The 55645-nt window shown below is 70.7% G+C and carries 54 protein-coding genes (1 of these 54 running past the window's edge); 35 read left to right on the top strand and 19 right to left on the bottom strand.

Annotation, left to right across the window (positions count from 1 at the left end):
* A protein-coding gene (locus tag ABD932_RS05665; protein ID WP_345009216.1) for a DUF5707 domain-containing protein crosses the window boundary here: on the top strand, positions 1-824 show its 3' portion. It extends 40 nt beyond the left edge of the window; only the last 824 of its 864 coding nucleotides appear in the window; the start codon falls outside the window, past its left edge; the stop codon is at positions 822-824.
* A 221-nt stretch (positions 825-1045) separates the two neighbouring features.
* Positions 1046-1969 (top strand): hypothetical protein, encoded by a 924-nt coding sequence (locus tag ABD932_RS05660; protein ID WP_345009214.1) that lies wholly within the window; start codon positions 1046-1048, stop codon positions 1967-1969.
* A 10-nt stretch (positions 1970-1979) separates the two neighbouring features.
* On the opposite strand, the gene ABD932_RS05655 is transcribed toward ABD932_RS05660, so the two are convergent.
* Positions 1980-4376 carry an HAD-IC family P-type ATPase gene (locus ABD932_RS05655; protein WP_345009212.1) on the bottom strand — a complete coding sequence of 799 codons (2397 nt, stop codon included), beginning with the start codon at positions 4374-4376 and terminating at the stop codon, positions 1980-1982.
* 103 nt (positions 4377-4479) lie between these two features.
* On the bottom strand, positions 4480-4770 hold the full coding sequence (locus ABD932_RS05650; RefSeq protein ID WP_345009210.1) for a DUF2530 domain-containing protein: 291 nt from the start codon (positions 4768-4770) through the stop codon (positions 4480-4482).
* A gap of 128 nt (positions 4771-4898) precedes the next feature.
* Here ABD932_RS05650 and ABD932_RS05645 point away from each other — a divergent pair, with 128 nt between their 5' ends.
* The gene (locus ABD932_RS05645; protein ID WP_345009208.1) at positions 4899-6350 is read left to right on the top strand and encodes an NCS2 family permease; all 1452 of its coding nucleotides are present in this window, start codon (positions 4899-4901) and stop codon (positions 6348-6350) included.
* Positions 6351-6356: 6 nt separating this feature from the next.
* On the opposite strand, the gene ABD932_RS05640 is transcribed toward ABD932_RS05645, so the two are convergent.
* Positions 6357-6539, bottom strand: a complete 183-nt coding sequence (locus ABD932_RS05640; protein ID WP_126393051.1) for a ribbon-helix-helix protein, CopG family — start codon at positions 6537-6539, stop codon at positions 6357-6359.
* Positions 6540-6658: 119 nt separating this feature from the next.
* Here ABD932_RS05640 and ABD932_RS05635 point away from each other — a divergent pair, with 119 nt between their 5' ends.
* Together ABD932_RS05635 and ABD932_RS05630 are read left to right on the top strand one after the other, a co-directional pair.
* The gene (locus tag ABD932_RS05635) at positions 6659-7096 is read left to right on the top strand and encodes a MarR family winged helix-turn-helix transcriptional regulator (protein WP_250088454.1); all 438 of its coding nucleotides are present in this window, start codon (positions 6659-6661) and stop codon (positions 7094-7096) included.
* A gap of 36 nt (positions 7097-7132) precedes the next feature.
* Positions 7133-8518: an MFS transporter gene (locus ABD932_RS05630; protein WP_345009200.1), complete on the top strand. Its 1386-nt coding sequence runs from the start codon at positions 7133-7135 to the stop codon at positions 8516-8518.
* A 19-nt stretch (positions 8519-8537) separates the two neighbouring features.
* On the opposite strand, the gene ABD932_RS05625 is transcribed toward ABD932_RS05630, so the two are convergent.
* On the bottom strand, positions 8538-9056 hold the full coding sequence (locus tag ABD932_RS05625) for a GNAT family N-acetyltransferase (protein WP_345009198.1): 519 nt from the start codon (positions 9054-9056) through the stop codon (positions 8538-8540).
* Positions 9057-9082: 26 nt separating this feature from the next.
* Here ABD932_RS05625 and thpR point away from each other — a divergent pair, with 26 nt between their 5' ends.
* Positions 9083-9655 (top strand): RNA 2',3'-cyclic phosphodiesterase, encoded by a 573-nt coding sequence (gene thpR / locus ABD932_RS05620; RefSeq protein WP_345009196.1) that lies wholly within the window; start codon positions 9083-9085, stop codon positions 9653-9655.
* 152 nt (positions 9656-9807) lie between these two features.
* On the opposite strand, the gene ABD932_RS05615 is transcribed toward thpR, so the two are convergent.
* The 4 genes from ABD932_RS05615 to ABD932_RS05600 form a co-directional block, all read right to left on the bottom strand.
* Positions 9808-10488, bottom strand: coding sequence for a response regulator transcription factor (locus ABD932_RS05615; protein ID WP_345009194.1), 681 nt, complete (start codon positions 10486-10488; stop codon positions 9808-9810).
* Positions 10485-11696 (bottom strand): sensor histidine kinase, encoded by a 1212-nt coding sequence (locus tag ABD932_RS05610; RefSeq protein WP_345009192.1) that lies wholly within the window; start codon positions 11694-11696, stop codon positions 10485-10487. Before ABD932_RS05610 ends, ABD932_RS05615 begins: the two co-directional genes overlap by 4 nt.
* A gap of 112 nt (positions 11697-11808) precedes the next feature.
* Positions 11809-12966 carry an ABC transporter substrate-binding protein gene (locus ABD932_RS05605; RefSeq protein WP_345009190.1) on the bottom strand — a complete coding sequence of 386 codons (1158 nt, stop codon included), beginning with the start codon at positions 12964-12966 and terminating at the stop codon, positions 11809-11811.
* A gap of 156 nt (positions 12967-13122) precedes the next feature.
* A complete protein-coding gene (locus tag ABD932_RS05600; RefSeq protein ID WP_345009188.1) occupies positions 13123-14115 on the bottom strand; it encodes an aldo/keto reductase in 993 nt (330 codons plus the stop codon).
* Between the two features lie 142 nt (positions 14116-14257).
* On the opposite strand from ABD932_RS05600, the gene ABD932_RS05595 reads away from it, so the two are divergent.
* Positions 14258-15199, top strand: a complete 942-nt coding sequence (locus tag ABD932_RS05595) for a nuclear transport factor 2 family protein (protein ID WP_345009186.1) — start codon at positions 14258-14260, stop codon at positions 15197-15199.
* 7 nt (positions 15200-15206) lie between these two features.
* Here ABD932_RS05595 and ABD932_RS05590 read toward each other — a convergent pair whose 3' ends face one another.
* Both ABD932_RS05590 and ABD932_RS05585 read right to left on the bottom strand, forming a co-directional pair.
* Positions 15207-15392 carry a DUF397 domain-containing protein gene (locus ABD932_RS05590; protein WP_345009184.1) on the bottom strand — a complete coding sequence of 62 codons (186 nt, stop codon included), beginning with the start codon at positions 15390-15392 and terminating at the stop codon, positions 15207-15209.
* Complete coding sequence (locus ABD932_RS05585) at positions 15389-16201, bottom strand: helix-turn-helix domain-containing protein (protein ID WP_345009182.1); 813 nt, start codon at positions 16199-16201, stop codon at positions 15389-15391. The genes ABD932_RS05590 and ABD932_RS05585 overlap by 4 nt, the downstream gene beginning before the upstream one ends.
* A gap of 83 nt (positions 16202-16284) precedes the next feature.
* Here ABD932_RS05585 and ABD932_RS05580 point away from each other — a divergent pair, with 83 nt between their 5' ends.
* The gene (locus tag ABD932_RS05580) at positions 16285-16722 is read left to right on the top strand and encodes a hypothetical protein (RefSeq protein ID WP_345009180.1); all 438 of its coding nucleotides are present in this window, start codon (positions 16285-16287) and stop codon (positions 16720-16722) included.
* On the opposite strand, the gene ABD932_RS05575 is transcribed toward ABD932_RS05580, so the two are convergent.
* On the bottom strand, positions 16705-17295 hold the full coding sequence (locus ABD932_RS05575; RefSeq protein WP_345009178.1) for a TetR/AcrR family transcriptional regulator: 591 nt from the start codon (positions 17293-17295) through the stop codon (positions 16705-16707). The two genes, ABD932_RS05580 and ABD932_RS05575, sit on opposite strands and share 18 nt — an antisense overlap.
* Before the next feature lie 129 nt (positions 17296-17424).
* On the opposite strand from ABD932_RS05575, the gene ABD932_RS05570 reads away from it, so the two are divergent.
* On the top strand, positions 17425-18375 hold the full coding sequence (locus tag ABD932_RS05570) for an alpha/beta hydrolase family protein (RefSeq protein ID WP_345009176.1): 951 nt from the start codon (positions 17425-17427) through the stop codon (positions 18373-18375).
* A 16-nt stretch (positions 18376-18391) separates the two neighbouring features.
* On the opposite strand, the gene ABD932_RS05565 is transcribed toward ABD932_RS05570, so the two are convergent.
* Positions 18392-18979: a Uma2 family endonuclease gene (locus ABD932_RS05565; RefSeq protein ID WP_345009174.1), complete on the bottom strand. Its 588-nt coding sequence runs from the start codon at positions 18977-18979 to the stop codon at positions 18392-18394.
* 90 nt (positions 18980-19069) lie between these two features.
* On the opposite strand from ABD932_RS05565, the gene ABD932_RS05560 reads away from it, so the two are divergent.
* Positions 19070-19891: an aminoglycoside adenylyltransferase family protein gene (locus tag ABD932_RS05560; RefSeq protein WP_345009172.1), complete on the top strand. Its 822-nt coding sequence runs from the start codon at positions 19070-19072 to the stop codon at positions 19889-19891.
* On the opposite strand, the gene ABD932_RS05555 is transcribed toward ABD932_RS05560, so the two are convergent.
* The gene (locus ABD932_RS05555; protein ID WP_345009170.1) at positions 19852-20529 is read right to left on the bottom strand and encodes an SGNH/GDSL hydrolase family protein; all 678 of its coding nucleotides are present in this window, start codon (positions 20527-20529) and stop codon (positions 19852-19854) included. The two genes, ABD932_RS05560 and ABD932_RS05555, sit on opposite strands and share 40 nt — an antisense overlap.
* A 210-nt stretch (positions 20530-20739) precedes the next feature.
* Between ABD932_RS05555 and ABD932_RS05550 the strand changes: the two genes are divergently transcribed.
* The 3 genes from ABD932_RS05550 to ABD932_RS05540 all read left to right on the top strand — a co-directional run bounded on the left by ABD932_RS05550 (position 20740) and on the right by ABD932_RS05540 (position 22976).
* A complete protein-coding gene (locus ABD932_RS05550) occupies positions 20740-21732 on the top strand; it encodes a YncE family protein (RefSeq protein ID WP_345009168.1) in 993 nt (330 codons plus the stop codon).
* Between the two features lie 69 nt (positions 21733-21801).
* Positions 21802-22428, top strand: coding sequence for a hypothetical protein (locus tag ABD932_RS05545; RefSeq protein WP_345009167.1), 627 nt, complete (start codon positions 21802-21804; stop codon positions 22426-22428).
* Positions 22425-22976 (top strand): hypothetical protein, encoded by a 552-nt coding sequence (locus ABD932_RS05540; protein WP_345009165.1) that lies wholly within the window; start codon positions 22425-22427, stop codon positions 22974-22976. The genes ABD932_RS05545 and ABD932_RS05540 overlap by 4 nt, the downstream gene beginning before the upstream one ends.
* 49 nt (positions 22977-23025) lie before the next feature.
* Here ABD932_RS05540 and ABD932_RS05535 read toward each other — a convergent pair whose 3' ends face one another.
* On the bottom strand, positions 23026-23832 hold the full coding sequence (locus tag ABD932_RS05535) for a TetR/AcrR family transcriptional regulator (protein ID WP_345009163.1): 807 nt from the start codon (positions 23830-23832) through the stop codon (positions 23026-23028).
* Between the two features lie 92 nt (positions 23833-23924).
* Here ABD932_RS05535 and ABD932_RS05530 point away from each other — a divergent pair, with 92 nt between their 5' ends.
* The 3 genes from ABD932_RS05530 (at position 23925) to ABD932_RS05520 (ending at position 27448) form a co-directional block, all read left to right on the top strand.
* A complete protein-coding gene (locus ABD932_RS05530) occupies positions 23925-24971 on the top strand; it encodes an ATP-binding cassette domain-containing protein (RefSeq protein WP_345009161.1) in 1047 nt (348 codons plus the stop codon).
* On the top strand, positions 24968-25795 hold the full coding sequence (locus ABD932_RS05525; RefSeq protein WP_345009159.1) for an ABC transporter permease: 828 nt from the start codon (positions 24968-24970) through the stop codon (positions 25793-25795). Before ABD932_RS05530 ends, ABD932_RS05525 begins: the two co-directional genes overlap by 4 nt.
* A gap of 129 nt (positions 25796-25924) precedes the next feature.
* A complete protein-coding gene (locus tag ABD932_RS05520) occupies positions 25925-27448 on the top strand; it encodes a cellulase family glycosylhydrolase (RefSeq protein WP_345009157.1) in 1524 nt (507 codons plus the stop codon).
* A 50-nt stretch (positions 27449-27498) separates the two neighbouring features.
* Here the strand turns inward: ABD932_RS05520 and ABD932_RS05515 are convergent, their stop codons facing one another.
* Positions 27499-27924, bottom strand: coding sequence for a winged helix-turn-helix transcriptional regulator (locus ABD932_RS05515; protein WP_345009155.1), 426 nt, complete (start codon positions 27922-27924; stop codon positions 27499-27501).
* Between the two features lie 119 nt (positions 27925-28043).
* On the opposite strand from ABD932_RS05515, the gene ABD932_RS05510 reads away from it, so the two are divergent.
* On the top strand, positions 28044-28982 hold the full coding sequence (locus ABD932_RS05510; protein WP_345009154.1) for an NADP-dependent oxidoreductase: 939 nt from the start codon (positions 28044-28046) through the stop codon (positions 28980-28982).
* Between the two features lie 100 nt (positions 28983-29082).
* On the opposite strand, the gene serC is transcribed toward ABD932_RS05510, so the two are convergent.
* On the bottom strand, positions 29083-30201 hold the full coding sequence (gene serC / locus ABD932_RS05505; RefSeq protein WP_345009152.1) for a phosphoserine transaminase: 1119 nt from the start codon (positions 30199-30201) through the stop codon (positions 29083-29085).
* Positions 30202-30393: 192 nt separating this feature from the next.
* Here serC and ABD932_RS05500 point away from each other — a divergent pair, with 192 nt between their 5' ends.
* The 13 genes from ABD932_RS05500 to ABD932_RS05440 all read left to right on the top strand — a co-directional run bounded on the left by ABD932_RS05500 (position 30394) and on the right by ABD932_RS05440 (position 46853).
* Entirely contained in the window at positions 30394-33375 is a 2982-nt protein-coding gene (locus ABD932_RS05500; RefSeq protein ID WP_345009150.1) for an FAD-binding and (Fe-S)-binding domain-containing protein, read from the top strand.
* A gap of 85 nt (positions 33376-33460) precedes the next feature.
* On the top strand, positions 33461-34216 hold the full coding sequence (locus tag ABD932_RS05495) for a metallophosphoesterase family protein (protein ID WP_345009625.1): 756 nt from the start codon (positions 33461-33463) through the stop codon (positions 34214-34216).
* 196 nt (positions 34217-34412) lie between these two features.
* The gene (locus ABD932_RS05490) at positions 34413-35366 is read left to right on the top strand and encodes an EamA family transporter (RefSeq protein WP_425587406.1); all 954 of its coding nucleotides are present in this window, start codon (positions 34413-34415) and stop codon (positions 35364-35366) included.
* Positions 35367-35455: 89 nt separating this feature from the next.
* Positions 35456-35818 carry a DUF6247 family protein gene (locus tag ABD932_RS05485; RefSeq protein WP_345009146.1) on the top strand — a complete coding sequence of 121 codons (363 nt, stop codon included), beginning with the start codon at positions 35456-35458 and terminating at the stop codon, positions 35816-35818.
* Positions 35819-36098: 280 nt separating this feature from the next.
* Positions 36099-36893, top strand: a complete 795-nt coding sequence (locus ABD932_RS05480) for a TIGR03084 family metal-binding protein (RefSeq protein ID WP_345009144.1) — start codon at positions 36099-36101, stop codon at positions 36891-36893.
* Positions 36890-38599, top strand: coding sequence for an acyclic terpene utilization AtuA family protein (locus ABD932_RS05475; RefSeq protein WP_345009142.1), 1710 nt, complete (start codon positions 36890-36892; stop codon positions 38597-38599). Before ABD932_RS05480 ends, ABD932_RS05475 begins: the two co-directional genes overlap by 4 nt.
* The gene (locus tag ABD932_RS05470; protein WP_345009140.1) at positions 38596-40194 is read left to right on the top strand and encodes an acyl-CoA carboxylase subunit beta; all 1599 of its coding nucleotides are present in this window, start codon (positions 38596-38598) and stop codon (positions 40192-40194) included. Before ABD932_RS05475 ends, ABD932_RS05470 begins: the two co-directional genes overlap by 4 nt.
* 11 nt (positions 40195-40205) lie before the next feature.
* The gene (locus tag ABD932_RS05465; RefSeq protein WP_345009138.1) at positions 40206-42047 is read left to right on the top strand and encodes an acetyl/propionyl/methylcrotonyl-CoA carboxylase subunit alpha; all 1842 of its coding nucleotides are present in this window, start codon (positions 40206-40208) and stop codon (positions 42045-42047) included.
* Positions 42048-42129: 82 nt separating this feature from the next.
* Positions 42130-43269, top strand: coding sequence for an acyl-CoA dehydrogenase family protein (locus ABD932_RS05460; RefSeq protein WP_345009136.1), 1140 nt, complete (start codon positions 42130-42132; stop codon positions 43267-43269).
* A 48-nt stretch (positions 43270-43317) separates the two neighbouring features.
* Entirely contained in the window at positions 43318-44895 is a 1578-nt protein-coding gene (locus ABD932_RS05455) for a 4-coumarate--CoA ligase family protein (protein ID WP_345009134.1), read from the top strand.
* Positions 44892-45626, top strand: coding sequence for an enoyl-CoA hydratase family protein (locus tag ABD932_RS05450; protein WP_345009132.1), 735 nt, complete (start codon positions 44892-44894; stop codon positions 45624-45626). The genes ABD932_RS05455 and ABD932_RS05450 overlap by 4 nt, the downstream gene beginning before the upstream one ends.
* The gene (locus tag ABD932_RS05445) at positions 45614-46237 is read left to right on the top strand and encodes a TetR/AcrR family transcriptional regulator (protein WP_345009130.1); all 624 of its coding nucleotides are present in this window, start codon (positions 45614-45616) and stop codon (positions 46235-46237) included. The genes ABD932_RS05450 and ABD932_RS05445 overlap by 13 nt, the downstream gene beginning before the upstream one ends.
* Before the next feature lie 34 nt (positions 46238-46271).
* Positions 46272-46853 carry a hypothetical protein gene (locus ABD932_RS05440; protein ID WP_345009128.1) on the top strand — a complete coding sequence of 194 codons (582 nt, stop codon included), beginning with the start codon at positions 46272-46274 and terminating at the stop codon, positions 46851-46853.
* A 27-nt stretch (positions 46854-46880) separates the two neighbouring features.
* Here the strand turns inward: ABD932_RS05440 and ABD932_RS05435 are convergent, their stop codons facing one another.
* Both ABD932_RS05435 and ABD932_RS05430 read right to left on the bottom strand, forming a co-directional pair.
* Positions 46881-48260: a serine/threonine-protein kinase gene (locus ABD932_RS05435; protein ID WP_486389364.1), complete on the bottom strand. Its 1380-nt coding sequence runs from the start codon at positions 48258-48260 to the stop codon at positions 46881-46883.
* A gap of 338 nt (positions 48261-48598) precedes the next feature.
* On the bottom strand, positions 48599-49699 hold the full coding sequence (locus ABD932_RS05430; RefSeq protein WP_250090887.1) for a citrate synthase 2: 1101 nt from the start codon (positions 49697-49699) through the stop codon (positions 48599-48601).
* Between the two features lie 340 nt (positions 49700-50039).
* Here ABD932_RS05430 and pdxH point away from each other — a divergent pair, with 340 nt between their 5' ends.
* The 4 genes from pdxH (at position 50040) to ABD932_RS05410 (ending at position 53477) form a co-directional block, all read left to right on the top strand.
* Positions 50040-50708, top strand: a complete 669-nt coding sequence (gene pdxH, locus ABD932_RS05425) for a pyridoxamine 5'-phosphate oxidase (protein ID WP_345009125.1) — start codon at positions 50040-50042, stop codon at positions 50706-50708.
* Between the two features lie 330 nt (positions 50709-51038).
* Positions 51039-51449, top strand: coding sequence for a RidA family protein (locus ABD932_RS05420; protein WP_250090884.1), 411 nt, complete (start codon positions 51039-51041; stop codon positions 51447-51449).
* Positions 51442-51882, top strand: coding sequence for a GNAT family N-acetyltransferase (locus tag ABD932_RS05415; protein ID WP_345009122.1), 441 nt, complete (start codon positions 51442-51444; stop codon positions 51880-51882). The genes ABD932_RS05420 and ABD932_RS05415 overlap by 8 nt, the downstream gene beginning before the upstream one ends.
* Before the next feature lie 155 nt (positions 51883-52037).
* A complete protein-coding gene (locus ABD932_RS05410; protein ID WP_345009120.1) occupies positions 52038-53477 on the top strand; it encodes a PAS domain-containing protein in 1440 nt (479 codons plus the stop codon).
* A gap of 69 nt (positions 53478-53546) precedes the next feature.
* On the opposite strand, the gene ABD932_RS05405 is transcribed toward ABD932_RS05410, so the two are convergent.
* Positions 53547-54302, bottom strand: a complete 756-nt coding sequence (locus tag ABD932_RS05405) for an SIS domain-containing protein (protein ID WP_345009118.1) — start codon at positions 54300-54302, stop codon at positions 53547-53549.
* Positions 54303-54682: 380 nt separating this feature from the next.
* On the opposite strand from ABD932_RS05405, the gene ABD932_RS05400 reads away from it, so the two are divergent.
* Positions 54683-55375 carry an iron-dependent transcriptional repressor DtxR gene (locus tag ABD932_RS05400; protein ID WP_004000347.1) on the top strand — a complete coding sequence of 231 codons (693 nt, stop codon included), beginning with the start codon at positions 54683-54685 and terminating at the stop codon, positions 55373-55375.
* Positions 55376-55645 lie beyond the last annotated feature (270 nt).

The raw sequence follows: 55645 nt of genomic DNA, 5'->3' as shown, positions 1-55645 counted from the left end.
TGGCCCTCTCCTCCCTCGCCATACCGGCCGCGCAGGCCGACCATGGCGGCGACGTGAACGAGAAGCCGAGCGCCGCCGAGCGCTTCGGCACCTCCCCGAACCGGTCGGCGCTCAGCACGGCCGCCGCTGCCGCGGCCGAGCCCGTCGTGTCCAACGTGACGGTCAACTCCGGCAAGGCCGTAGCCGTCGGCACCACGTATGCCAAGACCTTCACGGTGTCACTGACCGCCAGCCATGCCTCGGGCATCGAGGACGCGTACGTCGATCTGTGGCACGGCACCGACGTCGAGGACGACATCGACGGTCTGCTGGTGCAGAACGAGGAAGTCGCTTCCTGCACCGCCTCCAGCGCCACCACGTCGACCTGCAAGGTCACCATCACGGCCACGCCGGGCTCCGACCTGTACAAGAACGCGCTGGCCGGCACCTGGCACGTGACCGCCGGTGCCCTCGCGGGCGACGGCAGCATCTACTGGAACGACTTCCACACGACCCACAAGGTCCAGCGCTACTCGAAGCTGACGGTCAACGCCTCGCCGGAGCCGGTGACGAAGGGCAAGACCATCACGGTCACGGGCAAGCTGTCCCGCGCCAACTGGGAGACCTTCAAGTACGCCGGCTACTCCACCCAGCCGGTCAAGCTGCAGTTCCGCAGCAAGAGCAGCTCCACCTACACCACGCTGAAGACCATCAAGACGAACACGTACGGCGACCTGAAGACCACGGTCACCGCCTCCACGGACGGCTACTTCCGCTACTCCTTCGCGGGCACCACGACCACCCCGGCGGTCAACGCCACGGGTGACTTCGTCGACGTGCAGTAGTCGCATGCGGTAGTTGAGGGGCATTCGTCGCGAACTTCCCGTTGCCTACGGGGAGTTCGTGACGAAGCTCACTAAGTTTCCTCGGCGACCACACAACCGGGAACCCCTCCCGACAATCTGATCACATGGGCCAACAGGCCCCTCGATCACCCGGGCCCCGGCGTGACCCGCAGTGCAGGGAACGACGACCAGCGGGGCCCCTTTCCGTACCAGGGGAACGCATGCGCATCAGAGCCACCGTGGCCGCCGTCTCCGCTCTCTCCGGCGCCCTGGCCCTCTCCGCCTTCGCCGCGCCGGCCGCCCAGGCCGAGGAGTCCGCGGCCTCCGTCGCCTCCTACCGCGCCGCTGTCGCGAAGATCCGCCAGGCCGCGCAGGCCGAGTCCGGCAGTCAGCGGGCAGGTGCCCGGTACGACCTGGACGTCTCCTTCTCCAACTTCAAGATCGCCAAGGCGATCAAGGTCGGCGCGACCAACCACGTCGCCACGACCGTGTCGTACACGCTGACGCACGGCGCGGACGTCGACATCACCGCCGACGACTTCATCACCGACCCGATCATCTACCGCGGCTCCTACACCAGCCCGGACAACAGGCTCTTCGGCAACAAGCCGGCCAAGTGCACCGCGGCCTCCGCGACCACCGCCACCTGCAAGGGCACCATCGACGTCTACCCGGGCGCCCACGAGCTCATCAACACGGACGCCGGCACCTGGCGGGCCGCCGCGGAGGCCACCGCCTTCAACGGCCAGGACCCGGCGGGCGAGGAGTTCGACCAGAGCAAGGTCGGTTACGCCGGCAAGGGCGGCCTCGGCACCACGCTCGTGCAGCGCCACTCGAAGCTGACGGTCGACGCCTCCCCGGAGCCCGTGCAGAAGAACAAGACCATCACGATCACCGGCAAGCTCTCCCGCGCCAACTGGGACCGCGGCACGTACAACGGCTACGTGGAGCAGCCCGTGCAGCTGCAGTTCCGCAAGAAGAACAGCGACACCTACAGCACCGTGAAGACCATCAAGACGAACGCGACGGGCAACCTCAAGACGACCGTCAAGGCCACCCAGGACGGCTACTTCCGTTACGTCTTCGCGGGCACGACCACGACCCCGGCGGTCAACGCCACGGGTGACTTCGTGGATGTCCAGTAGTCACTGACTGCTACACCGGGAAGCGGCGGTCGACCCACCTCCACATGAGTTCCAGGGCGACCGCCGCCCCCGCCGAGATCCCCACCGCGATCCACGGCATCGTCACCCCGACCAGCCGCAGCGCGAAGAACTCCTGCAGCCATGGCACCACCAGCACCAGCAGGAACCCGAGGCCCATCGCCGCCACCAGCCCGAGGCGCCACCAGGTGTACGGGCGGGCGATGATCGCCAGCACCCACATGGAGATCAGGAAGAGCGTGAGCGTGGCGACGCTCGTCTCCGCGTCCAGCGAGCCCTCGCCCGTGTAGTAGTGGCGGGCGATCAGATACGTCGCGAAGGTCGCCACCGCGGCCACCGCGCCGCCCGGGATCGCGTACCGCATGACCCGCCGTACGAAATGGGGTTTCGCGCGCTCCTTGTTGGGCGCGAGGGCCAGGAAGAAGGCCGGGACGCCGATGGTGAGGGTGGAGAGCAGGGTCAGGTGGCGCGGCAGGAACGGGTACTCCACCTGCCAGCACACCACCATCAGCGCCAGTAGCACCGAGTAGACCGTCTTGACCAGGAACAGGGTCGCGACGCGCGTGATGTTGCCGATCACCCGCCGCCCCTCCGCCACCACCGACGGCAGCGTCGCGAAGCTGTTGTTCAGCAGCACGATCTGCGCCACAGCCCGCGTGGCCTCCGACCCGGACCCCATCGCCACGCCGATGTCGGCGTCCTTCAGGGCCAGGACGTCGTTCACGCCGTCGCCGGTCATGGCGACGGTGTGCCCGTGGGACTGCAGCGCGCCCACCATGTCCCGCTTCTGCTGCGGGGTGACCCGCCCGAACACCGTGGCCTCGTCGAGGGCCGTCGCCATCCCGTCCTTGTCGGGAGGGAGCCGGCGCGCGTCGACCGTCGAACCCGACAGGCCGAGCTTGCTCGCCACCGCGCCCACCGACACCGCGTTGTCCCCGGAGATCACCTTGGCCCGGACGTTCTGCTCGGCGAAGTAGCGCAGGGTGTCGGCGGCGTCGGGCCGCAGCCGTTGTTCGAGTACGACGAGGGCGGCCGGCTTGGCGCCCTCCGCGACGTCGGCGGCGTCGAGGTCGCGGCCGGTGCGGGCGAGCAGCAGGACCCGTAGGCCCTGTTCGTTCAACCGATCGGTTTCGGCCAGTGCGGGGTCGTCGGAGGACAGGAGCACATCGGGGGCGCCCAGCAGCCATGTGCTCGCCTCGCCGTTGCCCTCGCTGAACGTGGCGCCGCTGTACTTGCGGGCCGAGGAGAACGGCAGGGACTCGGTGCAGCGCCAGTCCTCGGCGTCCGGGTAGGCCTCGATGATGGCCTGGAGGGAGGCGTTCGGGCGGGGGTCGGACTCGCCGAGGGCGCCCAGCACCCTGCGTATGTACTCGTCGTCGCTGCCGTTGAGGGGGCGCAGTTCGGTGACGTCCATGCCGCCCTCGGTCAGGGTGCCCGTCTTGTCGAGGCAGACCGTGTCCACGCGGGCCAGGCCCTCGATCGCGGGCAGCTCCTGTACCAGGCACTGCTTGCGGCCGAGGCGGATGACGCCGATCGCGAAGGCGACCGAGGTGAGGAGGACCAGCCCCTCCGGGACCATGGGGACGATGCCGCCGACGGTCCGGGCGATCGAGTCGTCGAGCTCGTTGTCCTTGACGACGAGCTGGGTGATGATCAGGCCGGTCGCGGCCGGGATCATCATCCAGGTCACGTACTTGAGGATGGTGGAGATGCCGGAGCGCAGCTCGGAGTGGACCAGGGTGAAGCGGGAGGCCTCCTCGGCGAGCTGGGCGGCGTAGGCCTCGCGGCCGACCTTGGTGGCCTGGAAGGCGCCGCCGCCGGCGACGACGAAGCTGCCGGACAGGACCTGGTCACCCGGGCGCTTGACCACCGGATCGGCCTCGCCGGTGAGCAGCGACTCGTCGATCTCCAGCCCGTCGGCCTCGACGCACACCCCGTCCACGACGGCCTTGTCCCCCGGCCCGATCTCTATCAGGTCGTCCAGCACGATCTCCGATGTGCTGACCTCGGCGGCGATCCCGTCCCGCCGTACCGTCGGCCGGGCCTCGCCGATCACGGCGAGTGAGTCGAGGGTCTTCTTCGCCCGCCACTCCTGGATGATCCCGATGCCGGTGTTGGCGAGGATCACGAAGCCGAACAGGCTGTCCTGGATGGGCGCGACGAACAGCATGATCAGCCAGAGCACGCCGATGATCGCGTTGAACCGGGTGAACACGTTGGCGCGGACGATGTCGGTCATCGACCGGCTGCTGCGCACCGGTATGTCGTTGACCTCGCCGCGCGCGACCCGCTCGGCCACCTCGGCGGCGGTGAGCCCGCCCGTCGCCACCGGGGCGCGGGCGGAGTGCACAGGAGTGTCCAGTCCGGCGCCCGCGTCGGTATGCGTCATGCATTCGACGGTACGTGCGGATTTACGGCTTCACCCGCCGAGTGCACGGAAGTTCCGACTTGGGGAGGACGGGGCGTCGTGCCCAGGTTGTAGGGGGCCGACCTCAGGACGACTGGGGTTCGCCGGTCGTCTCCCGGGGCTCCATGGGGGCGGCGGCCGCCCGCTTGATCGCCGCGTCGCGCCTGCGGACGTACCAGATGCCGATGAGTCCCAGCCCGCCGCCGGCCAGGCAGGTCCACACCCACCAGGTCTGGTCGCGGTCGTCGAACCAGCCGTAGAAGGGCAGCTGTACGACGAAGAGGACGAACCAGAGGATCGTGCCGCCGGTGATGGTGGCGACCACGGGCCCTTCAAGGGGCTCGGGTGCCTCGTGCCTGGGGGTCCACTTCGCCATGGAGGACAGCTTACGAGGCGATCGGATCCACACCGATCTACGCGCGGAGATGGCCGATCCCGGCTTTATATGTTCATACTGAAACGGTTTGTGTCTGACCACTTCTCTTCGTAGGAACAACCAAAAGCATGCCCACCTCGGCTCCTGCCAAGGCCCCCACCCCTGAACAGCCGGGAGCCGGGCCCACATACGGCGCACTCGACCGCTTCTTCAAGATCTCCGAACGCGGCAGCACCCTGCCCCGCGAGATCCGCGGCGGTTTCGCCACCTTCTTCGCGATGGCCTACATCATCGTGCTGAACCCGATCATCCTCGGCAGCGCGAAGGACATGTACGGCCACCAGCTGGACAACGGCCAGCTGGTCACCGCGACGGCCGTGACGGCCGCGTTCACCACGCTGCTGATGGGCGTCATCGGCAACGTGCCGATCGCGCTCGCCGCCGGTCTCGGCGTCAACTCGGTCGTCGCGCTCCAGCTCGCGCCCCGGATGTCCTGGCCGGACGCCATGGGCATGGTGGTGCTCGCCGGTTTCATCGTGATGCTGCTGGTCGCGACCGGTCTGCGTGAGCGTGTCATGAACGCCGTGCCCTACAGCCTGCGCAAGGCCATCTCCATCGGCATCGGCCTGTTCATCATGCTGATCGGCCTCGTCGACTCCGGCTTCGTCTCCCGCATCCCGGACGTCGCCCAGACGACCGTGCCCCTCCAGTTGGGCGGCGACGGTCACCTCAACGGCTGGCCGGTGCTCGTCTTCATCCTCGGCGCGCTGCTCACGCTCGCGCTCATCGTCCGCAAGGTCTCCGGCGCGATCCTCATCTCGATCGTCGCGATGACCGTGCTCTCCGTGATCATCGAGGCCGTCGCGAACGTGCCGTCCTGGGGGCTGACGACCCCGAAGTGGCCCGGCAACCCCGTCGCCGGCCCCGACTTCGGCCTGATCGGCCAGGTCAGCCTGTTCGGCGGCTTCGACAAGGTCGGCGCGCTGACCGGCACCCTCTTCGTCTTCACGGTCCTCCTCTCCTGCTTCTTCGACGCCATGGGCACGATCATGGGCGTCAGCGACGAGGCGAAGCTGACCGACGCCCAGGGGCAGATGCCGGGCATCAACAAGGTGCTGTTCGTCGACGGCCTCGCCGTCGCCGCGGGTGGTGCCAGCTCCTCCTCGGCCACCACCGCCTTCGTGGAGTCCACGGCCGGCGTCGGCGAGGGCGCGCGCACCGGCTTCGCGAACGTCGTCACCGGCGCCCTCTTCGGCGTGGCGCTGTTCCTGACGCCCATCGCCACCATGGTCCCCTCGCAGGCGGCCACCCCGGCCCTGCTCGCGGTCGGCTTCCTGATCCTGGCCAACTCGGTCAAGGAGATCGACTGGGCCGACTACACGGTCGCGATCCCGGCCTTCGTGACGATGGTGATGATGCCGTTCACCTACTCGATCACCAACGGCATCGGCATGGGCTTCATCACCTTCGCGGTGCTGCGCCTGGCCGCCGGGCGGGGCCGGGAGGTGCCGGTCGCGATGTACGTCGTGGCGGCGGTCTTCGCCTTCTACTACCTGATGCCGGCGCTGGGGCTCACGTAAGCCGTCTCATGTGAGCCCGTAGAACTTCTCGGTCTCGTCGACGGCGGACTGGAACCGCTCGTCGAAGTCATCGCGGATGAGCGTTCGGACGACGTAGTCCTGGACGCTCATTCCTCTTTTCGCCGCATGCTCTCGGAGTCGTTCGAGCAGCTCGTGGTCTATCCGCAGGCTGAGCACGCTGGTCCCCATGAACACGAGGGTTGCCCCATCCGCCGGTTCGGCGTGTCACGTTCCGCCACCGGATCACCCGGATGAGTGATACTGCGCCGGATGGTCTTTAGTAAGGGTAATGAGTTATGCTAAAGAACATGTCGGACCTTACCCATGGCGACGACGCTGCCGCCGTGAACTCTCTTCGCTCCGCCGTGATGCGACTGTCGCGTCGGCTCAAGCACCAGCGGGTCGACGAGTCGCTGAGCCCCACCGAGATGTCGGTGCTGGGCACCCTCTCCCTCTGCGGCAAGGCCACCCCCGGTGAGCTCGCCCGCAAGGAGCACGTCCAGCCGCCGTCGATGACCCGCATCGTCGCCCTGCTGGAGGCCAAGGGGCTGGTCCGTCTGGAGCCGCATCCGGAGGACCGGCGCCAGAAGGTCGTCACGAAGACCGAGCAGGCCGAGGCGATGCTCGAGGAGAGCCGCCGCAAGCGCAACGCCTTCCTGGCCGCCCTGGTCGAGGGCCTCGACGAGGACGAGTGGGCGAAACTCCGCGCCGCCGCCCCCGTGCTGGAGAAGCTCGCACATCTGTAAGCCGTAGTCGCAGCCGTCGCAAGGAGGCGAACCCTTTTGAGTTCGGGACCCGGAGCAGCTTCCGCCCCCGCACCAGACCCCGACGACTCCCCGCCCGCCCTCGAACCCCCCAAGTCCCCCCGGCCCCGCAAGTCCTCGATGTTCAGCTCGCTGAAGGTCAGGAACTACCGCCTGTTCTTCCTCGGCCAGGTCGTCTCCAACACCGGCACCTGGATGCAGCGCATCGCCCAGGACTGGCTGGTCCTCAGCCTCACCGGCTCCGCCACCGCCGTCGGCATCACGACGGCCCTGCAGTTCCTGCCGATGCTGCTCTTCGGCCTCTACGGCGGCGTCCTCGTCGACCGTCTGCCCAAGCGCCGTACGCTGCTCGTCACGCAGACCTCGATGGCCGCCACCGGCATCGCGCTCGCCGTTCTCACCCTCACCGGACACGTCCAGGTCTGGCATGTGTACCTGGCCGCCTTCGTCGTCGGTCTGGCGACCGTCGTCGACAACCCGGCCCGCCAGTCCTTCGTCTCCGAGATGGTCGGCCCCGACCAGCTCCAGAACGCCGTCAGCCTCAACTCCGCGAACTTCCAGTCCGCCCGCCTGGTCGGCCCCGCCGTCGCCGGCCTGATGATCACCGGCGTGGGCACCGGCTGGGCGTTCCTCGCCAACGGGCTGTCGTTCGTCGCGCCCATCGCCGGTCTGCTGATGATGCGGGCGCGTGAGCTGTACGCGGTCGAGCGCGCCCCGCGCGGGAAGGGGCAGATGCGGGAGGGCCTGCGGTACGTCGCGGGGCGCCCGGAGCTGATCTGGACCATCGTGCTCGCCGGGTTCGTCAGCACCTTCGGCTTCAACTTCCCGGTGTACCTGTCCGCCTTCGCCGACGACGTCTTCCGTGCGGGTGCCGGCTCCTACAGCCTCTTCAACACGCTGATGGCGGTCGGCTCCCTGGCCGGTGCCCTGCTCGCGGCCCGGCGCGGGACGGCCCGGATGCGGGTGCTGATCGCGGGGGCGGTGGCCTTCGGCACGATGGAGATAGTGGCCGCGTTCGCCCCCTCCCTGTGGATGTTCGCCCTGCTCATGGCCCCCATAGGCATCTTCGGCATGACGGTGAACGTCACCGCCAACAGCAGCATCCAGATGGCGACCGACCCGGCCATGCGGGGCCGGGTGATGGCCCTGTACATGATGGTGTTCATGGGCGGCGCACCGCTGGGCGCGCCGATCGCCGGCTGGATCACCGACGCGTACGGCGTCCGGGCGGCCCTGGCGGTGGGCGGCGCCATCACCGCCACCGCGGCCGTCACGATCGCCCTGGTCCTGGCCCGCGTCGGCAACCTGCGCCTGTCGGTCGGCTGGAACCGCGGCCATCCGCAGGTGCGGTTCGAGCCGCGGCAGCGGCAGGAGGAGCTGGCGCCCGTGGCCCGAGCCGCCTGATCCCCGTCCGGCCCGGAGGCTAGACCCTCCGGGCCAGCACCTGCCCCGGCCAGTCGTCCGTCCCCGTGTACGTCTCCGTGCGCACGAAGCCGTTGCTCTCGTAGTAGCGGACGAGCTTGCCGTCGGCGCCCGCGTAGCAGTCCACGCGCAGCAGGGAGACCCCTGCCTGCCGGGTCACCTCGGCGGCGTGCGTGAGCAGGGCGCTGCCCACGCCGTGGCCCTTGAAGCGGCGGTCGGAGGCGAGCCAGTGGATGTAGCGCTCGGGCTCGCCGATCGGCGGGAGGTGGGCCAGGTAGGGGCCGGGCGAGTCGGTGAGGGTGAGGGTGGCGGCGGGCACGCCGTCGACCTCGGCCATGAAGACATCGCCCTCGTCCATGTACCGGGCCACGGACTCCACCGTCTTCGGGCTCTGCGACAGCGGCTTCGTCCCCCACTGCCCGGTCCGCCCCTGCGCGACCAGCCACTCCACACCGCTGTCGAGCATGCCGAGTATCGCGGGGATGTCGTCGGGCCCGCCGTCCCTGATGATGATCTCCATCCCCTCATCGTGCCAGGCTGGGTGCCATGAGACTCTTCGCCGCCGTACTGCCGCCCGAGGACGTGACCCGTGAACTCGCCGCCGAGGTCGCGGAGTTGCGCGGGCTGCCCGGCGCGGACCGGCTGCGCTGGACCGGCCGCCCCGGCTGGCACTTCACCCTCGCCTTCTACGGCGAGGTCGACGACGACCTCGTACCCGACCTGTCGGCCCGCCTGGAGCGCGCCGCGCACCGTACGCCGTCCTTCCCGTTGGCCCTCAGCGGCGGCGGCCAGTTCGGGCACGGGCGGGCTCTGTGGGCGGGTGCGGAGGGGGACCTGGCCACCCTGCGACTGCTGGCCGACCGCAGCGAGGCGGCGGCGCGCAAGGCGGGGGTGCCGATGGGGGAGCACCGGCGGTACAAGGCCCACCTGACGGTGGCCAGGAGCCGCTCGGCGGTGGACGTACGGCCGTACGTGGCGACCCTCGCGGAGTTCACGAGCCGGACCTGGACGGTGGCCGAGCTGGCGCTGGTGCGCAGCAATCTGCCGACGTCGGGCGTCGCGGGCGAGCAGCCCCGGTACGAGGCGGTCGCCCGCTGGCCGCTCGGAGGCGCCGGTTAGGCTCGGTCACGTGGACCCGAAAACCCGGAACCGGATCATGGCCGGTGCGCTTGTGTTGATGTTCGTGGTGGTGGCGCTGGCGGCGGCCCTCGGAAGGTAGGAGACGTGGCCGGCCGCCTGGCCGTCGGCGCCCGGTCTCGCCGCCTCGCCGGTCAGACGAGTTCGATCAGCCCCAGCCGGACGGCCTCGCTGACGGTCGCGGCCCGGTTCTCGGTGCCGAGCTTGCGGTAGATCCGTACGAGGTGGGTCTTGACCGTCGCCTCGGCCAGGAACAGCGTGCTCGCGATGGCCCGGTTGCTGTGCCCCCGGGCGAGCAGCCGTACGACCTCGATCTCCCGCTCGCTGAGCACCGGCCCCGGCTCGACCGCGTGCCCGACGACACTCGCGGCGGCCTCCGGCGCCAGCGCCATGCCCCCCGCCGCCGCGGCCCGCACGGCACGGAACAGCTCCTCGGGCGGGCCCGCCTTGAGGACGTAGCCGCGGGCGCCCGCCTCGACGGCCCGCAGGACGTCGGCCGTACGGCCGTGGCTGGTGAGCATGACGACCCGGACCCCGGTGCTGGTCGCGAGGATCCGGCGGGTGGCCTCGACGCCGTCGACGCCGTCGGCTCCGGCAGGGGACCTGCCCGAGTCGGTGAGCCGGAGGTCCATGAGGACGACGTCGGGGCGCAGCCGCCCCACCAGGCGTACGGCCTCGGTGCCGTCGCCGGTCTCGCCGACGACCTCGAAGCCGGGCTCGCCTTCGAGCAGGGCGCGCAGACCGGCCCGTACGACGGTGTGGTCGTCGACGATCAGCAGCCGTAGCGGCTCGGCCTCGGCCGCGTCGTCGCTCATCGGGCGCCGACCGGGACGCGGTCCTCGGCGGCCCGTGCGACCGGCAGCGTCGCCCGGACGCGGGTGCCGTGGCCGGGCGCGGTGTCGACGGTGAGCGTGCCGCCGAGGGCGCCGAGCCGCTCGCGTGCCCCGGCGAGCCCGAATCCGCGCCCGTCCCCGGAGGCGGCCGACCGTACGGGTTCCTGCTCGAACCCCACACCGTCGTCGCGGACCTCGACGGCCGCGACGGTCCCGCCCTGGATCAGGGTGACGTGTACGTGCGTGGCGCGGGCGTGTTCGCAGGCGTTGGCGAGGAGGCTCTGGGTCACGCGGAGCAGGGCGACGGCCTGCTCCACGGGAAGGGCGGCGGGCGGGTTCTCGGCGCTGAAGGAGATCCCGGGCGCCCCGGCGGCGGAACCCGTACGGGCGGTCAGCTCACGCAGTGCCGCCTCCAGGCCGTCCCGGGCGAGGGCGGGCGGGGTGAGGTCGTCGATGATGCCGCGGGTCTGGGCGAGGTGGTCGCCGAGCGCGTCGGTGACCAGCCGCACCTGGCGCCGGGCCGCCTCCGGGCGGCGGTCCCAGTCGCGTTCGGCGGCCTGGAGGAGCATGCGGCTGCCCGCGAGTTCCTGGGCGAGCGTGTCGTGCAGGTCGCGGGCGATGCGGGCACGCTCGGCCAGCCGCCCGGCCTCCCGCTGCCGACGCGCCAACTCGCCCCGGGTGTCGGCCAGTTCTCGGGTCAGCCGCTGCTGGCCGCGGTAGAGCAGGACGGTCGCCCACATGGCGGTGACCGGCGGTGCCAGCAGATCCGGGTCGAGGCCGCCGCCGGCCCGGACCAGCGCCGCCATCAGCAGCGCCGTGAGGACGCCGAGCGCCGCCGCCCGCTCCGCGCGGGTGGGCATGCGCAGCGCCAGGACGGCCAGCGGCACGGCCAGCCACGCGTATCCGAAGGTGAGCGGCGCGGGCAGGACCCAGGCCACCCACGACCACAGCAGCAGAAGCAGCCCGAACCAGACCGGCCGCCCGGCCCGGCCCAGCCGCGCCCACGGGGCCGGCCCGGCGGCGTACAGCAGGGCCAGTACGGCCATGGGCGGCGCGACGGACCAGCACAGCTCGTTGTTCAGCTCGACGAGCCGTACGAGGGTGCCGGCGACGGCGACCAGGAAGACCAGGTGCGGGAGGTGCCGGGCCGACAGGCGGGACGGGCGAACGGCGAGAGTGGTGGCGGGCACGGCGGTGACTCCCTGGACGGGCCGATGGGAAGCGACTATGCCGTCAGGAGTTTAAGCCGTTACTCGTGTGACCGTAGTAAATGACAGTGAGCCGACAGTGAACCGACAGGGCTCAGCGTCCCGGGTGCAGCCCGAGCCAGCCCGGCGAGGGGTCGCCCTTCACCTCGCCGAAGTACAGCGCGAAGGTCTGCTTCAGCCGCTCGATCGCGGCGCGGTCCTCCATGAACTTCGGGAAACCGTCCACGTGGGCGTCCGGGTTCTCCCACACCGGCTTCAGACCGGGGGACGGCGTGACGTCCGTCCGCACCGACCAGCCGTTGAAGCTGGCCTTCTGCCGCTCCTCGGACAGCGCCCAGTTCAGGTACAGCTTGGCGGCGGTCGGGTTGGCGGCCTGCTTCAGGACCGCGGCCCGCTGCCCCCACGCCATGAACGGGTGCCCCTCGGGCACGACCCACTTCGTCACGGTCGACGTCGACACCGCGCTGCCGGACCCGCCGACGCCGATGGCCTTCTGCTTGCCGTTGACCGCGAGGCCCGGCGTGTGCGAGCCACGGGCGAACTGCGGCTGCTGCGCGGCGAACTTCGCCACCCAGTCCCACCCATAGGTCCGCTGGTAGAGGGAGAAGAGGTAGAGCACCGCGTCGTCGTCGTGCGGGTAGGAGGAGGCGATCTGCCCCTTCCAGCGCGGGTCGACGAGGTCGAGGGGCGTCTTGGGCGCGTTGGCGCCGGCCGCCTCGATGCCGTACATGAAGCTGAAGCCGATGACCATCAGCGCGGTCCAGGCGCCGTCCGGGTCCTTGAACCCCTCGTGGACCTTGGAGAACCCGGCGGGCTTGTAGGGCAGCAGCTTGCCCTCCCGCTTCCAGCGGGTGAAGTCCTGGAGGGTCTGGAGCTGTACGACGTCGGGGACCAGGGTGCCGGTCGCGAGCTGGTTGTCGACGCGGACGTCGTGGTACTTGCTGTAGTCCACGACGACCGTCAGGTCGATGTCGGGGAAGCGGCTCGCGAATCCGGCCCGCACACCGGCCGCCTGGCTGTCGACGTCCCCGCCCTGGTAGAGGACGAGCTTGCCGCCCTCGGCGACGGCGGCCGCGTACAACTCGTCGAGGGAGCGGGTCTCCTCGCGGACGCGGGGGCCCGACGAGAGGGCGTCCGCGGCGGTCGGCACGGTGGATGCCATCGCGGTGGACGCGGAGACCGCGGCGGCACCGCCGAGCGCGACACCGGCCCCCGTGGCGAGCAGTCGGCGCCTGCTGAAGTCCATGGACATGTGGGGGGTCCTCCTGACCTGTCGCGCCGCCACGTCCGTTACGCGGCGGCGCGGCAAGTCTGGCGACGGGAAGGGGTGCTTCGCGTCGTCCGCCCGCTGCCTCCTTGTTCAACCGTTCGATGGAACGGAGCCCAAGAAGTCGGGGGGGGGGAGGGGCTACCAGGCGAATGCTTCCGGAGAGGGCCCCGGACCCGGGAAGATCTCGTCCAGCCCGGCCAGCAACTCTTCGCTCAGCTCCGACTCGGCGGCGCGCACCGCCGACTCCAACTGCTCGGCCGTGCGCGGGCCGACGATCGGGCCGGTCACGCCCGGGCGGGTGAGCAGCCAGGCCAGCGCGGCCTCGCCGGGCTCCAGGCCGTGCTTGTCGAGCAGGTCCTCGTACGCCTGGATCTTCGCCCGTACGGCAGGGTCGGCGAGGGAGTCGGCGGCCCGCCCGGAGCCGCGCCGTCCGCCCTCGACCTCCTTCTTGATGACGCCGCCGAGCAGCCCGCCGTGCAGCGGGGACCACGGGATGACGCCGAGCCCGTACTCCTGCGCGGCCGGGATGACCTCCATCTCGGCGCGGCGCTCGAAGAGGTTGTACAGGCACTGCTCGCTGACGAGGCCGATGGTGCCGCCGCGCCGGGCGGCGATCTCGTTGGCCTGGGCGATCTTGTAGCCAGGGAAGTTGGAGGAGCCGACGTACAGGATCTTCCCCTGCTGGACCAGCACGTCGATGGCCTGCCAGATCTCCTCGAAGGGAGTGGCGCGGTCGATGTGGTGGAACTGGTAGACGTCGATGTAGTCGGTCTGGAGCCGCTTGAGCGAGGCATCGACGGCCCGCCGGATGTTCACGGCCGACAGCTTGTCGTGGTTGGGCCACGCCGCGCCCTCCGCGCCCATGTTGCCGTACACCTTGGTGGCGAGGACGACCTTGTCGCGTCGCTCGCCGCCCTTCGCGAACCAGTTGCCGATGATGCTTTCGGTACGGCCCTTGTTCTCGCCCCAGCCGTACACGTTGGCGGTGTCGAAGAAGTTGATGCCCGCGTCCAGCGCCGCGTCCATGATCGCGTGACTGTCCGCTTCGTCCGTCTGCGGGCCGAAGTTCATGGTGCCGAGCACGAGTCGGCTGACCTTGAGTCCCGTGCGTCCGAGCTGCGTGTACTTCATGGCTTGAACGCTAGCTGTGTGGAGTGCGCTCTAGGCAAGGGATCTCGCCGGGTCGACGGATCTTGACGCTAACTGGGAGTTAGTGCTTTCCTGTGCACAGCGTGAGATTGAACTTTCAATATCCATCTCCGGAGAGAGCCCCATGCCCCCCACCACGCCTGTCCGTCCTGTCCGTAGGGCACTTGCCGCCTTCGTCGCCTCCGCCGCGCTGCTGGGCGCTGCCGCCGTGCCGGCCCTCGCGTCCGTGCCGGTCACCCACGCACCCGTGTTCTCCGGCTACGACGACTCCGCCCGCCTCGGCTACCAGAAGGCTGTCGCCGTCCGCGTCCTCAAGGGCGTGTTCGAGCGGGGCGACACCGAGGTCGTCGACCGTTACGTCCGCCCGGACTACATCCAGCACAACCCGCTCGCGCCGGACGGTGCGGAGACGTTGAAGAACCTGGGCGTCGCGATCCATCAGCAGTTCCCGGACGCCGAGTACGACGTCAAGCGGGTCATCTCCGAGGGCGACCTCGTGCTGGTGCACTCCAACGTGGTCATGACGCCCGGCACCCGGGGCAGCGCGGTCTTCGACATCTTCCGCTTCCAGGGCGGGAAGATCGCCGAGCACTGGGACGTGGGGCAGAACGTGCCGGAGGGCTCGGCCAACGGCAACGACATGTTCTCGACGGAGAGTTGGCCGCGGACGGAGCGGCCGGGGCCGGCGTGGCTGACGGCGTACAACAAGCAGCTCGTCACCAAGGCCTTCGACCAACTCCTCGTCCAGAAGGACCTGTCCGCGATCGACCGGTATTGGGGCACCGAGTACCACCAGCACAACCCGAACATCGCGGACGGTGTGGAGGGCGTGAAGTCAGGGCTGGGCGGGTACTTCGAGGCGTTTCCGCAGTTGAAGGTCACGCCGAAGCGGGTGATCGCCGAGGGTGACCTGGTGGCGGTGCACAGCCACTACGTGAACGCGCCGGGGGAGCGGGGGCAGGCGATCGTGGATCTGTTCCGGGTGCGGAACGGGAAGATCGTCGAGCACTGGGATGTGATCCAGGATGTGCCGGCGACGTCCGCGAACGACAACGGCATGTTCTAGGTCTGGGCTAGGGCAGGGAGTTGAGGAAGGTCGTCCAGGTGGTGGGGGTTATCTGGACGGCCCTCTGTCCGTGGTCTGTGGGGGTCTTGGAGTCGCGGATGTGGATGGTGGTGGGGGTGAGGGCTACTTCTACGCACTCGCCGCCCTGGCCGCCGCTGTAGCTGCTCTTGAACCAGTGCAGGTCGGTACTCATAGGTCCCGTGCCACCTTGTCGATCAGTTCTGCTGACTCATCCGGGTTGAGAGCCTGGGCTCGCAGGATGCCATATTGCGTGAACAGGTCGCCCAGGTGCGGCTGTTCGCTGACGAAGTATCCGCCGCCTGGCCCCTCGACGTAGGCGAGCTGCCTGCGTTCATCGGTTTCCAGCAGGATCATGGGGCCGTTCAGAGAGGCGTGTTCCTGCCGGTCGGTCGGCATGACCTGGATCTCGATGTTGCGGCGCTTCCCGACGATCAGAAGGTGCTCCAACTGCTGCCGCAGGGCGGGCTGGCCGCCAAGGGGGCGCCTGAGCGTGTGTTCGTCAAGCACGAAGCCAACGGTGGGTGCGGGCTTGCGCTCCATCACCTGTTGGCGGTCCAGGCGTGCCGCCAGCCTGGCCTCGATCTCCTCCTCTTCAAGGGTGGGGCGCTGCGCGACGAAGATCGCCCGCGCGTAGGCCTCGGTCTGCAGCAAGCCCGGAATCACGTGGTTGGCGTACATGTAGATCGAGGTCGCCCTCGCCTCCAGCTCCGCGTAGTCCTCGAACCAAGACGGAAACCGGCTCGCCTTCAGCTTCCTGCCCGCCGCCAGAAGTGCACCTTGTGCACCCAGGACCTCGTCCGCGATCTCGACCAGCTTGCCCTTGGGCGGCCGCTCTCCCCGCTCCACCATGGCCACTTGGGACTTGGAGTACCCGACGTACTTGCCCAGCGCCTCCTGAGTCATCCCGGCCCGCTCGCGATAGAACCGCAGCAACGAGCCGAACATCTCCAGGTTCCCCGAACCTCGTTCACCGGCGTGCACAACGACCTCCCCAACTACACAGCCCCGCACCACCACCACGAACCCCTGGTCACAGTATGTAAGCGCCCGGTTGCATTTGCGGCATGTACGAGAAAATCGCCAACCCCTGGCTCCCCACCTGGATCCCCGACACCGGCCACGCGCTCCGCCACGCAGGCATCCACTTCGACGCCGTACGTATGAAAGGCGCCCAGGCAGAAGGCGCCGCCGCCGAACTCCTGCTCCGCACGCACTTCGACGCGGGCCCGATCATCCGCGAGCTGACCGGCGAGCGATACCTGTACTTCCTGTTGCCCCCGCAAACCGCCACCACCCACCGCTGGCCCCCCGGCGTACGCACCCTGACCCGCGCCACCGGCTACTCGGCGTACGTGGGCGTACCGGCCCTGACCGGCGTCACCTGGCCGCTGGAATGGCGGTCGATGCCGACGGAGGAAGTCCCGTTCGTCGAGGGTGAGTTGCTGCGCGAAGTCGTGGGGAGAAGCTCCGCCGGAGGGCCACGGTCAGCTCGGCCGACGTAGCCCCGCGACGAGGAGTGCGACCAGTCGGCGCGCGTCGTACCGGGGGTCGCTCTCGGCGCCGATGCAGAGGTTTCCGATGCCGCGCATGAGCTGGTAGGCGTCGATGCCCGGGCGGATCTCGCCGGAGGCGGCGGCAGCATCGAGGAGTTGGGCGCACACCGGCAGGAGGCGGTCGAGGAAATAGGTGTGCAGCGTCTCGAAACCGCAGCTGTCGGTCCGCAGTACGGCTGCGAGGCCGTGCTTGGTGACCAGGAAGTCCACGAAGAGGCCGACCCACTGTTCCAGGGCGGCGTGCGGTGTCGGACTGGTCGTCAGGAGGGCCGGTCCCGCTTCGGCGCAGGCTTCGACCTGGTGGCGGTAGACGGCGATGATCAGGTCCGCCCGGGTGGGGAAGTGCCGGTAGATCGTGCCCGTCCCGACGCCGGCCTTGGCGGCGATGTCGCGTACCGGTGCTTCCACGCCCGAGGTGACGAAGACCGAGGCGGCCGCGTCCAGCAGGGTCTGCTGGTTGCGCCGGGCGTCCTTGCGCTTGGATCCGGCCGCGCTTCCCGTGCTGTGGCCGCTGTCGTTCACCGCGGCGCTCCTTCCGTGATTGCCAAAGCGGAACAGTGTTCCGTATTGTTTGCGGAACGAGGTTCCGTTTCGCCCATGATGGCAGACCGGGGGACCGGTCCGTCCGTCACCATCAACGGAGGCACTTCCATGTCCGACTCGAACAACACCGTGAACGTGCGGAAGAGCGCGGGTGCGCCCGCCACAGTGATATCCGCGAAGCCGGTCGTGCTGGCCGCCCCGGGTCGTGGCGAGGACCTACAGGTCCGCGTGTCCGCCCCCGCGACCGGCGGCGATCTCCCGGTCGTCGTCTTCTCGCACGGCTTCGGGTGGTCGATGAACGGCTACGCCCCGCTGGCGGACTTCTGGGCCGCGCAAGGCTTCGTGGTCGTGCAGCCGACCCACCTCGACTCCAGGACGCTCGGCCTCCCCGCCGAGGACCCCCGTACACCGCGGATCTGGCGCTTCCGTATCGAGGACCTCAAGCGGGTGTTGGACGGACTCGACGTCCTGGAAGCCTCGGTGCCGGGCCTCGGCGGGCGCCTCGACCGCGGCCGCATCGCCGTGGCGGGTCACTCCTGGGGAGCTCAGACAGCGAGCACGCTGCTGGGCGCGCGATTCCTCGACTCCGACGGTGTTCCCGGCGAGGACATGTCCGACCCCCGGGTCAAGGCGGGTGTGCTGCTCGCCATGGCCGGCCTGGGGGACGATCTGACCCCGTTCGCCGCCGAGAACTTCCCCTTCATGAGGCCGTCCTTCGACACCATGACCACGCCGGCCCTCGTCGTCGCCGGGGACCACGACCAGTCCCACCTGACCTCGCGCGGACCGGACTGGTTCACCGACCCCTACACCCACAGCCCGGGAAGCAAGAGCCTGCTCACGCTGTTCGGGGCGGAGCACTCGCTCGGTGGCATTCCCGGGTACGAGGTCGCCGAGACGACCGACGAGAGTCCCGCACGCGTCGCCCTGATCCAGCAACTCACCTCCGCCTTCCTGCGCAGCGCCCTCTACACCGAGGACAGTGGCTGGAAGGCGGCGGTCGCCTTGCTGGAGGAAGGCTCCGACCCGCTGGGGAAGCTGGAGAGCAAGGTGTTCTGACGGGTGGTCGGGGGCGTCAGTCGCGGGGAAAACGGTCGGTTTTGAGGGTGAGGTCGACAACGGTGCCGATCAGGTCGACGTCGGTGCCGAAGTCCACCGGCGTCCGGTTCTCGTAGTCGCCGTCCTTGGGATCGGTGTAGACGTAGCACCGCCCCTGGTAGGGGTCGGCGACGACGTAGACGGAGACTTCGGCGGCCGCATAGGCCCTTTTCTTCGGGCCGTAGTCGTTGGAGGCCGTACCCTCCGAGATGACCTCGGCGACGAACTCGACGTCTTGGTAACGCCAGTGGCCCGTGTCGTCCTTCTTCGCCGAGTCATTGAGCAGGGCGATGTCCGGACAGAAGCCGTTCTTGTAGCCCGGGAAGTCGATGCGGACGTCCGAGAATGCTTTGACGTCCATCCCGTACCTGTCCTCCAGCGCCCGCACGATTCGGCGGATGATTACCCAGTGCGTATCCCGCTGCGGCGTCATATGGACGTTGCCCCCGACGATCTCGACCCTGAATCCTTCGGGGACGGGCATCCTCTCGAGCCGCTCGAACATCTCATCGAGCCAGCGTGTGTCGCTCTCGGCCATCGCGATCCTGTCTTCAATGACGGTCATCGTGGCGCTCCTCCCCGGCTGCCCCACGGAAGGTGCAGCCGCGCAGTACAACGATACGCACAGTGACCAGGACACCGAGAGGAAGCTCACATGCCAGACCCAGGTGCCCAGCACATCGTCCCCCTCCTCCACCACACCCTTGGCACCACCATCCTCGGCATCTACCTCCACGGCTCCGCCACCCTCGGCGGCCTACGCCCCCACAGCGACATCGACGTCCTGGTCGTCGTGAGCGAGCCCACGACCCAGGCCCAACGCCGAGCGCTCGTAAGGGAGTTGATGAAGGTGTCCGGCGGAGCCTCCCGCCCCGTCGAGCTCATCGTCGTCGTACAGGACGACGTACGCCCCTGGCGCTACCCACCCACCTGCGACTTCCTCTACGGCGAATGGCTGCGCGCCGACTACGAACGCGGCGTAACCTCGGTCCCCGAGCCCAGCCCCGACCTCGCCCCGCTCCTCACGATGGTGCTGCTGGCGAACGCCCCGCTGTACGGGCCCCCACCCGCCGAGCTCCTCGACCCCGTCCCGCCCGCGGATCTCAGGCGCGCGATCGTCACCGCCGTACCCGAGCTCCTCACCGAGCTGGACTCCGACACCCGCAACGTCCTGCTCACCCTCGCCCGGATCTGGACCACCCTCGACACGGGCGCGATCCGCTCCAAGGACGCCGCCGCCGACTGGGCCCTCGCCCGGCTCCCCGCCGAGCACCGGCCCGTCCTCGCGCACGCCCGTGCCGTCTACCTCGGCGACGAGGAAGAGCACTGGGGCGACGACCTGCTACCGGGCGTCCGCCCCTGCGCCGACGCCCTCGTGGACGCCGTCAAGCGTCAGGCGGCCAACGATCAGGCGCTCAACGATCAGGCGGTCGACGATCAGTCGGCCTCGTACGGCTCGCCCAGCCCCCACGCCTGATACATCGCGTCCGCGAAGGCCTCCGCGATCTTGTGCTCGCCGCTCGCGTTCGGGTGCGTGCCGTCGTAGGTGTCGAGGTTGATGTCGTACGACGGGGGAGGGGACGCCAGGAGCAGCGGTGAGCGGGGCTCGTCCAGGTCGGCCACCGCCTTCGCCAGCAACTCGTTGAAGCGGCTCACCTGCACGGCGAACTCGGCGTCCGACTCCGCCCGGACGTTCGGGATCACCGGCAGCACGACCATCCGCACCTTCGGGTTCGCCGCCCGCGCCGCCGCCACGAACCCGCGCGCGTTCTCCGCCGTCTGCTCCGCGTTCGTGTAGAACCCCAGGTCGATCAGGCCCAGCGACACCAGCAGCACATCCGCCCGGTACGACCGCACGGCCTCGCCGATCAGCGGTGCCATGTGCAGCCAGCCCTCGCCCCAGCCGGCGAGGTGGGCGCGGGGGAAGTCGGGGTCGGCGTACTCGTACGACGTGGGCGCGTCCATCGCCTTGTCGTAGAGCGTCTCGCGCGGGCCGACGAGGGCGAAGGGGCCGCCGTACGTCTCGCGCAGGTGCTGCCACATGCGGTAGCGCCACGTGTGTTCGCCGGCGCTGCCGATGGTCATGGTGTCGCCGACGGGCATGAACCTGAGCATCCGCTCATGATGGACGATCGCTACCTGTCGGTAGGAGCAGGCGGCGTGTGAAGCCTGACACGCCGCCTGCGCCCGGTGTCTCGATGCCGCGCTCCCCGATCTGCGCGTACGCCGCGTCGAACTCCTCCTCGGAGATCAGGCGATGTCCCCGTGGATCTCAGTCAGGCCGGCCCAGCTCGTGAAACCGGCCGGGATGGCAGGCTTGGGGGCATGCGCCGACTGCTCGCGTCTCTTGCCGGGGTCCTTCTCGTGGGGGCGTTCACCGCCGTGCCCGCCTCCGCCGCCGCGTCCGCCGCGGACGGAAACGAGGACTTCACGATCAAGGACCCCCGCATCACGGAGTCCAGCGGTCTCGCCGCCTCCCGTCAGCACCCGGGCGTCTACTGGACGCACAACGACCAGGACGAGGGCGCCTACCTCTACGCCGTCGACAGCAGCACCGGCGAGACCGTCGCGACGATCACCATGACCGGCGTGGGCACCCCGCGCGACGTGGAGGCGATCGCCATCGGGCCCGGCAACGAGATCTACGTCGGCGACATCGGCGACAACGACGGTGTGGAGTGGCCCTATGTGTGGGTCTACCGGCTGCCTGAGCCGAAAACCCTCAAGGACCAGACGATCCGCGCCACGCAGTACGTGGTGAAGTACTCCGACGGCACCCGCGACGCCGAGTCGCTCGTCGTGCACCCCAAGACCGGGCGCGTCTACATCATCGACAAGCTGGAGGACGGCGGGCACCTCTACGAGGCACCGGCCAAGCTCTCCCCCAACGGCACGAACGTCTTCAAGCCCATCACCCCGGTCGACCTGTGGGCCACCGACGCCGCCTTCTCCCCGGACGGCCGGACCCTCGCCGTACGCGGCTACTTCGGCGGCATCGCCTACGACTGGAACGGCGGCAAACTCAAACGGCTGGAGCGCATCAGCGTGCCCCTCGGCCAGGGCGAGTCCGTCAGCTACTCACCCGACGGCACCAAGCTCATGCTGGGGAGCGAAGGGGCCGGCAGCGCGGTGGTCGCCCAGGACGCCCCCGAGGACGCCGGATCCCCCGACTCCTCCTCCGGCGGCGGCAGTTCGGCCGCGGGCGACGACGGTGACGGCGACGGCGGCCCGAGCGGCGACATCAAGGTCGGTGCCGTCGCGGTGGTCGTCGCGTGTGTGGTTGTGTTCGGGTTGCGGAGGCTGCTGCGGCGGGGGTGAAGGGCCTCGGCGGTGTGTCGGAGAATGCCCGAGGCGTTCCACCTCGTACGAAGGATCACCTGACCCCGCATGGCCAACCCGCCCCTCGCACCCGATGCCGCGCAGGTGCTCAGGCACAACCGCGCTCTGCTGTACCGGCACATCGTCACCCGCCTCGCGCTCGCCGTGACCTTGTTCGCCGTCCCGTACGTGGCGCACCTGGCCGGCTATGACGCCGCCCTGCCCGGGTTCGGCATCCCGGCCGCCCTGCTCGTGCTGATCTTCCTGATGCTCCGGCTGCGCCACGGCTCCCGGATCAAGGTGTGCGAGAAGGTGCTGCACACCTACCCCCTGGAGTACCGCACCCGGGTCTCCTGGAAGGGCTCGGAGTGGAAGTACCTCGGCGATGTGCACACCGTCCGGCTGTCGGTGCGCGGGCAGCACGGCGCGCCTTCGCTGCGCGCGGTCAACGCCACGACGATGCGCCGCCGGCCGAAGGAGGCCGAGGAGGGCGGTGCCTGGTTCGCCGGGGACCCGGCCTTCGGCGGCGTCATGGTCCTACCGGGGAGCAACGACATGTTCTTCGTGCAGCCCGCGGACTGGAAGAAGTACGAGCAGGAGCGCGCCCAGGCCGACCCGCAGCGCGTGGCTCTCGCCGAACAGGCCGGTATCTCCAGGCTGTTGGAGAAGGAGCCGAACATTTTGGTGGGCGGATGAAGCGCGTACTCGGCTGGGTGTGCGGCGTCCTCCTCGCCCTGGTCGCCGCCTTCTGGTGCGTCACCGCGACCGCCGACCTCGCCCTGTCCGCGGGGGTCTACGGCACCCCGGGCACGTACGAGGTGGACACCTGCCACGACACCAACAGCAGCGGCAAGAACTCCCGTTACGACTGCTCCGGGGACTTCACGCCGGACGGCGGCACGGCCGACGACGCCGTGTCTGTGCACCTCGAGGACACCGGGCACGACTATCCGGACGGCAGTGGGTTCGACGCGCGGCAGGGGCTCGAGCCGGAGACGGTTCAGCGGGTCGGGTTCTGGGGTGTCGTGGGCGAGCTCTGGCAGGTCGCGGTCTGCGTGGTCGTCCTCGCGGTCCTCGCGCACCAGGCGATCAAGCCGCGCGGGAAGGCCCAACGCAAGGAGGCCCACCGCCGGGAGCCTTCGCGGCGGCAGAAGGTGGCCGACCGGGTCGGCTACGTCGTCGTGGTCGCCATCCCCGTGGGTGTCCTGAGCTGGATCGCCATGATCGCGGAGCCCAGCCCGTAGGCCGGTCCGCGTCCGGTGTCACCTCTTCCCGGCGTCACCGCTCCCGGCGTCACCCTTCCCCGCCCTTTTTCTCCCCGCCCCGCTCCTCCGCCCGCCGAGCGACGAAGGCCTCCAGCCCGTCCAGGATCCGCTGCAGCCCGAACCCGAAGTGGTCGAAGTCGGGGCCCCAGGTGTTCTCGTCGAGGGAGGCCATCAGGGGGTAGCGGCCCGACGCGAGGACCTTTTCCAGCATCGGGGTCTGGGCCTCCCAGAACTCCGCGTCCGTCAGGCCCGTCCGGCGCTCCGCCTCCTGGTGGTACAGCTGGGTGCGCGCGGCCCCGACGACGTACCCGTCGATCATGATGATCGCCGAGACCAGTTCGGGGTCGGACAGGCCCATCGGCTTGATGCGGGCGAGCACCTTCTCCATGCCGTCCATGGCGCTCGGGCCCAGGATCGGGCGGGACTGGTTGACCTGGAGCAGCCAGGGGTGGCGGCGGTAGAGGTCGAGGGTCGCGCGGCCCAGGGCCTCCAGCGCCGCGCGCCAGGTGCCGTCGCCGAGGTCGGCGGGGTTCTCGGAGGGCCGCTGGACGCGGTCCAGCATCAGGTCGAGCAGCTCGCCCTTGCCGGGGACGTAGCGGTACAGCGACATCGTGCCCGTGCCCAGCTCGGCGGCGACCCGGCGCATCGACACCGCCTCCAGGCCCTCGGCGTCCGCGACCCGGACCGCCGCGTCCACGATCTGGTCCAGGGTGAGGGCCGGCTTGGGTCCGCGGCTGGGGCGTCGGCCCGTCTCCCAGAGCAGCTCCAACGTGCGGACGATGTCGCCGCTGCCGCTGGTCTCCGTACCGCTGGTGCCGCCCTTGCCACTCGTCATGCGATTCAGCTTAAGTCCTCCCGGAAAAACTGGGTACGGTGTACGCGCAATCGGGTACGGTGTACTCAATTACTGAAAGGGGGACCCGATCCATGGGTGACGACGGACACCACGGACACGACGGATACGCGGTACGGGCCGAGGGGCTGGAGAAGCGCTACGGCGAAAAACGCGCCCTCGACGGCTTCGACCTGGCCGTCCGTGAGGGCACCGTGCACGGCCTGCTCGGCCCGAACGGCGCCGGCAAGACCACCGCCGTACGCATCCTGTCCACGCTGATCCGGCTCGACGGCGGCCGGGCGACCGTGGCCGGGCTGGACGTGGCCCGGCAGCCGCGCGAGGTCCGGGCGCGCATCGGCCTCACCGGGCAGTACGCGGCCGTGGACGAGGTGCTCACCGGCCGGCAGAACCTGGAGATGTTCGGCCGGCTCTTCCACCTGGGCGGCAGGCGGGCCAAGCTGCGCGCCACCGAGCTGCTGGAGCAGTTCGACCTGACCGACGCCGCCGACCGGGGCGTGGGCAAGTACAGCGGCGGTATGCGGCGCCGCCTCGACCTCGCCGCCTCGATGATCCTCGCCCCGACCGTCCTCTTCCTGGACGAGCCGACGACCGGGCTCGACCCCCGCAGTCGGGGTGAAGTCTGGGAATCGGTGCGGGCGTTGGTGGCCGGCGGCACGACCGTACTGCTGACGACCCAGTACCTGGAGGAGGCCGACAAGCTGGCCTCGCACATCACCGTCATCGACCAGGGGCGGGCCATCGCCGACGACACCCCCGACGGACTGAAGAACCTCGTCGGCGGCGACCGTATCGAGGTCGTGGTGGCGGAGCGGTCCGACATTCCGCGGGTGGTGAAGGTCGTCGCCCGCGTCTCGGACGGTGAACCCGAGGCGGAGGAGGGCGAGTCGCGGGTGCACGCACCCGTCATCGACCGGGTGTCCGCCCTCACGGAGGTCGCGCGGACGCTGCAGGACGAGGGCGTCCAGGTCGAGGACATCGGGCTGCGCAGGCCGAGCCTCGACGACGTGTTCCTGCGCCTGACCGGACACCGTACGGAGAAGGCTGAGCAGGCCGACAAACCGGATAAGGCCGATAAGGCCGAGAAGGGCCAGAAGACCCAGAAGGGGGCCGCCGTATGAGTGCCGTCGACCTGACCACACCGAGTGCCCGCGGCCGCGTGTACTGGGCCCTCGCCGACGTCTGGAACATCGTCCGCCGCGGCCTGACCCACTACCAGCGCCAACCGGTCAACATCGCCTGGCAGTTGGGCTTCCCGATCCTCTCCGTCCTCCTCTACGGCTATGTCTTCGGCAGTGCCATGAAGGTGCCCGGCGGCGGAAACTACAAGGACTTCCTGATGCCGGGCATGTTCGTGATGACGATGGCGTTCGGCTTCATCAACACCGCGACGCTCGTCGTCTACGACTCGACGAAGGGTGTCATCGACCGTTTCCGTTCCATGCCGATGGCCTCGTCGGCGGTGGTCGCCGGGCGCGGGATCACCGATCTGCTCGCCGCCTGCGCGGAGTTGGCGATCATGATGCTGACCGCCTTCGCGATGGGCTGGCGCCCGGACGGCGGGTTCGGCTTCCTCGGCGCCTTCGGGCTGCTGCTGTGGCTGCGGTTCGCGCTGATCTGGATCGGGGTGTGGCTGGGCCTGCTGGTCCCCAACCCGGAGGCCGCCGGCGGCCTGTTCGCCGTCGCCTTCCCGCTCACGATGATCTCCAGCATCTTCGTCGCGCCGCAGCTGATGCCCGACTGGCTGGGCTGGGTGGCGGCCTGGAACCCGATCTCGTCCACTGCGGCGGCCACCCGCGAGCTGTTCGGGGTGCCGGCCGGTGCGGTGACCGGGGGCTCCTGGGTCGAGCAGCATGCGCTGCTGATGGCAGGGGTGTGGCCGGTGATCCTGACGGCGATCTTCCTGCCGCTCGCGATGCGGAGGTTCCAGAAGCTGAGCCGGTGACCGAGGCCCCTCAAATGCCGCGCATCTCCTTGACGTGCCCATGGTGCGTCAGTTTCCTGGGAGGTGCGCGGTCGATGGGAGCGCTCCCATCGATTCCGGGGCCGCGCCTCCCCGAGAGGAACAAGGGACATGTTCCGCAGCTTGCGAAGAGCGCTGTGCGCGGTGGCCGCCGCGCTCCTGTTACCGCTGGCCGGAGCCGGCACGCAGCCGGCCCGGGCGGCCGAGGCCCAGGCCGGCGCCGGCTACTGGCACACCAGCGGCCGGCAGATCCTGGACGCGGCCGGGCAGCCGGTCCGTATCGCCGGGATCAACTGGTTCGGCTTCGAGACCGGCAACCACGTCGTCCACGGCCTGTGGGCGCGCGACTACAAGAGCATGCTCGACCAGATCGAGTCGCTGGGCTACAACACCCTCCGCGTCCCCTTCAGCGACGACATCCTCAAGAGCGGCACGATGCCGGACAGCATCAATTACGCCGACGGCAAGAACGCCGATCTGCAGGGGCTGACGTCCGTGCAGGTGCTGGACAGGATCGTGGCGTACGCCGGCCAGGTCGGCCTCAAGATCGTCCTCGACCGGCACCGGCCCGACGCGGGCGGCCAGTCGGCGCTCTGGTACACCTCGGCGGTCCCCGAGTCGACGTGGATCGCGAATCTGAAGGCGCTGGCAGGGCGCTACAAGGGCGACAGCACGGTCATCGGGATCGACCTGCACAACGAGCCGCACGATCCCGCGTGCTGGGGCTGCGGCGACACGACCCGCGACTGGCGGCTCGCCGCACAGCGCGCCGGGAACGCCGTGCTGTCCGTCAACCCCGACCTGCTGATCATGGTCGAGGGCGTCCAGTCGTACAACGGCGTCAACGGCTGGTGGGGCGGCAACCTCATGGGCGTCGCCCAGTACCCGGTCCAGCTCGACGTCCCGAACCGGCTCGTGTACTCGGCCCACGACTACGCGACGAGCGTGGCCCAGCAGCCCTGGTTCAGCGACCCGTCGTTCCCCGACAACATGCCGGGCATCTGGGACAAGTACTGGGGCTACATCTTCAAGCAGAACATCGCTCCGGTGTGGCTCGGCGAGTTCGGTACGACCCTCCAGTCGACGGTGGACCAGAAGTGGCTGACCGCGCTGGCGACGTACCTGCGCTCGACGTCGACGTACGGCTCGGACTCGTTCCACTGGACCTTCTGGTCCTGGAACCCCAACTCCGGTGACACGGGCGGCATCCTGAAGGACGACTGGTCGACCGTGGACACCGTGAAGGACGGCTACCTGGCGAGCATCAAGGCACCGGGGTTCCCGGCCGGCGGGGGCGGTGACCCCGGCGACCCCGGTGACCCCGGCGGGGGCACGGCGGCATGCAGCGCCGCCTACACCGTCACCAGCGACTGGGGCGGCGGCTTCAACGCCGAGGTGAAGGTGACCAACACGGGGACCACCCCGGTCAACTCCTGGAAGGTGACCTGGACCTGGAGCGGCTCCCAGCAGGTGACGTCCATGTGGAACGCGTCGTACACGCAGAGCGGGGGGACGGTGACCGCGACGAATGCCGCGCACAACGGGGCGGTCGCGGTGGGCGGTTCGGCGAGTTTCGGGTTCGGGGGTGCGCCCGGGGGTGGGGGTGTGCCGAGTGTGAGCTGTACGGCCGCGTAGCCGAGGCGGCCGTACGGGAGCAGGGCGCCCGGTGATCGCCGGGCGCCCCGTCAACGGTCGGGGGCGACCGGGTCCTGCTGCAGGAGGGCGGCGCGTTCGTCGAACTCCTCGCGCGCGGCCTGGATGGCGGCGATGTTCGCCTGCGACCACAGGGTGATGCCCTGGATCAGCCCGCCCACCTCCTGGCCCAGCTCGGTCAGTCGGTACTCCACGCGCGGCGGCACCGTCGGGTACACGCTGCGGGTCAGCAACCCCTCGCGCTCCAGCGCGCGCAACGTCTGCGTCAACACCTTCGGAGTCACGCCGTCCAGCCGACGGCGCAGCTCGCCGAACCGCATGGGCCGGCCGTCCTCCAGCGCCACCAGCACCAGCATGGTCCACTTGCTCGCGATGAGCTCCAGCACGGCACGCGTGGGGCAGTCGCGCAGGAAGACCTCCACGCCGCCGTGTTTCCTGAGGTCGAAGCCGGTATCCATGAGGAACCTCGATATCAGAGAAGTGCCTTCTTCCGTACGGTCATTGTCCGGACCGACGATGGACTCCTGCCTGTGACGCCCCACGGGCGAGTCCCTCGACGAGGAGCACTGACAGCCCGATGTCCGCTCGTATGCATGCCATCGTCCAGTCCGCGTTCGGCGGCCCGGAGGTACTCACCTACACCGAGGCCGACGTGCCCGAACCCGGTCCCGGGGAGGTGCTGTTGCGGGTCGGCGGTGCCGGGGTCAACCCGGGTGACGCCGTTCTCCGGTCCGGTCGGGTGCCGGAGCTGGTCACCCTGCCCTGGACGCCCGGCAACGATGTGGCAGGTGTCGTCGAGCGCGTCGGCGAAGGCGTGACGCGCTTCGCGGCGGGCGACGAGGTGTACGGCATGCTGCCGGTCTCCCGGCGGGGCGCGTACGCCGAGTACACCGCCGTACCGGCCGCCGCGTTGGCGTCGAAGCCCAAGAACCTCGACCTCGCGCACGCCGGGGCCGTGCCCCTCGTCGGGATCACCGCCTGGCAGGCGTTGGCCGTACTGGCCGGGGTCGGGCCCGGCGACCGGGTGCTGATCCACGCGGCGGCGGGCGGGGTCGGGCACGTCGCGGTCCAGCTCGCCAAGGAGCTCGGGGCCCACGTCATCGGCACCGCCCGCACGGCCAAGCACGGCTACCTGCGTGACCTCGGCGCCGACGAGCTTGTCGACTACACCGTCACCGACTTCCGCGCCGCCGTGGCCCCCGTGGACACCGTCCTGGACCTGGTCGGCGGCGCCTATGGGGCACGCTCCCTCGACGTGCTTCGCCCGGGCGGCCTGCTCGTCGGCGCGTCGATCGACCCGGGCACCGACGAACGCGAGGCCGCAGCCCGTGGTCTGCGCTACGCCTGGGTCACGGCCGAGCCCTCCGGGCAGGCGCTGGAGCCGATCACCGACCGCATCGAGGCGGGCCGGCTCCGGGTGACCGTGGAACGCACCTATCCGCTGGCCGAGGCCGCCGAGGCCCATCGCGCGATCGAGGAGAAGCGCACGACGGGGAAGCTCGTGCTGGTGCCGTGACCGTGCGGGCGGAATCAGCGGCCGGTTCCTGCAGGACGATCGGACGCGAAAGGGCGCCCGGCGTTCGCCGGGCGCCCTCATCGTCGTACCGCTCGGAGTGCTACAGCTTCTCGATCACGTAGTCGATGCACTTCGTCAGCGCCTCGATGTCCGCCGGGTCGATCGCCGGGAACATCGCGACGCGGAGCTGGTTGCGGCCGAGCTTGCGGTAGGGCTCGGTGTCGACGATGCCGTTGGCGCGCAGGACCTTGGCGACGGCGGCGGCGTCGACCTCGTCCGTGAAGTCGATCGTGCCGATGACCGCCGAGCGCTTGGCCGGGTCGGTGACGAACGGGTTGGCGTACTTGATGTCCTCGGCCCAGCCGTACAACGTGCGGGCGGACGTGGCCGTCCGGCGGACCGCCCAGTCGAGGCCGCCCTGGCCGTTGATCCACTCCAGCTGCTGGTTGAGCAGGAAGAGGGTGGCGAGGGCCGGGGTGTTGTACGTCTGGTTCTTGCGGGAGTTGTCGATCGCCGTGGGCAGCGAGAAGAACTCCGGGATGTGGCGGCCGGAGGCGTGGATGCGCTCGGCGCGCTCGATCGCGGCCGGGGAGAAGACGCCGATCCACAGGCCGCCGTCGGAGGCGAAGGACTTCTGCGGGGCGAAGTAGTAGACGTCCGTCTCGGAGACGTCGACCGGCAGACCGCCGGCGCCGGACGTGGCGTCGACCAGGACCAGGGCGCCCTCGTCGGCACCTTCGACACGCTTGATCGGCATGGCGACGCCGGTCGAGGTCTCGTTGTGCGTGAAGGCGTAGACGTCGACGCCCGCCTCGGCGACCGGCTCCGGGTGCGTGCCGGGGTCGGCGGAGATGACGTCCGGTTCGGCGAGCCACGGGGCGAGCTTGGCGGCCTTGGCGAACTTGGAGCTGAACTCACCGAACGTGAGGTGCTGCGACTTGTTCTCGATCAGGCCGTGCGTCGCGACGTCCCAGAAGGCCGTCGAGCCGCCGTTGCCGAGGACGACCTCGTAGCCCTCGGGGAGCTGGAACAGCTCGCTGATGCCCTCGCGCACCTGGCCGACCAGGTTCTTGACCGGGGCCTGGCGGTGGGAGGTGCCGAGCAGGGAGGTTCCGGTGGCGGCCAGCGCGTCCAGCGCTTCCGTCCGCACCTTGGAGGGGCCCGCGCCGAAACGTCCGTCGGCGGGCTTGATGTCAGCGGGAATCTGGATCTCAGCCACGGGGGGAGCGTAGCCGTTTCGGGAAACCTCGGTGAAACCTCGTCCGTCGGGTGAGACGGCGTTTCGGCTGGCGTCGGCTGGCGTCGGACCTGTGGGCTGCCGCCCCCAGACCCCCGCTTCGGCCCTGAAGGGGCCTCGTCCTCAAACGCCGGACGGGCTGAGTTTGCTGGACTTGGCTGGTTTGCTGGAGGTATGACGGATCTTGAGGCTGCGCTGCGAACCGTCGTCCAGGGTGAGGTGAGCTTCGACGTCACCTCCCGGGCGTTGACCACCATGGACGCGTCCAACTACCGGCGCGTCCCACTCGGTGTGGTGGCGCCACATGATGCCGACGACGTCGCCGCCGTGCTGGAGGTGTGCCGGGACCACATGGTGCCGGTCGTGGCGCGTGGCGGAGGTACCTCCATCGCGGGGCAGGCCACCGGTGCCGGCGTCGTGCTGGACTTCACCCGTCACATGAACCGGATCGTCTCCCTCGACCCGGAGGCCCGCACCGCCGTCGTCCAGCCCGGCCTCGTCCTCGACCGCCTGCAGGACGCCGCCGCCCCGCATGGGCTCCGCTTCGGCCCCGACCCCTCCACCCACAGCCGCTGCACGCTCGGCGGGATGATCGGCAACAACTCGTGCGGCTCGCACTCGGTGGCGTGGGGGACGACCGCGGACAGCGTGCGGGAGCTGGACGTGATCACCGCGCGTGGGGAGCGGCTGCGGCTGGGGGAGGAGTGGGCCGGGGCGCCGCGCGGGCTGCGGGAGCTGGTCGAGGGCGAGCTGGCGCGGCTGCGCACCGGCTTTCCCGAACTGCCCCGCCGTATCTCCGGATACGCCCTGGACGCGCTGCTGCCCGAGAAGGGCGCCGACGTCGCCCGCTCCTTCTGCGGGAGCGAGGGCACCCTGGGGATCCTCACCGAGGCGACCGTAGGGCTCGTCGAAGCTCCACGCGCGCGTGCGCTCGCCGTGCTGGCGTACGTCGACGAGAGCGCGGCGGCGGAGGCGGCGGCCGGGCTGCTGCCGTACGGGCCGCTGACGGTCGAGGGCATGGCCGCCGACCTCGTGCCTTCGACCGCCGCGCTTCCCCGGGGCGGCGCCTGGCTGTTCGTGGAGACGGGCGGGGAGTCACAGGGGGAGGCACGCGCGCGTGCGGAGGCGATCGTGCGGGCCGCCGATGTCGTCGACGCGCTGGTCGTGACGGACGCGGCCGGGCAACGGGCCCTGTGGCGGATCCGGGAGGACGCGAGCGGTACGGCGACCCGGATGCCGGACGGCAGCGAGGCGTGGCCGGGATGGGAGGACTGCGCGGTGCCGCCGCAGCGCCTCGGCGCGTATCTGCGGGACTTCCGCGCGCTGTTGACCGCACACGGGCTGCGCGGGACGCCGTACGGGCACTTCGGGGACGGATGCATCCACGTCCGTATCGACTTCGACCTGCTGACGGAGGCGGGCATCGGCCGCTTCCGGCGCTTCTCGGAGGAGCTCGCCGAGGTCGTCGTGGCGCACGGGGGCTCGCTGTCCGGGGAACACGGGGACGGGCAGGCGCGGGCCGAGCTACTGCCGAAGATGTACGGGGAGGCCATGGTCCGTCTCTTCGAGCGGGCGAAGGGGGTGTGGGACCCGGACGACCTGCTCAACCCCGGCATGCTGGTGCGCCCCGCGCCCCTGGACGCGAACCTCCGGTTCGCGGTCCTGCCCCGCGAGCCGGTGGACGTGGCCTTCGGATACCCGGCCGACGGCGGGGACTTCTCGGCGGCCGTACGACGGTGCGTCGGGGTCGCGAAGTGCCGTACGACCTCGGTGTCGGGCCCGTCCGTCATGTGCCCGTCCTTCCGGGCCACCGGCGAGGAGGAGCACTCCACGCGCGGGCGTGCCCGGCTGCTGCACGAGATGCTCGCCGGAGAACTGGTGACCGACGGGTGGCGGTCGACCGAGGTGCGGGACGCGCTGGACCTGTGTCTGTCCTGCAAGGGGTGTCGGTCCGACTGCCCGGTCGAGGTCGACATGGCCACGTACAAGGCGGAGTTCCTGCACCACCACTACGAGGGGCGCCGCCGCCCCGCCGCGCACTACAGCATGGGCCGGCTGCCGCAGTGGCTGCGCGTGGTGGCACGAACGCGTACGGCGTCGCTGGTCAACGCCCTGGCCGCCGTACGGCCGTTGGCACGGGCGGCGAAACGGCTCGGCGGTATCGCGCCGGAGCGGGAGATCCCGCGGGTGGCGACGCGGACGTTCAGCCGGTGGTGGGAGGGGCGGCGCGCCGAGGCGGGGAGCGGTGGTGGGCTCGGCGGGGGTGACGCCCTGGCCGACGGGGTCCGCGAGCGCGGTGAGCTGGTCGTCCTGTGGCCGGACACCTTCACCGAGCACCTCTCGCCGTCCGTGGGGGAGGCGGCCGTACGGGTGCTGGAGGCGGCGGGACTGCGGGTGGCGCTGCCGCCCACGGTGCGGCTGAAGAGGGTGCCGGTGGGGGACGGTGAGCGGGGCGGTGGCCGGACGGCGGTCGCGATGGACCCGCTGTCCCTCCTACGGGGCCGCAGTCGCGTCTGCTGCGGGTTGACGTACGTCTCGACCGGGCAGCTCGACCGCGCTCGCGCGGTGCTGCGGCGCACGCTCGACCTGATGGAGCCGGTGCTGGAGACGGCCGCCCCGGTCGTCGTCCTGGAGCCGAGCTGTGCGGCGGCCCTCCGCTCGGACCTGCCGGAACTGCTGCACGACGATCCGCGGGCCCGGCGCCTGGCCGACCGGGTCCTGACCTTCGCGGAGACGCTGGAGCGGCATGCGCCCGACTGGACGCCGCCCCGCGTGGACCGGGCGGCGGTCGGGCAGACGCACTGCCATCAGCACGCGGTCCTCGGCGACGGGGCCGACCGTCGGCTGCGTCAAGCCGCTCTGCTCTCGGGCGAACTGAGCGGGGGCTGCTGCGGTCTCGCCGGTAACTTCGGTTTCGAGAAAGGGCACTTCGAGGTGTCGCTGGCCTGCGCCGAGGAGCAGTTGCTGCCTTCGGTGCGGGGTGCGCAGGAGGGGGCGGTGGTGCTGGCGGACGGGTTCTCGTGCCGGACGCAGCTGGAACAGCTGGCCGGGGTGCGGGGGCGGCACCTGGCGGAGGTGCTGGCGGAGGCGTCGGGGGAGGCGTTGGAGGGGGCGTCGGGGGACGGCGAAGGAGTGGCCGATGAGTCGGGGCGATGAGCTGGGCCTTGAGCTGAACTCTGCGCCGGGCCTTGTGCCTGACCTTGCGCCGGGCCTTGAGCCGGACCCTGCGCCGGGCCTTGAGCTGGGGCGGGTGGCCGTCCTCTCCGACATTCACGGGGTGCTCCCCGCGCTGGAGGCGGTGCTCGCCGAGCCGGAGGTCGCCGCCGCCGAGCGCATCGTGCTCACCGGGGACATCACGGCGGGACCACAGCCCGCAGAGGTGCTCGACCTCCTGCGCCGGCAGGGCGACCGCGTGCTGTGGATCGCGGGCAACGCGGACCGGGAGCTGGTCGAGTACCGGCGCGGCGAACGGGACGAGATCCCCGACCCGATCGCCCCCTACGCGGCGGGTCGGCTCACCGAGGACCAGGTCGAGTTCCTCGCCTCCCTCCCCAGGACGCTCACGCTGCGCGTGCGTGGCCTCGGCGACGTCCTCTTCTGTCACGCCACACCCCGCGACGACGAGGAGGTCGTCCTGGTCGACTCGCGCCCCGACCGGTGGGCGGAGGTCTTCGACGGGGTCGCCGACTCCGTCCGCACGGTGGTCTGCGGGCACACCCACATGCCCTACGCACGGCTCGCCCACGGGCGCCTGGTGGTCAACCCGGGGAGCGTCGGGATGCCGTACGGGCGGGCGGGCGCCCACTGGTGCCTGCTGGGGCCGGGGGTCGTCCTGCGGGTGACGCCGTACGACGTTCCGCGGGCGATCGCACGGCTGACCGCGGAGTGTGCCTACGGCGACATCGCGGAGTGGGCGGATCACTTCCTCAACGCCCGCGCCACGGATGCGGACGCGCTGAGGGTGTTCGGGCCGAGGGACGGTCGGGGGGCCTCGTAGTCGGCTCGTAGTCGGGGAGGGGGCGGGCCCTTCCCGTCTCCTCCCGCCTCCTCCTGCCTCCTCCCGTCCCTCCCGTCCCTTCCCGTCCACATTCCGGGACAGTGGCGTAATGGGTTCACACGCCTGACTAAGTCCACTACCCTGGACTCGGAAGTACAGCACGATGAACATGTCGAGCCGAGCCCCTGGAACGCCCGTGAGTACCCCTGATGCCGCCGCCACGCCCTCACCGGCCCACACCCGGGCCGCCCTGTCCGAGCCCACGGCCGGTGCCCCGCGCCGGTGGGACGCGCTCGGCCCCGTGGGCCTGGTGCTGGCCGGCGGGATCTCGGTGCAGTTCGGCGGTGCCCTGGCGGTGAGCCTGATGCCGCGCGCCGGTGCGCTCGGCGTGGTGGCGCTGCGGCTGCTGGTGGCGGCGGTCGTCCTGCTGCTGGTCTGCCGGCCCCGGCTGCGCGGTCACTCCCGCACCGACTGGGGCACGGTGATCGTCTTCGGCGTCACGATGGCCGCGATGAACGGCCTCTTCTACCAGTCGGTCGCCCGCATCCCGCTGGGCCCCGCGGTCACCCTGGAGGTGCTCGGCCCGCTCGCGCTCTCCGTCCTGACCTCACGCCGCCTGGTCAACGTCGTCTGGGCCGGACTCGCCCTCGCCGGGGTCTTCCTCCTCGGCGGCGGAGGCTTCGAGAGTCTCGACCCCATAGGTGTCGCATTTGCCCTGGCGGCCGGCGCCATGTGGGCGGCCTACATAGTCTTCAGCGCCCGCACCGGCCGACGCTTCCCGCAGGCCGACGGGCTGGCGCTCGCGATGGCCGTGGGTGCCATCCTGTTCCTGCCTCTCGGCATCGCCGAATCGGGCGCGAAGCTCATCGACCCGGTGACCCTCGGGCTCGGCGCGGCCGTGGCGATCCTCTCCTCGGTGCTCCCCTACACCCTCGAACTCCTCGCCCTGCGCCGCATGCCCGCCCCCACCTTCGCGATCCTGATGAGCCTGGAGCCGGCCGTCGCCGGAGCCGCCGGCTTCCTCCTCCTCGACCAGACCCTGTCCACCGCCCAGGCCGTCGCCATCGCCCTCGTCATCGCGGCGAGCATGGGGGCGGTGCGGACGCAGGTGGGGCGGGGGAAGGCGAAGGAGCCGGGGGTCGGTAGCTGACGGCTAGAGTCGGGCTCGTGCCCTGAATCACCCGGTCCTCCGGCGAGCGGGCCGGCCCGTCCTCGGAGGACATGGAAGGGAACGGCAGCATGGGTCTGCAACCCACGGAATCCGTGGGCGACGGACCGCTGATTCCCCGCCCTGAGCGAACCCCGGGTGCTTTGCGTGCTGCCTGCGCCGTCGTCGCGCCCCAGCTTTTGGCTGCCTATGACCAGGCCAAGGACCAGGCCCTGGCGGAGGCGGTGGAGTACGGCTCTCTCAAGCCGGTCCATGCCTACCTTGAGCACTGGGCCGCCCTGATCGAGATCGAACGGCATCCGGAAGCGGCGAGGGCGTACCACCGTGCCGGGTACCTGGCCCACGTTGCGACCGCGCCGGACGAAGCGCGCGAACACCTGGCCACCGCCGGCGGCGTCTACCGCGACGCCGCCAAGGCTGTGCACGCGAAGTAACGACGAAGGCGCGAAGCATGCGTTCGTGGTCGGCGGCTTCTTCGTCTACATGATCACCCCCCGCTCAGAACTCGTCACCATCTGGCAGGTCACGCCCGACCCTCTGTGAGATCGCCGTGCGTCGGCTGCGTCGTCTCCCGAGTCCGTAGTCATGGGCTGAAGCTGCTCATCGCCCATGCGTCAAATCAATGCAAGCATGCTTGCTTGTTTCTGCTCCCGCTGCCATGCTCCTCACCACGCCGCACCACCCCGCACACCGCCGTGCCCCAGGGAGCGCACCGTGTCCGATCCGACGCCCGTGTTCGACGATCTGCGCGCGGAGAGTGAGGAACTCGACCGGCTCGTCGCAGAGTTGAGCCCCGAGCAGTGGGCACTCCCCACACCCGCCCCCGGCTGGACCGTGGCCCACCAGATCGCGCACCTCGCCTGGACGGACCGCTCGGCGCTGCTGGCGGTGACCGACGTGGACGGGTTCCACACGCTGGTGGAGAAGGCGCTGGTGTCGCCGGGGTCGTTCGTCGACGAGGGTGCGGAGGAGGGGGCCGGACTGCCGCCCGCCGAGCTGCTGGCGCGGTGGCGGGAAGGGCGGACCGCCCTGGACACGGCACTGCGCGAGGCGCCGCATGGCGTCCGGTTCCCTTGGTACGGCCCACCCATGTCCGCCGCCTCCATGGCCACGGCCCGACTCATGGAGACCTGGGCCCACGGTCTGGACATCGCCGACGCACTGGGTGTGGTGCGCACACCCACCGACCGGCTGAGGCATGTGGTGTGGATCGGGGTACGGACCCGGGACTTCGCTTTCGGCGTGCACGGACTCCCCGTACCTCTCGACGATTTCCGCATCGAACTCGTCGCGCCGTCCGGTGAGTTGTGGGCCTACGGCCCCGAAGACGCCCCGCAGCGCGTGACCGGCCCGGCGCTCGACTTCTGCCTGCTCGTCACCCAGCGCGCCCACCGCTCCGACCTCGCCCTGCGAGCTGAGGGCCCCGACGCGGACCGCTGGTTCGACATCGCCCAGGTCTTCGCGGGCCCGCCCGGTGAGGGCCGCGCGCCGAAGGGGGCCTCGCGGTGACGAGCACGCAGGCTTCCCGCCCGCTGCGGATCGGCAACGCCTCCGGCTTCTACGGCGACCGCTTCGACGCCATGCGCGAGATGCTCACCGGCGGCGAACTGGACGTCCTCACCGGCGACTACCTCGCCGAGCTCACCATGCTGATCCTCGGCCGCGACCGCCTCAAGGACCCCCGCGCCGGATACGCCCGCACCTTCCTGCGCCAACTGGAGGAGTGCCTCGGGCTCGCACACGAGCGGGGCGTCCGGATCGTCGCCAACGCGGGCGGCCTCAACCCGGCCGGACTGGCGGACGCCGTACGGCAGTTGGCGGACCGGCTCGGCACCCCCGTCCGCGTCGCCCACGTCGAGGGCGACGACCTCCACAGTCGGTATCCGGACAGCCTCGCCGCGCACGCCTACCTCGGCGGCTTCGGTATCGCGGCCTGTCTGCGCGAGGGCGCGGACATCGTCGTCACCGGGCGGGTGACGGACGCCGCCCTGGTCACCGGGCCCGCCGCCGCCCACTTCGGGTGGGGGCCGGGCGACCATGACCGGCTCGCGGGCGCCGTCGTCGCCGGACATGTGCTGGAGTGCGGGGCTCAGGCGACCGGCGGCAACTACGCCTTCTTCGACGAGTTCCGCAAGAGCGGCGGCGACCTGCGCCACCCCGGCTTCCCGCTCGCCGAGCTCCACGAGGACGGCACCTGCGTCATCACCAAGCACCCCGGAACCGGCGGCCTGGTCGACGTCGGCACGGTGACGGCCCAGCTGCTGTACGAGACGGCGGGCGCCCGGTACGCGGGCCCGGACGTCACCGCCCGCCTGGACACCGTACGGCTCACCCAGGACGGCCCCGATCGCGTCCGCGTCGAGGGCGTACGAGGCGAGGCCCCGCCCCCGACCCTCAAGGTCGGCGTCAACCGCCTCGGCGGCTTCCGCAACGAGGTCGCCTTCGTGCTCACCGGCCTCGATGTCGAGGCCAAGGCGGCCCTGGTGCGGGAGCAGATGACGGACGCGCTCTCCAAGTCACCGCCCGCCGACGTCCGTTGGGACCTCGTGCGCACCGACCGCGCCGACGCCCCGACCGAGGAGACGGCGAGCGCACTGCTGCGGCTCGTCGTGCGCGACCGGGACCAGGAGACCGTCGGGCGAACCCTGAGCGGGGCCGCAGTGGAGCTGGCCCTCGCCAGTTACCCCGGCTTCCATGTGCTGGCGCCACCCGGGAAGGGCTCGCCCTATGGGGTCTTCGAGGATGTGTACGTCCCCCATGGTGCCGTCGACCATGTGGCCGTCCTCCACGACGGACGCCGGATCCCTGTGCCGCCGGCCCCCGACACCGCCGTACTCGACGACGTCCCGCAGCCACCCCCACCGGACCCGCTGCCACCCGGTCCGACCCAGCACGCTCCCCTCGGTCTCGTCGCAGGTGCCCGCAGCGGCGACAAGGGCGGCAACGCCAACGTCGGGGTCTGGGTACGGACGGACGAGGCCTATCGCTGGCTCGCGCACGAGCTCACGGTCGACCGATTCCGGCAGCTGATCCCCGAAAGCGGGCAGCTGAAGGTCGCCCGGCACCTCCTCCCCGACCTCCGCGCCCTCAACTTCGTCGTCGAAGGCGTCCTCGGTGAGGGAGTCGCCGCCCAGCACCGCTTCGACCCGCAGGCCAAGGCCCTCGGCGAATGGCTGCGCAGCCGCCACCTCGACATCCCGGAGACGCTCCTGTGACCGTCCTTGCCTCTTCCCTGGACACGAAGAGCCCCGAACACGCGGCCAACCGCGAGGCCATGCTCGCCAAGCTCGCCGACCTGGACGCCGAGCACGCCAAGGCGCTCGCCGGCGGCGGGGAGAAGTACGTCCAGCGGCACCGTGGGCGCGGCAAGCTGCTCGCCCGTGAGCGCATCGAGCTGCTCCTCGACCCCGACACGCCGTTCCTGGAGCTGTCCCCGCTGGCCGCCTGGGGCAGCGACTACACGGTCGGCGCGTCCCTCGTCACCGGTATCGGGGTCGTCGCGGGCGTGGAGTGCCTGATCACCGCCAACGACCCGACCGTGCGCGGGGGAGCGAGCAACCCCTGGTCGCTGAAGAAGGCCCTGCGCGCGAACGACATCGCGCTGGCCAACCGGCTGCCCTGCATCAACCTCGTCGAGTCGGGCGGCGCCGACCTGCCGTCCCAGAAGGAGATCTTCATTCCCGGAGGCGCCATCTTCCGGGACCTGACGAGGCTGTCGGCGGCCGGCATCCCCACCGTCGCGGTCGTCTTCGGCAACTCGACGGCCGGCGGCGCATACGTGCCCGGCATGTCCGACCACGTGATCATGGTCAAGGAGCGCGCCAAGGTGTTCCTCGGCGGACCGCCCCTGGTGAAGATGGCGACCGGTGAGGAGAGCGACGACGAGTCGCTGGGCGGCGCGGAGATGCACGCGCGCGTGTCGGGCCTCGCGGACTACTTCGCCGTCGACGAACCGGACGCGCTGCGGCAGGCACGCCGTGTGGTCGCCCGTCTCAATCACCGCAAGGCGTACGGCGATCCGGGCCCCGCCGAACCCCCCAAGTACGACGCCGACGAACTCCTCGGCATCGTCCCCGGCGACCTCAAGACCCCCTTCGACCCGCGCGAGGTCATCGCCCGGATCGTCGACGCCTCCGACTTCGACGAGTTCAAGCCGATGTACGGCACGAGCCTGACCACCGGCTGGGCGGCCCTGCACGGCTATCCGATCGGCGTGCTGGCGAACGCCCAAGGAGTCCTCTTCAGCGAGGAGTCCCAGAAGGCCGCCCAGTTCATCCAGCTCGCCAACCAACGAGACATCCCCCTGCTGTTCCTGCACAACACCACCGGCTACATGGTCGGCAAGGAGTACGAGCAGGGCGGCATCATCAAGCACGGCGCGATGATGATCAACGCGGTGAGCAACAGCCGCGTGCCCCATCTCTCCGTCCTCATGGGAGCGTCGTACGGCGCCGGCCACTACGGCATGTGCGGCCGCGCCTACGACCCCCGCTTCCTCTTCGCCTGGCCCAGCGCCAAGTCGGCCGTCATGGGCCCCCAGCAGCTCGCCGGCGTGCTCTCGATCGTCGCCCGGCAGTCGGCGGCAGCGAAGGGACAGCCGTACGACGAGGAAGGGGACGCCGCGCTGCGCGCCATGGTGGAGCAGCAGATCGAGTCGGAGTCGCTGCCCATGTTCCTGTCCGGACGGCTGTACGACGACGGCGTCATAGATCCGCGCGACACCCGCACCGTCCTCGGCATGTGCCTGTCCGCCATCCACACGGCGCCTTACGAGGGCGCGCGCGGTGGCTTCGGCGTCTTCCGGATGTGAGGGACCTTCCAGTGATCACTTCAGTCCTAGTCGCCAACCGGGGCGAGATCGCCTGCCGCATCTTCCGCACCTGCCGTGAGTGGGGAATCCGGACGGTCGCCGTGTACTCGGACGCCGACGCGAACGCCCTCCACGCGCGCGTGGCCGACGCGGCCGTACGGCTGCCGGGAGCGGCGCCCACCGCCACGTATCTGGACGGCGACCTGATCGTGAAGGCGGCCGTGGCCTCCGGCGCGGACGCCGTGCACCCCGGCTACGGCTTCCTCTCCGAGAACGCCGACTTCGCGCGGGCCGTCCTCGACGCGGGCCTCGTCTGGATCGGTCCACCCCCGGAGGCGATCGAGGCGATGGCGTCCAAGACGCGTGCGAAGGAGCTGATGGGGCTGGCGCCCCTGGGCGAGGTCACCGAGGCCGACCTTCCGGTCCTGGTGAAGGCGGCCGCGGGCGGCGGAGGGCGCGGGATGCGCATCGTACGCCGCATCGAGGAGCTGACCGCCGCCCTGGAGAGCGCGCGCACCGAGGCCGCGAGCGCCTTCGGCGACGGCGAGGTCTTCGTCGAGCCGTACGTCGAGAACGGCCGCCACGTCGAGGTGCAGATCCTCGCCGACACCCACGGCACGGTCTGGGCCCTGGGCACCCGGGACTGCTCCCTGCAGCGCCGCCACCAGAAGGTGATCGAGGAGTCCCCGGCCCCCGGACTCTCCGACCGGCTCACGGACGAGCTGCACGCGCTCGCCGTACGGGCCGCCCGCGCCGTCGACTACGTCGGCGCCGGCACCGTCGAGTTCCTGGTGGCCGGCGACACGGCGTACTTCCTGGAGATGAACACCCGCCTCCAGGTCGAACACCCCGTCACGGAGGCGGTCTTCGGCCTCGACCTGGTCGCGGAACAGATCCGCGTCGCCGAAGGCCACGCCCTCGCCGACACCCCGCCACACGCGCGTGGCCACGCCGTCGAGGCCCGCCTCTACGCCGAGGACCCGGCCCGCGACTGGGCCCCGCAGACCGGCACACTGAACCGCTTCGCCGTACCCGAGAGCGTCCGGCTGGACACCGGCTTCACCGACGGCGACGACATCGGCGTCCACTACGACCCGATGCTCGCCAAACTCGTCGCGCACGCCCCCACGCGCGCGGCCGCGATCCGCAGGCTCGCGGGCGCCCTGGAACGGGCGACGATCCACGGCCCGGCCACCAACCGCGACCTCCTGGTCCGCTCCCTGCGGCACGAGGAGTTCACGTCGGCCGGAATGGACACCGGCTTCTACGACCGCCACCTCACCGACCTGACCGAGCCCACACCGGACCCGTACGCCCCCCTTGCCGCCGCCCTCGCCGACGCCCACGGCCGCTCCCGCTTCGGCGGCTGGCGCAACGTTCCCTCCCAGCCGCAGGTCAAGCGGTACACGATGGCGGGCGAGGAGATCGAGGTCAGCTACCGCCACACGCGCGCGGGCCTGGGGGCGGACGGGGTCCGGGTCGTACACGCCGATGCCGCCCTGGTCGTACTCGAAGTGGACGGCGTACGAAGGAACTTCGAGGTCGCGAGGTACGGCGACGAGATCCACGTGAACGCCACACGCCTCACCGCGCTGCCCCGATTCCCGGACCCGACGGAACAGCACACACCGGGCTCGCTGCTCGCGCCGATGCCGGGGACGGTCGTACGCGTGGCTGAGGGGCTGGCCGTAGGAGCGCCTGTGCGGGCCGGAGAGCCCCTGCTGTGGCTGGAGGCGATGAAGATGCAGCACAGGATCGCGGCACCGGTCACAGGCACGCTGACGGCCCTGCACGCCGCCCCCGGACAACAGGTAACGGTCGGCGCTCTACTGGCGGTCGTGCAGCCGACCTGAAGGGGCGCGGGGCTGTATTGATATGCGGCTCCGCCGCGTGAGCGCGACCAGCCACGACGAACCCGCAGCCCGAAGGAGTCCCGTGACCACCCACATCGAATCCGAAGAACACAAGGCCCTACGAGCCGCAGTATCCGCCCTCGGCAAGCGCCACGGCCGCAGTTACGACCGAGAAGAGCTCTGGTCCGAAGCCGCCAAGCTCGGCTACCTCGGCGTCAACCTGCCGGAGGCATACGGCGGCGGAGGCGGCGGAATCGCTGAGCTCTCCATCGTCCTGGAAGAACTGGGCGCCGCAGGTTGCCCCTTGCTGATGATGGTCGTCTCCCCAGCCATCTGCGGCACGGTGATCGGCCGCTTCGGCACGGAGGAACAGAAGCGCGAATGGCTCCCAGGCCTCGCCGACGGCACCCGCACCATGGCCTTCGGCATCACCGAGCCCGACGCCGGCTCCAACAGCCACCGCATCACCACCACGGCCCGCCGCGACCCTGACACCGGAGACTGGCTGCTCACCGGCCGCAAGGTCTTCATCTCCGGCGTCGACATAGCCGACGCCACCCTCATAGTCGGCCGCACCGAGGACGCCCGCACCGGCAGCCTCAAGCCCTGCCTGTTCATCGTCCCGCGCGACGCCGAAGGCTTCACACGCCGCCAGATCGACATGGAACTCGACGCGGCCGAGAAGCAGTTCGAGCTGACCCTCGACGACGTACGACTGCCTGCCGACGCCCTGGTCGGCGACGAGGACGCCGGCCTCCTCCAGCTCTTCGCCGGCCTCAACCCCGAACGCATCATGACGGCCGCCTTCGCGATCGGCATGGGCCGCCACGCCCTCGCCCGCGCCGTCGAGTACGCGCGCGACCGCACCGTCTGGAAGGCCCCCATCGGCGCCCACCAGGCAATCGCGCACCCCCTCGCCCAGGCGCACATCGACCTCGAACTGGCCCGCCTGATGATGCAGAAGGCGGCCCACCTGTACGACGCGGGGGACGACGTCGGCGCCGGTGAGGCCGCCAACATGGCCAAGTACGCGGCCGGGGAGGCCTGCGTGAGGGCCGTCGACCAGGCCGTGCACACCCTCGGCGGCAACGGCCTCACGCGCGAATTCGGGCTCGCCTCGTTGATAACCGCGGCGCGCGTGTCTCGTATTGCTCCGGTGAGCCGGGAGATGATTCTCAACTACGTCTCCCACCAGACCCTGGGCCTGCCCAAGTCGTACTGACGGGCACCCGTCCGGCACCTGTCCGGCACCGTGTCGCGAGGAGGAACCGTGTTCCGCAGCGAGTACGCAGACGTCCCGGCCGTAGAACTCCCCATCCACGAGGCCGTACTGGGCCGGGCCGCCGAGTTCGGCGACGCGCCCGCGCTCGTCGACGGCACGGACGGCACCACCCTCACCTACGACCAACTCGACCGCTTCCACCGGCGCATAGCCGCCGCCCTCGCGGACGCCGGCGTGCACAAGGGCGACGTCCTCGCCCTGCACAGCCCCAACACGGTCGCCTTCCCCACGGCGTTCTACGCCGCCACGCGCGCGGGTGCCTCCGTCACGACCGTGCACCCGCTCGCCACGCCCGAGGAGTTCGCCAAGCAGCTGAAGGACTCCGAGGCCCGCTGGATCGTCACCGTCTCGCCGCTGCTGGAGACGGCACGCCGCGCCGCCGAACTCGCCGGCGGCGTCCGCGAGATCTTCGTCTGCGACAGCGCACCCGGACACCGCTCGCTCATCGACATGCTGGCGTCCGCCGCCCCCGAACCGCAGGTCGACATCGACCCCGCCGCGGACATCGCGGCCCTGCCGTACTCCTCGGGCACCACCGGCATCCCCAAGGGCGTGATGCTCACCCACCGCCAGATCGCCACCAACCTCGCCCAGCTCGAACCCACCATCCCGGCAGGCCCCGGCGACCGCATCCTCGCCGTGCTGCCCTTCTTCCACATCTACGGCCTGACCGCCCTGATGAACGCGCCCCTGAGGCTGGGCGCGACGGTCGTCGTCCTGCCCCGCTTCGACCTGCAGACCTTCCTCGCGGCGATCCAGACCCACCGCATCACCGGCCTGTACGTGGCCCCGCCGATCGTCCTGGCCCTCGCCAAACACCCGCTGGTCGAGCAGTACGACCTGTCGTCCCTGAAATACATCATCAGCGCCGCCGCGCCCCTGGACGCGAACCTCGCGGCCGCCTGCTCGCAGCGCCTCGGACTGCCGCCCGTCGGCCAGGCGTACGGCATGACGGAACTGTCCCCCGGCACCCATGTCGTCCCGCTGGCCGCGATGCACGACGCGCCCGCCGGAACCGTCGGCAGGCTCATCGCCGGCACCGAGATGCGCATCGTCTCCCTCGACGACCCCGACAAGGACCTCGGCGTCGGCGAGTCCGGCGAGATCCTCATCCGCGGCCCCCAGATCATGAAGGGCTACCTCGGCCGCCCCGACGCCACCGCCGCGATGATCGACGCCGACGGCTGGCTGCACACCGGCGACGTGGGCCACGTGGACGAAGGCGGCTGGCTGTTCGTCGTGGACCGCGTCAAGGAACTCATCAAGTACAAGGGCTTCCAGGTGGCCCCCGCCGAACTCGAAGCCCTCCTGCTCACCCACCCCGCCATCGCGGACGCGGCGGTGATCGGCGTCTACGACGACGACGGCAACGAAGTCCCCCACGCGTACGTGGTCCGCCAGCCCACCGCCACCGACCTCTCCGAAGGAGAGGTCATGATGTACGTCGCCGAACGCGTCGCCCCCTACAAGCGCGTCCGCCAGGTCACCTTCATCGACGGCGTCCCCCGGGCCGCCTCCGGCAAGATCCTGCGCCGCGAATTGCGGGCACCCAAGGAGGCCACGTGACACTGATCGGCCGCACACGCGCGCGTGGCGTCGAAACCCTCACCCTCGACTCCCCGCACAACCGCAACGCCCTCTCGGCCGCGCTCGTCGGCGAGCTGACCGACGCGCTGACCGACTGCGCCAAGGACACCGACGTACGCGCGATCGTCCTCACCCACACCGGCAACACCTTCTGCGCGGGCGCCGACCTGCGCGACCCCCCGCCCCCGGACGGCATGGTCGCACTGCTCCGCCAGATCGTGGAGCTGCCCAAACCCGTCGTGGCCCGGGTCACCGGCCACGTACGCGCGGGCGGCCTCGGCCTGCTCGCCGCCTGCGACATCTCGGCGGCGTCACCCCAGGCCACCTTCGCCTTCACGGAGGTCCACATAGGAGTGGCCCCCGCAGTGATCTCCCTCCCGCTCCTGCCCCGCACCGACCCCCGCGCCCTGGCCCGCTACTACCTCACCGGCGAACGCTTCACCGCGCCCGAGGCAGTCCGCATCGGCCTGCTGACGACGCAGGGCGAGGACGTCGACGAGGCACTGTCCCCCATCCTGGACGGCCTCCGCAGAGCCGCCCCCCAGGCCCTGGCCGAGACGAAGGCGCTGCTCACGGCTAAGGTGCTGGAAACCTTCGACCGGGACGCGGCCGACCTGACCGCACTCTCGGCCCGGCTGTTCTCCTCCGCGCAGGCCCGCGAGGGGATGACGGCCTTCCTCGAAAGACGGGATCCCGCATGGGTGGTGTGAGCACAGTCGGCGACCGCGTGGACCGTACGGACCGCGTGCCCAAACAGGACCGCAGCCGCGTCACCCGGCAGCGGCTCCTGGAAGCCGCCGTGGCCTGCCTCGCCGAACACGGCTGGGCGGGCTCCACCGTCTCCGTCGTCGCCGAACGCGCCGGCGTCTCCCGCGGCGCCGCACAGCACCACTTCCCGACCCGCGAGGACCTCTTCACGGCGGCCGTCGAGTACGTCGCCGAGGAACGCTCCACGGCACTGCGGGACCTGTTCCCCGACGGCGCCGCCGGGGACCGCCGCGCGGTGGTGTCGGCGCTGGTCGACCTCTACACCGGCCCCCTGTTCCGCGCGGCCCTGCACCTGTGGGTGGCCGCGTCGAACGAGGAGCAGCTGCGCCCCCGCGTGACGGAACTGGAGGCCCGAGTGGGCCGCGAGACCCACCGCATCGCGGTGGACCTGCTGGGCGCGGACGAGACCAGGCCGGGCGTACGGGAGACGGTCCAGGGCCTCCTCGACATGGCCCGCGGCCTGGGCCTGGCGAACCTGCTCACGGACGACGCCACCCGCCGCGATCGCGTGGTGGCGCAGTGGGCGGGGCTGCTGGAGGAGACGCTCGGCTGAGGGCGTTGTCAGTGGCGGGGGCTACGGTTTCGGCATGGGTGATCACTTCCAGACGATCGTCGACCTCGATACGAGTCCGCACGAGGCGCCGCGCCTCGCCGAGCGCGTGGTCGAGTGGCTGGTGGTCGAGGGAATCGTGCTCGCCGAGCGCACGGACTGCGTTCTCGGGCAGCCTCTGGGCCATCCGCCGGGCCGGAACTGGCAGCGGGCTGTGTCACCGGAGGACGCCGACCGGGATCCCTGGGACGGCCTCGCCGTGTACACCCGGCGCACCGTCTTCGACAGCGGGCAGGGTGGGCCGGAAGCGGTGAGCTGTCCGCGCTGCGGGGTCACCACCCGCCTGACCAGCGACGAGTGGGACCTGATCGACGATGCGTGGGCGCCGTTCAGCAAGGCCATGGACGCCTGGCATGAGACGGGCGCGGCCCAGGTCGACTGCCCCGCCTGCGCCGAGTCCGTCCCGCTGACTGCCTGGACCTGGACCGACGACTACTTCGCCTTCGGCCACCTGGGCTTCGAGTTCTGGAACTGGCCCGAATTCACCCCGGCGTTCCGCGCCCGAATATCCGAGCTGCTGGACGGCCACCGTACGGCGTATGTGTGGGGCAAGCTCTGACATGCACGCCAGGGAGACCGGCGGCTGTCAGCCGTCCTCGTCGCCGTCGTCGTCCTGCGGCACCTCTTGCTGCCTCTGCTGCTCCCGCTCCTGGTCGCGCCTCTCCTCCCGCTTCCCCTCGTCCTGCCCTTCCTGACCGGTGCTCGTCTCCGCCGCCGGGCTCGGGGAGGCCGCCGGGGACGGGGGCGACTCAAGGGGGGACGCAGAGGCGGACGCGCTCGGGCTGGGCGGGGCCTCGGACTTCGTGCCCTCGGTCCCGGTGTTGTCGGGCGAGAACCACAGCATGCCGAGGAGCATCGCGATCATGAAGAGCACCGCGCCGGCGGCCGTGGCGACCACGCGACGCGTCCCGGACCGCGATCTTGAACCGGAACCGGAACCGGATCTGGATCTGGAACTGGATCTGGATCTGGATCTCGGTCCGAGGCCGGGTCCGTCCGCGGACGCCGTCCCTTGGGCCGACGGCAGCATGTACGTGGTCGGGTTGCTGGTCTCACCCACCTGCTGCGCCCCGGCGACCGAGGCCGACACGGCCGTCTGCCGCCGGGAGGGCGGCGTCGCGTCGGGCAGCGGCTCGGGGCGGCCCTGCCAGGCGCCACCGGTGAACCACCCGGCGGCCTGCTGGGCGGTGGGCCGGTGCTCGGGGTCCTTGGCGAGCAGGCCGAGGAGGTAGTTCTCGAAGGCGGGCGGGAGGCCGGGGACACCCAGCTCGCGGGGCGGCACGGGGGCGGCGTCGAGGTGCTGGTGCAGGATGGCGACGGCCGTGTCGGCGTGGAAGGGCGGGCGGCCGGTCAGGAGCTGGTAGAGGACGCAGCCCAGCGCGTACACGTCGGACGGCGGGCCCGCCGGCTGCCCCAGCGCACGCTCGGGGGCGAGGTACAGGCTCGTGCCGACGATCTGCCCGGTGGCCGTGAGCGCGGCTCCGGGGTCGTCCAGGAAGCGGGCGATCCCGAAGTCACCGATCTTGAGGGTGCCGTCGGCGTCCAGGAGCAGGTTGCCGGGCTTGATGTCCCGGTGGACGATGCCCTGCCGGTGCGCCGCGGCCAGCCCGGCGGCGGCCTCGGCGGCGACACGGGCCACGCGCTCGGCGGGCAGCGCGCCGGAGCGGGCCAGCGTCCGGGCGAGGCTGTCGCCCTCGACCAGCTCCATCACCAGGTAGAGCTGGTTGTCGTGCTCGCCGAAGTCCCGTACGCCGACCACGTTCGGATGGTCGATCCGTGCCGCGGTCTGGGCCTCCAGCCGGAACCGGGAGGTCGCGGTGGGGTCGGAGTCCTGGGGCAGGAGGAGCTTGACGGCCACATGCCGGGCGAGCGTCTCGTCGTAGGCCCGCCAGACCTCCCCCATCCCACCGCGCCCGATCGAGTCGCCCAGCCGGTAGCGGCCCGCTATCAGCACTTGTTTCCCCATCCCCATGCCGTGAGACGTCCTGATCGCCGCAGGCCGTAACTCACCACGTAGGGACGGGTGATGGTGGGTGGCCGCAGCCGCCCCAGCATACTGGCGGAGCGGATCAGTCACGTTCCGTGTGCGATCTCACCGGCACGTTCGCCCGGGCCCGTGGCCGGGCGGCGCGGGATCGGGTGGCGCGGGATCGGGGCCGGGTGGCGGACGGCGGCCGGGCGCATCACGCGGAGCTGGAATCGGCTCCGCGTGACGACCGGCCGTCGGATGGGGTACGCGCGCGTGGGACCCGGAGTGGGCTGGGCACGCGCGTGTGGGACCCGATGGGCATGCGCGCGTAGGACTCAGTGTGCGATGTCCGCGTAGCCCACGACCTCGCGCGGGTCACGCGGGCCGGGGCCGATGTAGCGCGCGGACGGGCGGACGAGGCGGCCGGTGCGCTTCTGCTCCAGGATGTGCGCCGACCAGCCCGCCGTACGGGCACAGGTGAACATGGACGTGAACATGTGCGCCGGGACCTCAGCGAAGTCCAGGACGATGGCGGCCCAGAACTCGACGTTCGTGGCGAGGACACGGTCCGGACGGCGGGCGTGGAGCTCCGCCAGGGCGGCCTTCTCCAGGGCCTCGGCGACCTCGAAACGCGGGGCGCCGAGTTCGCGGGCCGTACGGCGCAGCACGCGCGCGCGGGGGTCCTCGGCACGGTAGACACGGTGGCCGAAGCCCATGAGGCGCTCGCCCTTGTCGAGGGTCTGCTTCACATACGCCTCGGCGTCGCCGGTGCGCTCGATCTCCTCGATCATGTGCAGCACACGGGAGGGGGCACCGCCGTGCAGCGGGCCCGACATGGCCCCTACGGCACCGGAGAGGGCCGCGGCCACATCGGCGCCGGTGGAGGCGATGACGCGGGCCGTGAACGTGGAGGCGTTCATGCCGTGCTCGGCGGCCGACGTCCAGTACGCGTCGACGGCGGCCACGTGCTTGGGGTCGGGCTCACCGCGCCAGCGGATCATGAAGCGCTCGACGACGGACTGCGCCTTGTCGATCTCGCTCTGCGGGACCATGGGCAGGCCCTGGCCGCGCGCGGACTGGGCGACGTAGGAGAGGGCCATGACGGCGGCCCGGGCCAGGTCCTCACGGGCCTGCTCCTCGTCGATGTCCAGAAGCGGTTTGAGGCCCCACACGGGCGCGAGCATGGCGAGGGCGGACTGGACGTCGACGCGGATGTCGCCGGAGTGCACGGGGATCGGGAAGGGCTCGGCGGGCGGCAGGCCGGGCCGGAACGCGCCGTCGACCAGCAGCCCCCACACATTGCCGAACGAGACGTGGCCGACCAGGTCCTCGATGTCGACGCCCCGGTACCGGAGGGCGCCGCCCTCCTTGTCCGGTTCGGCGATCTCCGTCTCGAACGCGACGACTCCTTCGAGCCCGGGTACGAAGTCGGACATCAGGCGGCTCCTCATGATGTGTGCGACGGGTGGGGTTGTGGGTGGGACGACCACATGTCAGTCGGCAGAGATCTACGTACGCCGTTGGATCCACGGTCACGGACTCGGTTCGGTTTCGGATGCCAGGCTTCCGGCGTCCGCAATTCCGAGCCTCGGCGGACTCGCGGTCCGGTGGCGTACCCCTGTGATGCCCCGTGCGGCCGACAGTCATCCAACCGCGACGGCAACAGCACGATAACCCCGAGTGCCACCCTTGGGGAGGTCTTGCGGCACTCAGTGCCACGCAGTGACGAAGGACACCGTCCCGGACGGCGCCCGCCGCATACGGCAAGATGACCGCGTGACCGACCGAGACGCCGTCCCCCTCGACCCCGCCGCGATGCGCAAGCATTACCGGGCCGAGGGCCTCGCCGAGAACGACCTGGCCGCCACTCCCGTCGAGCAGTTCGCGCGCTGGTTCAAGCAGGCCGCGTCGGAGGCCCACCTCTTCGAGCCGAACGCGATGATCGTCTCCACCGCGGACGCCGACGGGCGGCCCAGCTCACGAACGGTGCTGCTGAAGCAGTTCGACGAGCAGGGCTTCGTCTTCTACACCAACTACGACTCCCGCAAGGCCCGCGACCTCGCCGACAACCCGTACGTCTCCCTGCTCTTCCCCTGGCACCCGATGGCCCGCCAGGTCATCGTCTCGGGCGTGGCCCGGCGCACCGGCCGCGACGAGACCGCCGCGTACTTCCGCACCCGCCCGCACGGCTCCCAGCTCGGCGCCTGGGCCAGCACCCAGTCCAGCGTCATCCCGTCCCGCGCCGAACTCGACGCCTCCTACGCCGAGTTGGCCGCGCGCTACCCCGAGGGCGAGCAGGTGCCGGTGCCGCCGCACTGGGGCGGTTTCCGGGTGGCCCCGCAGACGGTGGAGTTCTGGCAGGGGCGGGAGAACCGGCTGCACGACCGGCTGGTGTATGTGGCGGAGCAGGACGGGAGCTGGCGGGTGGAGCGGCTCAGTCCGTGACGGCGGCAGAGGCTCCGCACACGCAGACGACCCGCGAGCTCGGGTTCCTCCGCCTGTGGCGGGGGAGCCGGCCGGACGTACCGGCGAGCTCGCGGGTCGGGTGACTGCTGGGATTGGGCCGGCTGCACGCGTCTCTCACGCGCTGGTCCGGCACCGCACTGGGTGGGGTGACGGGCCGCTAGCCCGCAGCCACCTCACGCGTCCGGTATTCATACATCTGCCGAACCACCTCCCTTCTCGTGTACCGCACACCCTAAGAAGTGGCTCTGCCCCGATCAACCGTTTTTTTCGTGATGGACGTATCAGCACTGCGCACCTAGCGTTCCGATCATGACGGAGCAGCATGCGGGGCGGGTTGCGATTCTCAGTGGTTCGACCTTCGAGGAGCAGATCGGGTACGCGCGTGCCGTGGTCGACGGGGACTGGGTGCATGTGTCGGGGACGACCGGCTTCGACTACGCGGCGATGACGATCTCCGAGGACGTCGTGGAGCAGGCCGAGCAGTGTCTGCGGAACGTGGGGGCCGCGCTGGAGGAGGCGGGGTGTTCGTTCGCGGATGTGGTGCGGGTGCGGTATCTGCTGCCGGAGCGGGAGGACTTCGAGCCGTGCTGGCCGGTGCTGCGGCGGTATTTCGGGGAGGTGAGGCCGGCGGCCACGATGATGGTGTGTGGGCTGGCCGATCCTCGTATGAGGTTCGAGATCGAGGTGTACGCCCGACGGGGGAGTGGCGCGCGTGTCTGAGCTGCGGATTGTGCCGGTCGACGGCGAGGTCATGCTTGAGGAGTGGCGGCACGTCCACAACGTGATCGTGCCGCCGGCGGCGATGGATCTCGACGAGGTGCGGGAGCGCGGCGGGCGGTACCGGCTGCGGAACGCGTACGTCGGTGACGTCCTGGTCGGCTGCTCGACGGTGCGGCCGCCGGAGGGCGAGGGGGCGGCGGCGACGGTCATCGCGCGCGTGCTGCCCGAGTACCGGCGGCGCGGGTACGGCAGGGAGTTGTACGAGGACGGGCTCGCGCACGCGCGCGTGCTGGGCGCCGGGGTGATCGAGACCTGTGTGCTGGCCGCCAATGAGGACGGGGTGCGGTTCGCCGAGGCGCGTGGGTTCGTGGAGGTCGATCGGTATGTGCTGGACGGCGAGCGCGATCTGTGGCTGGACCTGCGGTTGGAGTAGGCGCAGGTGATCACGCGGGGGCACGCGACGGTGCGTACAACGATTCCTTCAATCTTGGGGAACACGGTGTGTGCTGCGTCACGTTCCAGTTAGATGATTGCAAGTGAGCGAACCGACGCGTCGTACGTGCGGACGCAGCTTGGCAGGGGGTCCATGTGAGTGCTTCCCGGCGTAGTGGGACCACCGACGAGCTGGGACCGGACGAACCCGAGAGGGATGGTCCGGAGGGTTCGTCGGCGGGTCCGGCCGGTTCGGAGGGTTCGGCAGGCGGTTCCGATCTGCTGGCCGCGCTGCTGGACGGGATGGACGCGGCTCTGTGCGCCTTCGACGCGGACGGGGTCGTCACCCATTGGAACCGTGAGGCCGAGCGGATCCTGGGGTGGAGTGCGGACGAGGCCGTGGGGCGGCACGGGTTCGCCGGGTGGGCGGTGCGCGCGGCCGACGCCGAGGAGGTCGAGGCGCGGCTGATGTCCGCCATGCACGCTCCGGGGCGCCAGGTGCATGAGTTCGCCCTGCTGACCAAGGACGGCGGGCGGGTGCTCGTACGGACGCAGTCGGCTGCCGTACGCGGGCCGGACGGGAAGCCCGCCGGGGTGTACTGCGCGTTCAGCGAGGTGCACGCGCAGATCGATCTGGAGCGGTCGATCGCGCTGAGCGAGGCGTTGTTCGAGGACGCGTCGTGGGGTGTCGTGCTCGTCGACGCCGATCTGCGTCCCGCGGTCGTGAACGCGCATGCGGCCCGTGCGCTCGGCATCGGGCGTACGTCCGTGCTCGGGCGGCCGCTCGGGGAACTGCTCGCCCAGGGCGTCGAGGAGCTGGAGAGCGCGCTCACACATGTGCTCGCGGAGGGTGCGCCGCCCGCGCCGGCCGAGGTCTGGGTGAGCGTACGGACGCCGGAGGGTGAGCGGCGCCGGTGCTGGCGGTGTGGCTTCGTACGGCTGGCCTCGCCGCTCGCGGAGGAGCCCGTGCCGTTGGGGGTGGGCTGGCTCTTCCAGGATGTGACCGCGGCCAAGCAGGGGGAGCAGGAGGCGGCGCTGCTGCGGTTCCGGACGAATCAGCTGCATCGGGCCGCGCGGGCCGCCGCGGAGTGCGAGGACCCTGTCGAGGCGGCGACGGTGCATCTGGACTTCGCGTTGGCCGGGTTCGCCGATCATGCGCTGATCGACCGGGTCGCGGGCGGTGCGGTCGCGGATGCGGATTCGGCGGATCCGGTACGGCTGGTTCGGGTCGCGGTGACGCCTTCCGGGGCGCCGGGGCCGAGTCTGCTGGGCGGGGAGGCCGGGCTGCCGGTGCGGTACGCCGAGGGGCATCCGGCGTTGCAGTGCGTGGCGCGGGCCGGGTCGGTGCGGGCGGACGCGGGGAACTTGCCGGCGGAGCGGGCGCGTGAGTGGGCCGTGGGGCGGCAGTGGCCGGCCGACGTGGTGCACGCGCTGTGTGCCGTGTTGCGGAGTCGGGGGCGGACGCTGGGGGTCGTGACGTTTCTGCGGGGCGCCGGCCGCAGTGCGTTCGAGCGGGGCGACGCGGTGTACGGGGAGGATGTGGCGGTGCGGATCGCTTCCGCGCTGGATCTGGCGGGGGCGCTGGACTCGGAGTAGCGAGCACCGGGACGGGGATTCAGCGCCGGCGGAAGATCCGCGTTTCAGTGCCGGTGGAAGATCCGGGATTCAGTGCCGGTAGAAGATCCGGTCGCCGTACTTCTCGAACACCCGGCCGTTCCAGTCGTGGCCGCCGTCGACGTTGCCGGAGCGCAGGAGCGGGGGCTCGATGCCGCGCTCGGCCAGTGTGCTCGCGGCCGTGGCCATGACCGCCTGGAGGAGGGCCGACGTGACGACCGTGGAGGCGGGGGCGAAGGGGGCCGGGATGGTGTCGAGGGTGAGTTCCGCGTCGCCGATCGCGATCTTCGAGTCGAGGACGATGTCGCAGTGGTCCTTGAGGTAGGTGCCGGAGACATGGCGGGACTGCGTTTCCGAGGCGTACGCCACTGAGGTCACACCGATGACCCGGACGCCGAGGGAGCGGGCCTTCATGGCCATCTCCACGGGGAGGGCGTTGCGGCCGGAGAGGGAGATGATGATCAGCGCGTCGCCGTCGCGGAGGGGGGAGCTGTCCAGGACCGCGCTCGCGAGGCCGTCGACGCGTTCCAGGGCGGAGCCGAGGGTGGCGGGCATGACGTCGACGCCCACCACGCCGGGGACCGCCAGCAGGTTCATCAGGGCGAGACCGCCGGCGCGGTAGACGATGTCCTGGGCGGCGAGGGAGGAGTGACCGGCGCCGAAGGCGAAGAGCCGGCCGCCGGTGGCGACGGTGTCGGCGAGCAGGGTGCCGGCCGCCCCGATGCTCTCGGCCTCCTCGTCACGGACCCGCTGGAGCAGGCCGATCGCGGCGTCGAAGAACTGGTCGGCCGGCGTGCTGTCGCTCATGCGGGGCCCTCCGGGTGGCGTGGTCGTCGGGTGACGGTGTGTTGCGGATCACCGTGCGGTCTGGACCAGTGCGGTGTCAATACGGCCGGATGCGCGCCCTGCGGCCGGATGCCGCCCCGGCCACGGCGGGATGCCCCCGCCCTGCGGCCGGATGCCGCCCCCGGGCCACGGCCGGATACTCGCGCTACGGCCGGATGCCCCGCTCGGCCGCACGCACCGCCCCGCGTAACCCGTTGGTTTCAACGGCGCGGCACGGTTGTCAGTGGTATCCGGCAGAATTGAGTGCAGGGCCAGCGCACGCGCCGTGGAGCTGTCTCGCTTCCGGCTGAGCTGATCGCAGAGCTAGCTGAGCTAATCGCAGAGCTAATCGAGGGGCACGTATGTCCGGACTGATCGACACCACGGAGATGTATCTCCGCACCATCCTCGAGCTGGAGGAGGAAGGTGTGGTCCCCATGCGCGCCCGGATCGCCGAGCGGCTGGACCAGAGCGGGCCGACCGTCAGCCAGACGGTGGCGCGGATGGAGCGTGACGGGCTGGTGTCCGTGGCGTCCGACCGGCATCTGGAGCTCACGGACGAGGGGCGGCGGCTGGCCACCCGCGTCATGCGCAAGCACCGCCTCGCCGAGTGCCTGCTCGTCGACGTGATCGGGCTGGAGTGGGAGCAGGTGCATGCCGAGGCGTGTCGCTGGGAGCACGTGATGAGCGAGGCCGTGGAGCGGCGTGTGCTGGAGCTGCTGCGCCACCCGACCGAGTCGCCGTACGGCAACCCCATCCCCGGCCTGGAGGAGCTCGGCGAGAAGGACGGCGCCGATCCGTTCCTCGACGAGGGCATGGTCTCGCTGGCCGACCTCGACCCGGGCGTCGAGGGCAAGACGGTCGTCGTGCGCCGTATCGGCGAGCCGATCCAGACGGACGCGCAGCTGATGTACACGCTGCGCCGGGCGGGCGTGCAGCCCGGCTCGGTGGTGAGCGTGACCGAGTCGGCGGGCGGTGTCCTGGTGGGCAGCGGCGGCGAGGCGGCCGAGCTGGAGGCGGACGTCGCCTCCCATGTGTTCGTCGCCAAGCGCTGAGGCATCGGCGCCGGTCCATCTCGATCCGTCCATCTCGGGTTCTCTCTCCCGTGTAACTCCCGTTAACAGAGCGGGAGTTGGGGCGGTGCTGGTGACGATCCGTCGAACGCGCCGAATCGAAGATTCACTGCGTCAAATCGCAGCGCTCGGACCTTTCGCGTGCCAGGCTGTCGCGTGAGGCATACGACCTGAGGGCTCTGGGCCGTGGTCGACAGCGATGCGACCGGCCGGTGAGGGGGCGGGCGGATGTGCCGTGGTTGTGGAGAGGGC

This window comes from Streptomyces shaanxiensis (assembly GCF_039537145.1).
Taxonomy (GTDB): Bacteria; Actinomycetota; Actinomycetes; order Streptomycetales; family Streptomycetaceae; genus Streptomyces; species Streptomyces shaanxiensis.
The sequence above is the reverse complement of the archived record's forward strand: the minus strand, read 5'-3'. Positions and strand labels throughout refer to the sequence as shown.

What these genes read in the sequence shown, in the direction of transcription:
- ABD932_RS05660 (WP_345009214.1), top strand. Translation starts at nt 1,046, where the DNA reads ATGCGCATCAGAGCCACCGTGGCCGCCGTCTCCGCTCTCTCCGGCGCC.
- ABD932_RS05655 (WP_345009212.1), bottom strand. Translation starts at nt 4,376, where the DNA reads ATGACGCATACCGACGCGGGCGCCGGACTGGACACTCCTGTGCACTCC.
- ABD932_RS05650 (WP_345009210.1), bottom strand. Translation starts at nt 4,770, where the DNA reads ATGGCGAAGTGGACCCCCAGGCACGAGGCACCCGAGCCCCTTGAAGGG.
- ABD932_RS05645 (WP_345009208.1), top strand. Translation starts at nt 4,899, where the DNA reads ATGCCCACCTCGGCTCCTGCCAAGGCCCCCACCCCTGAACAGCCGGGA.
- ABD932_RS05640 (WP_126393051.1), bottom strand. Translation starts at nt 6,539, where the DNA reads ATGGGGACCAGCGTGCTCAGCCTGCGGATAGACCACGAGCTGCTCGAA.
- ABD932_RS05635 (WP_250088454.1), top strand. Translation starts at nt 6,659, where the DNA reads ATGTCGGACCTTACCCATGGCGACGACGCTGCCGCCGTGAACTCTCTT.
- ABD932_RS05625 (WP_345009198.1), bottom strand. Translation starts at nt 9,056, where the DNA reads ATGGAGATCATCATCAGGGACGGCGGGCCCGACGACATCCCCGCGATA.
- thpR (WP_345009196.1), top strand. Translation starts at nt 9,083, where the DNA reads ATGAGACTCTTCGCCGCCGTACTGCCGCCCGAGGACGTGACCCGTGAA.
- ABD932_RS05615 (WP_345009194.1), bottom strand. Translation starts at nt 10,488, where the DNA reads ATGAGCGACGACGCGGCCGAGGCCGAGCCGCTACGGCTGCTGATCGTC.
- ABD932_RS05605 (WP_345009190.1), bottom strand. Translation starts at nt 12,966, where the DNA reads ATGTCCATGGACTTCAGCAGGCGCCGACTGCTCGCCACGGGGGCCGGT.
- ABD932_RS05600 (WP_345009188.1), bottom strand. Translation starts at nt 14,115, where the DNA reads ATGAAGTACACGCAGCTCGGACGCACGGGACTCAAGGTCAGCCGACTC.
- ABD932_RS05595 (WP_345009186.1), top strand. Translation starts at nt 14,258, where the DNA reads ATGCCCCCCACCACGCCTGTCCGTCCTGTCCGTAGGGCACTTGCCGCC.
- ABD932_RS05590 (WP_345009184.1), bottom strand. Translation starts at nt 15,392, where the DNA reads ATGAGTACCGACCTGCACTGGTTCAAGAGCAGCTACAGCGGCGGCCAG.
- ABD932_RS05580 (WP_345009180.1), top strand. Translation starts at nt 16,285, where the DNA reads ATGTACGAGAAAATCGCCAACCCCTGGCTCCCCACCTGGATCCCCGAC.
- ABD932_RS05570 (WP_345009176.1), top strand. Translation starts at nt 17,425, where the DNA reads ATGTCCGACTCGAACAACACCGTGAACGTGCGGAAGAGCGCGGGTGCG.
- ABD932_RS05565 (WP_345009174.1), bottom strand. Translation starts at nt 18,979, where the DNA reads ATGACCGTCATTGAAGACAGGATCGCGATGGCCGAGAGCGACACACGC.
- ABD932_RS05560 (WP_345009172.1), top strand. Translation starts at nt 19,070, where the DNA reads ATGCCAGACCCAGGTGCCCAGCACATCGTCCCCCTCCTCCACCACACC.
- ABD932_RS05555 (WP_345009170.1), bottom strand. Translation starts at nt 20,529, where the DNA reads ATGCTCAGGTTCATGCCCGTCGGCGACACCATGACCATCGGCAGCGCC.
- ABD932_RS05550 (WP_345009168.1), top strand. Translation starts at nt 20,740, where the DNA reads ATGCGCCGACTGCTCGCGTCTCTTGCCGGGGTCCTTCTCGTGGGGGCG.
- ABD932_RS05545 (WP_345009167.1), top strand. Translation starts at nt 21,802, where the DNA reads ATGGCCAACCCGCCCCTCGCACCCGATGCCGCGCAGGTGCTCAGGCAC.
- ABD932_RS05540 (WP_345009165.1), top strand. Translation starts at nt 22,425, where the DNA reads ATGAAGCGCGTACTCGGCTGGGTGTGCGGCGTCCTCCTCGCCCTGGTC.
- ABD932_RS05535 (WP_345009163.1), bottom strand. Translation starts at nt 23,832, where the DNA reads ATGACGAGTGGCAAGGGCGGCACCAGCGGTACGGAGACCAGCGGCAGC.
- ABD932_RS05530 (WP_345009161.1), top strand. Translation starts at nt 23,925, where the DNA reads ATGGGTGACGACGGACACCACGGACACGACGGATACGCGGTACGGGCC.
- ABD932_RS05525 (WP_345009159.1), top strand. Translation starts at nt 24,968, where the DNA reads ATGAGTGCCGTCGACCTGACCACACCGAGTGCCCGCGGCCGCGTGTAC.
- ABD932_RS05520 (WP_345009157.1), top strand. Translation starts at nt 25,925, where the DNA reads ATGTTCCGCAGCTTGCGAAGAGCGCTGTGCGCGGTGGCCGCCGCGCTC.
- ABD932_RS05515 (WP_345009155.1), bottom strand. Translation starts at nt 27,924, where the DNA reads ATGGATACCGGCTTCGACCTCAGGAAACACGGCGGCGTGGAGGTCTTC.
- ABD932_RS05510 (WP_345009154.1), top strand. Translation starts at nt 28,044, where the DNA reads ATGTCCGCTCGTATGCATGCCATCGTCCAGTCCGCGTTCGGCGGCCCG.
- ABD932_RS05500 (WP_345009150.1), top strand. Translation starts at nt 30,394, where the DNA reads ATGACGGATCTTGAGGCTGCGCTGCGAACCGTCGTCCAGGGTGAGGTG.
- ABD932_RS05485 (WP_345009146.1), top strand. Translation starts at nt 35,456, where the DNA reads ATGGGTCTGCAACCCACGGAATCCGTGGGCGACGGACCGCTGATTCCC.
- ABD932_RS05445 (WP_345009130.1), top strand. Translation starts at nt 45,614, where the DNA reads ATGGGTGGTGTGAGCACAGTCGGCGACCGCGTGGACCGTACGGACCGC.
- ABD932_RS05440 (WP_345009128.1), top strand. Translation starts at nt 46,272, where the DNA reads ATGGGTGATCACTTCCAGACGATCGTCGACCTCGATACGAGTCCGCAC.
- ABD932_RS05435 (WP_486389364.1), bottom strand. Translation starts at nt 48,260, where the DNA reads ATGGGGAAACAAGTGCTGATAGCGGGCCGCTACCGGCTGGGCGACTCG.
- ABD932_RS05430 (WP_250090887.1), bottom strand. Translation starts at nt 49,699, where the DNA reads ATGTCCGACTTCGTACCCGGGCTCGAAGGAGTCGTCGCGTTCGAGACG.
- ABD932_RS05420 (WP_250090884.1), top strand. Translation starts at nt 51,039, where the DNA reads ATGACGGAGCAGCATGCGGGGCGGGTTGCGATTCTCAGTGGTTCGACC.
- ABD932_RS05405 (WP_345009118.1), bottom strand. Translation starts at nt 54,302, where the DNA reads ATGAGCGACAGCACGCCGGCCGACCAGTTCTTCGACGCCGCGATCGGC.
- ABD932_RS05400 (WP_004000347.1), top strand. Translation starts at nt 54,683, where the DNA reads ATGTCCGGACTGATCGACACCACGGAGATGTATCTCCGCACCATCCTC.